Origin of the sequence: Micromonospora sp. DT228 (assembly GCF_049841595.1) — a bacterium.
GTDB lineage: Bacteria > Actinomycetota > Actinomycetes > Mycobacteriales > Micromonosporaceae > Micromonospora.
This window is the reverse complement of record NZ_JBNCKO010000003.1, coordinates 347,398-405,068: the sequence shown is the minus strand read 5'-3', so window position 1 is coordinate 405,068 and position 57,671 is coordinate 347,398. Positions and strand designations below refer to the sequence as shown.

General features: G+C 70.8%; 49 protein-coding genes (2 of these 49 only partly in view). 18 read left to right on the top strand and 31 right to left on the bottom strand.

Going from position 1 to position 57,671, the window contains the following annotated elements:
• Window positions 1-1,307: the 5' portion of a hypothetical protein gene (locus ACLQ29_RS08620; protein WP_425771088.1), read on the bottom strand. 4 nt of this gene lie to the left of the window's left edge; the window shows 1,307 of its 1,311 coding nt (coding positions 1-1,307); the start codon lies at window positions 1,305-1,307; its stop codon lies off the left edge, out of view.
• Between the two features lie 695 nt (window positions 1,308-2,002).
• On the opposite strand from ACLQ29_RS08620, the gene ACLQ29_RS08615 reads away from it, so the two are divergent.
• The 5 genes from ACLQ29_RS08615 (at window position 2,003) to ACLQ29_RS08595 (ending at window position 6,487) form a co-directional block, all read left to right on the top strand.
• Window positions 2,003-2,302: a DivIVA domain-containing protein gene (locus ACLQ29_RS08615; RefSeq protein WP_425771252.1), complete on the top strand. Its 300-nt coding sequence runs from the start codon at window positions 2,003-2,005 to the stop codon at window positions 2,300-2,302.
• A 409-nt stretch (window positions 2,303-2,711) separates the two neighbouring features.
• Complete coding sequence (locus ACLQ29_RS08610) at window positions 2,712-3,515, top strand: HAD family hydrolase (protein ID WP_393365654.1); 804 nt, start codon at window positions 2,712-2,714, stop codon at window positions 3,513-3,515.
• Between the two features lie 163 nt (window positions 3,516-3,678).
• Window positions 3,679-4,599, top strand: a complete 921-nt coding sequence (locus tag ACLQ29_RS08605; protein ID WP_425771087.1) for a hypothetical protein — start codon at window positions 3,679-3,681, stop codon at window positions 4,597-4,599.
• On the top strand, window positions 4,596-5,960 hold the full coding sequence (locus ACLQ29_RS08600; protein WP_425771086.1) for a methyltransferase: 1,365 nt from the start codon (window positions 4,596-4,598) through the stop codon (window positions 5,958-5,960). Before ACLQ29_RS08605 ends, ACLQ29_RS08600 begins: the two co-directional genes overlap by 4 nt.
• Window positions 5,855-6,487: a TetR/AcrR family transcriptional regulator gene (locus ACLQ29_RS08595; protein ID WP_425771085.1), complete on the top strand. Its 633-nt coding sequence runs from the start codon at window positions 5,855-5,857 to the stop codon at window positions 6,485-6,487. The genes ACLQ29_RS08600 and ACLQ29_RS08595 overlap by 106 nt, the downstream gene beginning before the upstream one ends.
• A 7-nt stretch (window positions 6,488-6,494) precedes the next feature.
• Here the strand turns inward: ACLQ29_RS08595 and ACLQ29_RS08590 are convergent, their stop codons facing one another.
• On the bottom strand, window positions 6,495-7,241 hold the full coding sequence (locus tag ACLQ29_RS08590) for an oxidoreductase (protein WP_393365646.1): 747 nt from the start codon (window positions 7,239-7,241) through the stop codon (window positions 6,495-6,497).
• A gap of 344 nt (window positions 7,242-7,585) precedes the next feature.
• Between ACLQ29_RS08590 and acs the strand changes: the two genes are divergently transcribed.
• From acs to ACLQ29_RS08570, 4 genes are all read left to right on the top strand, one after another.
• The gene (gene acs, locus ACLQ29_RS08585) at window positions 7,586-9,550 is read left to right on the top strand and encodes an acetate--CoA ligase (RefSeq protein WP_425771084.1); all 1,965 of its coding nucleotides are present in this window, start codon (window positions 7,586-7,588) and stop codon (window positions 9,548-9,550) included.
• 269 nt (window positions 9,551-9,819) lie between these two features.
• Window positions 9,820-12,615, top strand: coding sequence for an immune inhibitor A domain-containing protein (locus tag ACLQ29_RS08580; RefSeq protein ID WP_425771083.1), 2,796 nt, complete (start codon window positions 9,820-9,822; stop codon window positions 12,613-12,615).
• 343 nt (window positions 12,616-12,958) lie between these two features.
• Window positions 12,959-15,391, top strand: a complete 2,433-nt coding sequence (locus ACLQ29_RS08575; RefSeq protein ID WP_425771251.1) for an immune inhibitor A domain-containing protein — start codon at window positions 12,959-12,961, stop codon at window positions 15,389-15,391.
• Window positions 15,392-15,609: 218 nt separating this feature from the next.
• Window positions 15,610-16,542 (top strand): alpha/beta fold hydrolase, encoded by a 933-nt coding sequence (locus ACLQ29_RS08570; RefSeq protein ID WP_393365639.1) that lies wholly within the window; start codon window positions 15,610-15,612, stop codon window positions 16,540-16,542.
• Window positions 16,543-16,546: 4 nt separating this feature from the next.
• On the opposite strand, the gene ACLQ29_RS08565 is transcribed toward ACLQ29_RS08570, so the two are convergent.
• Window positions 16,547-16,912 carry a hypothetical protein gene (locus ACLQ29_RS08565; protein ID WP_393365638.1) on the bottom strand — a complete coding sequence of 122 codons (366 nt, stop codon included), beginning with the start codon at window positions 16,910-16,912 and terminating at the stop codon, window positions 16,547-16,549.
• Window positions 16,909-19,956 carry an SseB family protein gene (locus tag ACLQ29_RS08560; RefSeq protein WP_425771082.1) on the bottom strand — a complete coding sequence of 1,016 codons (3,048 nt, stop codon included), beginning with the start codon at window positions 19,954-19,956 and terminating at the stop codon, window positions 16,909-16,911. The genes ACLQ29_RS08565 and ACLQ29_RS08560 overlap by 4 nt, the downstream gene beginning before the upstream one ends.
• Window positions 19,957-20,108: 152 nt before the next feature.
• Here ACLQ29_RS08560 and mycP point away from each other — a divergent pair, with 152 nt between their 5' ends.
• Window positions 20,109-21,332, top strand: a complete 1,224-nt coding sequence (gene mycP, locus ACLQ29_RS08555) for a type VII secretion-associated serine protease mycosin (RefSeq protein WP_425771081.1) — start codon at window positions 20,109-20,111, stop codon at window positions 21,330-21,332.
• Window positions 21,333-21,447: 115 nt separating this feature from the next.
• Here the strand turns inward: mycP and ACLQ29_RS08550 are convergent, their stop codons facing one another.
• Together ACLQ29_RS08550 and ACLQ29_RS08545 are read right to left on the bottom strand one after the other, a co-directional pair.
• Window positions 21,448-21,741 carry a WXG100 family type VII secretion target gene (locus ACLQ29_RS08550; protein ID WP_425771080.1) on the bottom strand — a complete coding sequence of 98 codons (294 nt, stop codon included), beginning with the start codon at window positions 21,739-21,741 and terminating at the stop codon, window positions 21,448-21,450.
• 22 nt (window positions 21,742-21,763) lie between these two features.
• On the bottom strand, window positions 21,764-22,084 hold the full coding sequence (locus tag ACLQ29_RS08545) for a WXG100 family type VII secretion target (protein WP_393365630.1): 321 nt from the start codon (window positions 22,082-22,084) through the stop codon (window positions 21,764-21,766).
• A 291-nt stretch (window positions 22,085-22,375) separates the two neighbouring features.
• Between ACLQ29_RS08545 and eccE the strand changes: the two genes are divergently transcribed.
• The 4 genes from eccE (at window position 22,376) to rarD (ending at window position 26,355) form a co-directional block, all read left to right on the top strand.
• A complete protein-coding gene (gene eccE / locus ACLQ29_RS08540; protein WP_425771079.1) occupies window positions 22,376-24,301 on the top strand; it encodes a type VII secretion protein EccE in 1,926 nt (641 codons plus the stop codon).
• A gap of 61 nt (window positions 24,302-24,362) precedes the next feature.
• A complete protein-coding gene (locus ACLQ29_RS08535) occupies window positions 24,363-24,749 on the top strand; it encodes a phage holin family protein (protein WP_357251549.1) in 387 nt (128 codons plus the stop codon).
• A 116-nt stretch (window positions 24,750-24,865) separates the two neighbouring features.
• Window positions 24,866-25,363, top strand: a complete 498-nt coding sequence (locus tag ACLQ29_RS08530) for a GNAT family N-acetyltransferase (RefSeq protein ID WP_425771078.1) — start codon at window positions 24,866-24,868, stop codon at window positions 25,361-25,363.
• Window positions 25,360-26,355, top strand: coding sequence for an EamA family transporter RarD (gene rarD / locus ACLQ29_RS08525; RefSeq protein WP_425771077.1), 996 nt, complete (start codon window positions 25,360-25,362; stop codon window positions 26,353-26,355). Before ACLQ29_RS08530 ends, rarD begins: the two co-directional genes overlap by 4 nt.
• Here the strand turns inward: rarD and ACLQ29_RS08520 are convergent.
• On the bottom strand, window positions 26,352-27,068 hold the full coding sequence (locus ACLQ29_RS08520) for an anti-sigma factor family protein (RefSeq protein ID WP_425771076.1): 717 nt from the start codon (window positions 27,066-27,068) through the stop codon (window positions 26,352-26,354). The two genes, rarD and ACLQ29_RS08520, sit on opposite strands and share 4 nt — an antisense overlap.
• A complete protein-coding gene (locus tag ACLQ29_RS08515) occupies window positions 27,065-27,559 on the bottom strand; it encodes a sigma-70 family RNA polymerase sigma factor (RefSeq protein WP_425771250.1) in 495 nt (164 codons plus the stop codon). The genes ACLQ29_RS08520 and ACLQ29_RS08515 overlap by 4 nt, the downstream gene beginning before the upstream one ends.
• A gap of 247 nt (window positions 27,560-27,806) precedes the next feature.
• Between ACLQ29_RS08515 and ACLQ29_RS08510 the strand changes: the two genes are divergently transcribed.
• Window positions 27,807-29,921, top strand: a complete 2,115-nt coding sequence (locus ACLQ29_RS08510) for a PhoX family protein (protein ID WP_425771075.1) — start codon at window positions 27,807-27,809, stop codon at window positions 29,919-29,921.
• 116 nt (window positions 29,922-30,037) lie between these two features.
• Here the strand turns inward: ACLQ29_RS08510 and ACLQ29_RS08505 are convergent, their stop codons facing one another.
• Window positions 30,038-30,820, bottom strand: coding sequence for an IclR family transcriptional regulator (locus tag ACLQ29_RS08505; RefSeq protein ID WP_393365618.1), 783 nt, complete (start codon window positions 30,818-30,820; stop codon window positions 30,038-30,040).
• 154 nt (window positions 30,821-30,974) lie between these two features.
• On the opposite strand from ACLQ29_RS08505, the gene ACLQ29_RS08500 reads away from it, so the two are divergent.
• The gene (locus ACLQ29_RS08500) at window positions 30,975-32,189 is read left to right on the top strand and encodes an MFS transporter (protein ID WP_425771074.1); all 1,215 of its coding nucleotides are present in this window, start codon (window positions 30,975-30,977) and stop codon (window positions 32,187-32,189) included.
• Window positions 32,190-32,276: 87 nt separating this feature from the next.
• Here ACLQ29_RS08500 and ACLQ29_RS08495 read toward each other — a convergent pair whose 3' ends face one another.
• The 22 genes from ACLQ29_RS08495 to ACLQ29_RS08390 form a co-directional block, all read right to left on the bottom strand.
• The gene (locus ACLQ29_RS08495) at window positions 32,277-33,362 is read right to left on the bottom strand and encodes a polyprenyl synthetase family protein (protein ID WP_425771073.1); all 1,086 of its coding nucleotides are present in this window, start codon (window positions 33,360-33,362) and stop codon (window positions 32,277-32,279) included.
• 90 nt (window positions 33,363-33,452) lie between these two features.
• A complete protein-coding gene (gene nuoN / locus ACLQ29_RS08490) occupies window positions 33,453-35,006 on the bottom strand; it encodes an NADH-quinone oxidoreductase subunit NuoN (protein WP_393365614.1) in 1,554 nt (517 codons plus the stop codon).
• Entirely contained in the window at window positions 35,003-36,535 is a 1,533-nt protein-coding gene (locus ACLQ29_RS08485; protein WP_425771072.1) for an NADH-quinone oxidoreductase subunit M, read from the bottom strand. The genes nuoN and ACLQ29_RS08485 overlap by 4 nt, the downstream gene beginning before the upstream one ends.
• Before the next feature lie 64 nt (window positions 36,536-36,599).
• On the bottom strand, window positions 36,600-38,525 hold the full coding sequence (gene nuoL / locus ACLQ29_RS08480; protein ID WP_425771071.1) for an NADH-quinone oxidoreductase subunit L: 1,926 nt from the start codon (window positions 38,523-38,525) through the stop codon (window positions 36,600-36,602).
• Between the two features lie 12 nt (window positions 38,526-38,537).
• Window positions 38,538-38,855, bottom strand: a complete 318-nt coding sequence (gene nuoK, locus ACLQ29_RS08475; protein ID WP_238684800.1) for an NADH-quinone oxidoreductase subunit NuoK — start codon at window positions 38,853-38,855, stop codon at window positions 38,538-38,540.
• 58 nt (window positions 38,856-38,913) lie between these two features.
• Window positions 38,914-39,684: an NADH-quinone oxidoreductase subunit J gene (locus ACLQ29_RS08470; RefSeq protein ID WP_425757367.1), complete on the bottom strand. Its 771-nt coding sequence runs from the start codon at window positions 39,682-39,684 to the stop codon at window positions 38,914-38,916.
• Window positions 39,681-40,322, bottom strand: a complete 642-nt coding sequence (gene nuoI / locus ACLQ29_RS08465; protein WP_425771070.1) for an NADH-quinone oxidoreductase subunit NuoI — start codon at window positions 40,320-40,322, stop codon at window positions 39,681-39,683. The genes ACLQ29_RS08470 and nuoI overlap by 4 nt, the downstream gene beginning before the upstream one ends.
• A 1-nt stretch (window position 40,323) precedes the next feature.
• Window positions 40,324-41,676: an NADH-quinone oxidoreductase subunit NuoH gene (gene nuoH / locus ACLQ29_RS08460; RefSeq protein WP_425771069.1), complete on the bottom strand. Its 1,353-nt coding sequence runs from the start codon at window positions 41,674-41,676 to the stop codon at window positions 40,324-40,326.
• A complete protein-coding gene (locus ACLQ29_RS08455) occupies window positions 41,673-44,174 on the bottom strand; it encodes an NADH-quinone oxidoreductase subunit G (RefSeq protein ID WP_425771068.1) in 2,502 nt (833 codons plus the stop codon). Before ACLQ29_RS08455 ends, nuoH begins: the two co-directional genes overlap by 4 nt.
• Window positions 44,174-45,490: an NADH-quinone oxidoreductase subunit NuoF gene (gene nuoF / locus ACLQ29_RS08450; RefSeq protein ID WP_425771067.1), complete on the bottom strand. Its 1,317-nt coding sequence runs from the start codon at window positions 45,488-45,490 to the stop codon at window positions 44,174-44,176. The genes ACLQ29_RS08455 and nuoF overlap by 1 nt, the downstream gene beginning before the upstream one ends.
• Window positions 45,487-46,650 carry an NADH-quinone oxidoreductase subunit NuoE gene (gene nuoE, locus ACLQ29_RS08445; RefSeq protein ID WP_425771066.1) on the bottom strand — a complete coding sequence of 388 codons (1,164 nt, stop codon included), beginning with the start codon at window positions 46,648-46,650 and terminating at the stop codon, window positions 45,487-45,489. The genes nuoF and nuoE overlap by 4 nt, the downstream gene beginning before the upstream one ends.
• Entirely contained in the window at window positions 46,647-47,972 is a 1,326-nt protein-coding gene (locus tag ACLQ29_RS08440; protein ID WP_357251500.1) for an NADH-quinone oxidoreductase subunit D, read from the bottom strand. The genes nuoE and ACLQ29_RS08440 overlap by 4 nt, the downstream gene beginning before the upstream one ends.
• Window positions 47,969-48,706, bottom strand: coding sequence for an NADH-quinone oxidoreductase subunit C (locus tag ACLQ29_RS08435; protein WP_425771065.1), 738 nt, complete (start codon window positions 48,704-48,706; stop codon window positions 47,969-47,971). The genes ACLQ29_RS08440 and ACLQ29_RS08435 overlap by 4 nt, the downstream gene beginning before the upstream one ends.
• On the bottom strand, window positions 48,703-49,380 hold the full coding sequence (locus ACLQ29_RS08430) for a NuoB/complex I 20 kDa subunit family protein (protein WP_030486262.1): 678 nt from the start codon (window positions 49,378-49,380) through the stop codon (window positions 48,703-48,705). Before ACLQ29_RS08430 ends, ACLQ29_RS08435 begins: the two co-directional genes overlap by 4 nt.
• Window positions 49,381-49,394: 14 nt before the next feature.
• Entirely contained in the window at window positions 49,395-49,760 is a 366-nt protein-coding gene (locus ACLQ29_RS08425; RefSeq protein ID WP_074316036.1) for an NADH-quinone oxidoreductase subunit A, read from the bottom strand.
• A 135-nt stretch (window positions 49,761-49,895) separates the two neighbouring features.
• Window positions 49,896-51,173: a geranylgeranyl reductase family protein gene (locus ACLQ29_RS08420; protein ID WP_425771064.1), complete on the bottom strand. Its 1,278-nt coding sequence runs from the start codon at window positions 51,171-51,173 to the stop codon at window positions 49,896-49,898.
• A gap of 139 nt (window positions 51,174-51,312) precedes the next feature.
• Complete coding sequence (locus ACLQ29_RS08415; RefSeq protein WP_393365596.1) at window positions 51,313-51,537, bottom strand: hypothetical protein; 225 nt, start codon at window positions 51,535-51,537, stop codon at window positions 51,313-51,315.
• Window positions 51,538-51,616: 79 nt separating this feature from the next.
• Window positions 51,617-52,327: a demethylmenaquinone methyltransferase gene (locus ACLQ29_RS08410; RefSeq protein WP_425771063.1), complete on the bottom strand. Its 711-nt coding sequence runs from the start codon at window positions 52,325-52,327 to the stop codon at window positions 51,617-51,619.
• Between the two features lie 137 nt (window positions 52,328-52,464).
• Window positions 52,465-53,769 (bottom strand): cell wall anchor protein, encoded by a 1,305-nt coding sequence (locus ACLQ29_RS08405; RefSeq protein WP_425771062.1) that lies wholly within the window; start codon window positions 53,767-53,769, stop codon window positions 52,465-52,467.
• Between the two features lie 424 nt (window positions 53,770-54,193).
• The gene (mqnC, locus tag ACLQ29_RS08400) at window positions 54,194-55,384 is read right to left on the bottom strand and encodes a cyclic dehypoxanthinyl futalosine synthase (RefSeq protein WP_425771061.1); all 1,191 of its coding nucleotides are present in this window, start codon (window positions 55,382-55,384) and stop codon (window positions 54,194-54,196) included.
• A 283-nt stretch (window positions 55,385-55,667) separates the two neighbouring features.
• Complete coding sequence (locus ACLQ29_RS08395; protein ID WP_425771060.1) at window positions 55,668-55,862, bottom strand: DUF397 domain-containing protein; 195 nt, start codon at window positions 55,860-55,862, stop codon at window positions 55,668-55,670.
• Window positions 55,863-55,869: 7 nt separating this feature from the next.
• On the bottom strand, window positions 55,870-56,718 hold the full coding sequence (locus tag ACLQ29_RS08390; RefSeq protein WP_425771059.1) for a helix-turn-helix domain-containing protein: 849 nt from the start codon (window positions 56,716-56,718) through the stop codon (window positions 55,870-55,872).
• Between the two features lie 141 nt (window positions 56,719-56,859).
• Between ACLQ29_RS08390 and ACLQ29_RS08385 the strand changes: the two genes are divergently transcribed.
• Together ACLQ29_RS08385 and ACLQ29_RS08380 are read left to right on the top strand one after the other, a co-directional pair.
• A complete protein-coding gene (locus ACLQ29_RS08385; protein WP_425771058.1) occupies window positions 56,860-57,300 on the top strand; it encodes a hypothetical protein in 441 nt (146 codons plus the stop codon).
• Window positions 57,301-57,365: 65 nt separating this feature from the next.
• Window positions 57,366-57,671 carry the start of an AAA family ATPase gene (locus ACLQ29_RS08380; protein ID WP_425771057.1) on the top strand. 912 nt of this gene lie beyond the right edge of the window, so 306 of the gene's 1,218 nt are visible here — the first part of the coding sequence; it begins with the start codon at window positions 57,366-57,368; its stop codon lies beyond the right edge, outside the window.

Below are 57,671 nucleotides of genomic sequence, written 5' to 3'. Positions count from 1 at the left end.
TGGGGAAGGGCGTTGGCAGGCGTGTGCGTGAAGTGCTCGATGCCGTCGATGAGGTCACGGGCGTCATGGGCGTGGCCGGCACGGGTGATGGCCTGGTGGACACGACGGACCGAGTGGATGACACCGTTGATGCGCTGATCGGCGGGAAGATCGAGCACGGGGGCGAGGGCATCAGCGGTGGCATCGAGTTCTCCGCTGGCGACACGGGCAATGGCGAGGTTGGTGTGGGAGCCGGCCTGGTCGCCGAAGGCCCACGCCGGGTCGTGGCGGTCGGAGTACGCCTGGACGGCACGCAGGGCGTAGCGCTCGGTAGTGCCGGCTTCCCCGGGCAGCCAGGCGAGGGCGTCGCTGGCGTAGTAGAGAGTGCGGGGCTTGTTGAAGGTGCAGATGCCGCCGATCTCGTCCATCTCGTCGGGGCGTACCCGTGACCAGGTGTCCTCAGCCTCGGTGATCGCGGCCTTGGCCTGTTCCGCGTTACCGAGTGCGGCGTAGGCGCGTGCAGCACTGACGGGCAGCCAGACGGCTGAGGTGCCGCCTGTTTGGGTGGCGTACTCGCGTCCAGCCTCGGCGTAGCGGGCTGCTTCGGCGTACCGGCCGGCCCAGTAGGCAACCAGCGATTGGAGTCCGCGGAGCCAGGCTTGCAACCCGGGGTGACCGGACTGGTCGGCGCAGAGGACGGCGGTTCGGGCTTGCAGCATGGCGGAGTGGGGGTCGGCCATGTCGTGCGAGACCTTGGCGAGTAGGCCACTGGTGATGCCGGCGAGGAAATGCAGGTCTCGCGACTGGGTGGGCTGTTGGCGACGTTCGAGCAGCGTGAAGAGGGTGTCCTGAGTTTCGGCCAGGTCCGGCAGGAGTTGGCCGACCGGTCGCTGCGGGTAGGCCAGGGCGAGGCGCTGCACGTCCTCGGTGAGCTGGTCGATGGCTGCCGGGGAGGTGGCTTCGGCTGCGAGCATTGTGTACTGGCGGGCGCGTTGTGCGGCCATGGCGAGGAGGTTCCTTTCCGGGCCGGCGCCGGTGGGCTCGACGATGTGCTGTCGGGCTGGCGCAGGGGTCAACTGGTGGGATGCCCAGGGGCGCTGCAACTCCTCGATCGGCTTGCCGAACATGGCCTGCAAAGCCCGCCGTGTGGCGGGGGTTGATGAGGCCAGGTCCCGTTCGCCACGGGCCAGCCGACCGAGGTGCCGCGCGCTGATCGCCGCGCGGGGGTCCATGCGGCTGAACTCGTCGGCCAGTTCCTCGTACGTACGGTCGCTGCACTGGATGAGGTGCTCCAGGACGGTGCGAGGTTCGCGGCGATCTTTGGCCATCGTCGACGCCTTCCTGATGGGCTGTCTCCACGCTCACCTGCGTGAGGTCCTGAACGCAACGCAGGTCCGCAGGGTGTCCGCCCGAGGTCCGTCAGAGGTGCTGTTTCGGTCCTCGATCGGTCTCCACAACCGGGTGTTCTATCTCCACCATGGATGTCTCACCCACCGCAATTGTGCATGTACTGAACGTTGAGATGCATGCGTCAAAAACGACACCAAGCCGCTCCCGCCTGTGTCGATCTGTAGCGGCTTCGTCCTGAGCAGGGCACCGGAGCAGGTGCAGGCAGGCGACGCACGGTGTCGGCCGTGGCCACAGCCCGCCTGCTTCGGTGCCCATCCACCGATCAAGGGCGGGCGGTGATGGTCCCGAAGCCGGGCGACGTTCTGCGCGTCGGCAGCGGTGCGTCGGTGCAGTTCGGCGGGGATCGCTCGCTGATCTTCCGAGTCATCAAAGTCTGCGACCGGCCGACGTACGACGGCTGGGTCTGGCTCACCGGCTACTCACTCGACCGCGCGGGCAACGCCGTCGACCGGCGAGAGATCTTCGTGCAACGCGCCGGGTTACGACTGATCACTCCGGCTGCCGCTCCCGCCGCCGCGCGCACACTCCCCGCTCCTCCGGGCCACGCCGGCCGGAGCGGGGCGAGCCGGAAGGCCAGCACGACGATTTCACCTTCGAGGAGGTAGCGGTGACCATGCATTCGGTTGGCGTCTTCCGGGCAGCGTCGCGCTTGGCCCGGCTCTGCCCGGAGCAGGTGAAGCGGATCCGATTCCGTCGCACCACCTTCGGACGACGGGGCTTGGCCGAGGAACAGGTCTACGGTTTTCTCCGTGCGGTCGTCGACGAGCTGACCGCGCGGGATGGCGTAGAAGCTGGCCTCCGAGCGGAGAATGCTCGGCTGAAGACCGCTCTGAGTCAGTGGCAGAGCAACGCTGCCCGAGATCGAGCCGGATGGCCAACGCAGAGCGGCGGGCAGAATTTCAGGAGTTGGTGACGGACGGAGCGCCGGTCAACGTAGTGCAGCAGGTGGCTGACCCGCGCGGCATGCCTTCACCAGTTCGGAAGCGCTCCCGGACAAGGGACGACCCCCGTCGGGGGGAGACGGGGGTCGTCGAAGGTTCGGCTCCGGGGGGGTCGAGCCGAACCACTCAGCGGCCACGGGGGGTGCAACCGCTGAGGGCCTTTGCCTGTTTCGGGGATGTGAAAGCTCGTCGTACGGACAAGTCTGCCTGAGCGGGCCCGTCACGTCGAGTGGTGCCGACCCCACTCAGTGCGAAAATCTCCTCGCGGAGTGTGAGCGTGATCACGCAGGGCGGGATTTACGGTGTCAGCCCGCAGGTCTGGAGGGTGGCCTGACCCCGGGCACCCGCCGACGATAGACCATCCGGCTAGACTTTCGCGCCGTGGGCCGAAGTGCCGCTTTCTTCGATCTGGACAAGACCGTCATCGCCAAGTCGAGCGCCCTGGCGTTCGGTCGGCCGTTCTACCGGGACGGGCTGATCACCCGGCGTGACGTGGTCAAGTCGGCGTACGCGCAGCTGATGTTCCGGCTGGGCGGCACCGACGAGCAGACCATGGCCCGAACACGGGACTACCTGGCCGCGCTCTGCAAGGGCTGGCAGGTGGAGCAGGTCCGCCAGATCGTCGCGGAGACGCTGCACGAGCTGATCAACCCCTATGTGTACGCCGAAGCCGCTGTCCTGATCGCGGAGCACCAGGCCGCCGGGCGGGACGTGGTGCTGGTGTCGGCGTCCGGCGAGGAGATGGTCCGGCCGATCGGCGAGTTGCTCGGGGTCACCGACGTGATCGCCACCCGGATGACGGTTCGGGACGGCAGGTACAGCGGCGAGGTCGAGTTCTACGCGGCTGGTCCGAGCAAGGTCGAGGCGGTCGGCGAGTTGGCGGCGGTTCGGGGTTACGACCTGGCCGACTCGTACGCCTACTCCGACTCATACAGCGATCGCCCGCTCTTGGAGTGTGTCGGTCACCCGAGTGTGGTCAACCCGGACCGGCAGTTGCGCAAGCTGGCCTCGGAGAACGCCTGGCCGGTGCTGGAGTTCCGGCACCCGATCCCGCTGGGCCGTCGCCTGCGGGAACGACCCGCTGTCCCGGTGGCCGCCGCGGCCCTGGGGGTCGGGGTTGGCGTGGCCATCGGTATCGCCTGGTACGGCCGGCATCGCCGGACCCGCGCCGCCGCCACCGCCTGACCCGGTCCGGGCTGCACGACCCTTCCTGCGGTTCCCTCGCGTCGGCACGTGTCGCCGACGTGACGGTGAGCGCCGCCCCACTCCTGCCTGACAACCCGTTTGAGCGATCGCTCAAGCAGTCGTATGCTCCGTTTGAGCGATCGCTCAAACGGGGAGGTCACACATGGTCCACGACGACGAGGAACAGCCGCACGACGACGAGGAACAGCCGGCCGAGCGGACGGCCGCCAACTGGGTCCTGGCCGGCCTGATCACGCTCTTCGGGCTGGTCGTCTTCGTCGGGGTGGTCAATCAGGGCCGGGCCGACAGCGCCGCGCTCTTCGTGGCGCTGCCGGTGCTGCTGGCCGCCGCCCTCGCGCTCACCCCCCGCCAGACGACCCACGGCAGGGTCTTCACGGCCACCACGATGGCCCTGCTGCTGGCGGGGGTGCTGCTGCACGAGGGTGCGATCTGCGTCGTCCTGGCCGCCCCGCTCGTCTACGCCGTGGCGCACGGCACCACCGCGCTGATCCACGCTCTCCGGAAGGCCAACCGGCCGTACGTGTTCGCGGCCGTGCCGCTGCTGCTCCTGCCGGGCCTGGAAGGCAGCGGCATCGCCGGCCGGGTCGACCCCGAGCAGACGGTCGAGGTGACCAGGGTCGTCGGGCTCCCCATCGACCGGGTGGCCGAGCACCTCGCCGCCGGCCCCCGCCCGACCGCCGTCCGTTCCGCGCCGCTGCGACTGCTGGGCGTACCCACACCGGGGCAGGTCAGTGGCGACGGGCTCAGCCTCGGCGACAGGTGGATGTTCGGTTACCACGGCAGCGCGCACGGTCCGGGGGGCCACCTGCTCGCCGAGGTGGACGACGTCGCACCGGGGCGGGTCGGCTTCCGCTTCGTCGAGGACAGCTCCATCACCGCGCGCTGGTTCACCTGGCGGCACGCGGAGCTGAGCTGGCGGGCGATCGATCCGGGGCACACCGAGGTCCGGGTCCGGGTCGACTACGCCCGGGGCCTGGACCCGTCCTGGTACTTCGGGCCGGTGCAGCAGGTGCTGCTCGGCGCCGGGGCCGGCCACCTGCTCGACATGCTGGCGTTGGAGTGACAGTCGCCCGCTGGCTGAGCCTGGCGCTGCCGCTTGTCGCCGTGCTCGCCGTCGGTGGCCGGGTGCGGGACCGGGCCTCCCGGGCCGCGGGGCTGTTGGCGTTCGTCGCCGCCGGGATCGGCATCGCCGCGCTGCACGAGGTCGCCCGCCGGACCGGTTGGTACGCGTTCACGCCTGTCGACGGCGCGTTCCGGGGGATGCCGGTGGACCTGTGGATCGGTTGGGCCGTCCTCTGGGGTCCGTTGCCGGTGCTGCTGCGCCGGGTGCTGCCGCTGCCGGTCGCGCTGGGTCTGCTGCTCTGGGTCGACGCGGTCGCGATGCCGGCGCTGCACCCGCTGGTCCGCCTCGGGCCGCACTGGCTCGTCGGGGAGGTGGTCGGGCTGCTCGTGGTGGCCCTACCCGCCCAACTGCTCGGTCGATTCTGCGCCGACCGCCGGCACCTGGGCACGCGGACGCTCCTCCAGGTCGGCGTGTTCGCCGCCCTCCTGCTCTGGTTCGTGCCCACCCTGGCCTTCGAGTTCGGCGACGGGTCGTGGGCGGGGCTGACCGGGCTGAACCGCACCGGGCTGCTGGTGGTGGCGCAACTGGGCCTGCTGGCGGCCACGCCGGCGTTGGCTGCCGTCGCCGAGTTCGCCGTCCGGGGCGGTGGCACGCCGTACCCGTGGGACCCGCCGCGTCGCCTGGTCACCACCGGCCCGTACGCCTACCTGGCCAACCCGATGCAGCTCAGCGCGGTGGTGGTGCTGCTGTGCACCGCCGTGGCCACCCGGAGCGTCACCCTGGCCCTCACGGCGCTGTCGACGGGAGCATTCGGGGCGGCGGTGGCCGGGCCGCACGAGCACCACGATCTACGGGTGCGACACGGCGACTCCTGGCGGTCGTACCGGGAGCAGGTGCGCGACTGGTGGCCTCGCTGGCGGCCGTACCCGGTCGGGCCACCGGCGGTGCTCTGGCTGGACGACGACTGCGGGCCCTGCGCGGCCACCTGGCGGATGCTGGCCCGGCGGCACCCGGCCGGGCTGTGGATCCGGCCCGCTCGGGAGCACGAGCACGTGCTGTGGCGGGCGGAGTACGTGGGCGGCGACGGTCACGTGGAACGGGGGGTGGCCGCCGTCGCCCGCGGACTCGAACACGTCCACCTCGGCTGGGCGCTGCTGGGCTGGACCCTTCGACTGCCCGGGGTCACCTGGCTCGCCCAACTGGTCACCGATGCGATGATCGCACCGCCGCACCCGGCCCGCAGGCGAGGAGAGCCATGTCCGACACCAAACAGCGCCTCCTCGACGGCACCATCGCCGCGATCCGGGAGCACGGCATCGCCGGTGTCTCCGCGCGTACCATCGCCGCCGCCGCCGGGGTGAACCAGGCGCTCGTCTTCTACCACTTCGGCACCGTCGACGACCTGCTCGCGGCGGCCTGCCGGACCGGCACGGCCGAGCGGGTCCGGCACTGGTCGGCACGGTTGGCCTCGGCCGGTTCGCTGCGCGAGCTGCTCGCCGTCGGGCGAGCGCTGCACGACGAGGAACGCCAGCTCGGCAATGTCACCTTCCTGGCCCAGATGCTGGCCGGTGCACAGGCGGACCAGCGGATGGCCGCGCCGACGGCCGCGGCGCTCCAGCTCTGGGTGGACGAGATCGAGGCGGTCCTGCGAAGGCTGCTCGCCGGGTCACCGTTCGCCGAGGTGGCCGACGTGCCCGGACTGGCCCGCGCGGTGTCGGCCGCGTTCATCGGGCTGGAGCTCTACGAGGGGGTGGACCGGGAGGGCGCCGACCAGGCGTTGGCCGCGCTCGACCAGCTCGCGCTGCTGCTGGAGATCGTCGACGACCTCGGGCCGATCGCCCGCCGGGCGCTGCAAGCCAAGGTCAACCGCGCGGTACGGCGGGAGTGACAGCCACTCAGGCGGCGGCGAGGATCTCGTCGCCGATGGCGGTGAGCTGGTCGGCGCCGACCTCGACCGCCGCCAGGTAGTGGCGTAGCCAGGAGCGCAGCCCGTCCGGCGTGCCAGTGGCGAAGGCGCCGGCCGAGCCGACGTACTCGGGCTCCCGCTCCCGGTGCCCGACGTCGACGGCGAGCAGCCCACGCGGGTCGAGGCCGCTGGCGAGCAGCACCAGCCGCGCGGCGCCACGGGCCACCACGCCGGACGGCCCGGCGAACGGGCGCAGGTTCAGCAACTCACCATGGACGACGGCGGCGAGCACAAGCGGTGAGACAGTGCTGCCGCCGGCGACCAGCCCGGCCAGCCCGTCCAGTCGGGCGGCGACCACCGGATCGGCGACCGGCCGGCCCAACTCGGCCTCCGACACCAGGTCCCGGGCGGCGAGCACGTGCAGTTTCGCGAGAGCCTGTCGCGGGGCCTTCGGCCAGAGCTCACTCAGGCCGGGCAGCGCCCCGGCGACCCGCAGCGCCCCCTGCAGCAACGGGTCGGTGACCGTGCCGGCGCGGACCGCCTCCCGGTCGTGCACGGCCCCTTCGAGGGCGGCGCTGGCCACCGCCGAGCGCAGGCTCACCTCGGCGGCGACCTGCCCACCGTGCCGGCGCAGCGCACGGTGCCCGAGCGCCTGGTCGAACCGCTCGCGGGCCTGCTCGACGGCGGCGGCGATGTCGGCGAGCGCGAGCAGGGGTGCGAGCGGGTCGGTGGTCACCCCGCCACGCTAGCGACCCGGCCCGGCCCGCCGGTTCGCACCCGGCCACGGCGCGACCCGGACCACGCGGACCTGGGCGCCCCGTTCAGGCCGCCACGCGTTGCGGGCAAGGTCAACACAGGTTCCTTGACGTCGGGGTGTCCGCTTGACCTGGACACCGCTACGTCAAGGAGCCCGTGTCGATCAAGGTGCCCCGTGCGGCTACCCCCGGCGAGGTGGGCCGTCGGGCGCGTGGTGAGGGCCGCTCGGCGCGACGGGGCGGGCAGCGGTCGCCTGCCGCAGGACCCGGGACTACCCTCGTGCCCAGCGAGACGCAGGTCACCCGAGGACGAAGGAGTCACGGCATGAGCGAGGCATTGGCCAATCTGCTGAACGAGACGCGCCAGTTCCCCCCGCCGGCCGAACTCGCCGCGCACGCCAATGTCACGGTCGACGCGTACGCGGAGGCCGAGACCGATCGCCTCGCGTTCTGGGCGAAGCAGGCCGACCGGCTGGCCTGGTCGAAGAAGTGGGACGAGGTGCTCGACTGGTCGAACCCGCCGTTCGCGAAGTGGTTCGTCGGTGGGCAGCTCAACGTGGCGTACAACTGCCTGGACCGGCACGTCGAGGCGGGCCGGGGCGACAAGGTCGCCATCCACTGGGAGGGCGAGCCGGGCGACACCCGGACCATCACGTACGCCGACCTGCACGAGCTGACCTGCCGGGCGGCGAACACGCTCACCGAGCTGGGTGTCACGGCCGGCGACCGGGTGGCGATCTACCTGCCGATGATCCCGGAGGCGGCGGTCGCGATGCTGGCCTGCGCCCGGATCGGCGCGGCGCACAGCGTGGTCTTCGGCGGCTTCTCCGCCGACTCGCTGAGCAACCGGATCCAGGACGCCAGCGCCAAGGTGGTGATCACCGCGGATGGCGGCTATCGGCGGGGCAAGCCGTCGGCGCTGAAGCCGACCGTGGACGAGGCGGTGGCGAGCTGCCCGTCGGTGGAGCACGTGCTCGTGGTCCGCCGCACCGGCGAGGACGTGGCCTGGTCGGCGAAGGACCACTGGTGGCACGAGACGGTGGAGACCGCGTCGGCCGAGCACACCGCGCAGCCGTTCGACGCCGAGCACCCGCTGTTCATCCTCTACACAAGCGGCACCACGGCCCGCCCGAAGGGCATCCTGCACACCACCGGCGGCTACCTCACCCAGGCGTCGTACACGACGCACGCGGTCTTCGACCTCAAGCCGGAGACGGACGTCTACTGGTGCACCGCCGACATCGGCTGGGTCACCGGGCACTCCTACATCGTGTACGGCCCGCTCTCCAACGGCGCCACCCAGGTGATGTACGAGGGCACCCCGGACACCCCGCACAAGGGCCGGTTCTGGGACATCGTCGAGAAGTACAAGGTCAGCATCCTGTACACCGCTCCGACGTTGATCCGCACGATGATGAAGTGGGGCGAGGACATCCCCGCCGGCCACGACCTGTCGTCGCTGCGGTTGCTCGGCAGCGTCGGCGAGCCGATCAACCCCGAGGCCTGGATGTGGTACAGGGAGTTCATCGGCGGCGGAGCGCTGCCCATCGTCGACACCTGGTGGCAGACCGAGACGGGCGCCATCATGATCTCCCCGTTGCCGGGGGTGACCGCGACCAAGCCCGGGTCGGCGATGGCCCCGCTGCCGGGCATCGTGGCCGACGTGGTGGACGACCAGGGCCAGTCGGTGCCGAACGGTGGCGGCGGCTACCTGGTGCTGCGCGAGCCGTGGCCGTCGATGCTGCGCACCATCTGGGGTGACGACAACAGGTTCATCGAGACCTACTGGAGCCGGTTCGAGGGCATGTACTTCGCCGGTGACGGGGCCAAGAAGGACGACGACGGGCACATCTGGCTACTCGGCCGGGTCGACGACGTGATGCTGGTGTCCGGGCACAACATCTCGACCACCGAGGTGGAGTCGGCGCTCGTGTCGCACCCGTCGGTGGCCGAGGCGGCGGTGGTGGGCGCGACCGACCCGACCACCGGGCAGGCCATCGTCGCGTTCGCCATCCCGCGCGGCAGCACCGACATCGCCGGCGAGGCGGGTGAGCAGCTCATCGCCGAGCTGCGCAACCACGTGTCGAAGACGCTCGGGCCGATCGCCAAGCCGCGGCAGATCATGCTGGTGGCAGAGCTGCCGAAGACCCGCTCCGGCAAGATCATGCGCCGGTTGCTGCGCGATGTCGCGGAGAACCGGTCGCTCGGTGACGTGACCACGTTGCAGGACTCGTCGGTGATGGAGCTGATCTCCTCGGGGATGAGTGGAGCCAAGTCCGACGAGGACTGACGGTAGGCGTACACAGCGGAGGGTGGCGGTCCGTGCGGACCGCCACCCTCCGTCATTTTCTTACGGGTACGGCCCGCAGCGTCCCGCCGCTGTCACATCGGTCGGTCGGCTGACCCGATAGCGGCTAAACGGCCACAGACGGTGGGTCTCCGCTGTCCTTTCGGCCGGTTGTGATTTAGGTTCACGCAGGTTGGCAGAATTCGACACTCGTCACATCGATGGTCGGACGACCCCACGTCCTCCTCCCCATGCCCGAGAAATGGAGCGGCATGAACCACAAACCGCAGTCCGGAGCGCGACGACGACTACTCGTCGCGTTGCCCGCCATCGCCCTCGCGGCCACGTCACTGACCGTGACGGGCAGCGCGGCGGCCCAGTCGTCGTCTCCGACGCCTCAGGCGGTGATCGGCGCGGATGAGCACTACATCAACTACGCCGAGCCCGAGGTGCAGCCGGACACCACAGGCCGCGAGGTGAAGGGCAAGGGTGGCGTCTACACCCCTGCCGTGGAGTCCGCGCGCGAGTTCGACCAGAAGCACGCTCGGGGCAACCCGGTGACCGCCCGGCAACTGGCCAGGGACGAGGCCAAGTCGCTGAAGACCGGCCAGAACCCCCGCAAGTTCAAGAAGGCGCCGACCACGCAGACGGCGAAGCTGTTGACGCTGCTTGTCGAGTTCAACGACAAGGCCAACGACGACTTCACCGACGTGATGGTCCCGAAGACGGTGTTCGAGGACCGCACCTGCGAGCCCGGCACCGTGCAGAACGGGCCGAAGCACAACAAGATCCCGGACCCGTCGCGCCTGCCGCACGAGGACAACAACTCGATGTGGGTGCCGGACTTCTCGCCGTCGCACTACAACAAGATGCTCTACAGCAAGCAGGGCATCACCGAGCGGGTCCGCAAGGACCTGAAGGGCCCGGACGGCAAGAAGGGCATCGACCTGTCCGGTCGCACCATGCACAACATGTACCTGGAGATGTCCAAGAACGCGTACACGGTGGAGGGGCAGTCCAGCCCCTGGATCACCGTGCCGCACTCCGAGGGCTGGTACGCGGCCAACCGCTGCTTCCAGGACGAGACCGGCGCCTGGGTTCCCGGCCGTGAGCAGTCGATGAACGGCCACCCGGACAACCCGGCCGGCGCGGGTCGCCTGGCGACCGACGCGATCGACGCGCTCGTCGCGAAGGACCCGACCTTCCCGTGGGCCGACTACGACATCGAGGACCAGGCCGACCGCGACGGTGACGGCAACGTCTTCGAGCCGGACGGCGTGATCGACCACCTCGTGCTGGTGCACGCCGGTCAGGGCAAGTCCCGTGGCGGCGGCGCCGAGGGCGTGTACGCCGTCTGGGCGCACTCCTCCACGGTCGCCGGTGGTTACACCATCCCGGGCACCAACCTCAAGGCGTCGAACTACATCGTGCAGCCGGAGGACGCCGGCGTCGGTGTCTTCGCCCACGAGTTCGGCCACGACCTGGGCCTCCCGGACCTCTACGACACGTCCGGCAACGCCGACTCCGACGTGGACTTCTGGGACCTGATGGCGTCCGGCTCGCACTCCGGCGAGATCTTCCAGGCGCTGCCCACGCACATGGGCATCTGGGACAAGTGGGTGCTCGGCTGGGCCGACCCGCTGACCATCCGCCCCGGATCGAACCCGCGTGAGGTGAAGCTCGGGCAGACCTCACGTACGCCCATCGACTCCGAGGACGGCATCAAGGTCGACCTGCCGGACAAGGTGACGACGCTGGCCACGCCGCACAGCGGCACGAAGATGTGGCACAGCAACAACGACCAGAGCTGGGCCGACGTCAAGCTGAGCCGCTCGGTCGACGTGCCCGCCGCGGCGGACGCGAAGTTCTGGATGTGGAACAACTACATCATCGAGGAGGACTGGGACTACGGCTTCGTCGAGCTGTCGACCGACGGTGGCGCGTCCTGGACCGAGCAGAAGGTGTACGACGAGGGCGGCACTGTCGTCACCACTCCCGACGGCTACCCGGACCCGAACGGCCGGATGACCGACTTCGGCGGCAAGAAGTACGGCCTGACCGGCAGCACCGACGGCTGGCGCCACGACTACGTCGACCTGTCGGCGTACGCGGGGACCACCGTGCAGCTGCGGCTGCGCCAGGCCACCGACGAGGCGTTCGAGGAGCGCAACTGGTTCGTCGACGACTTCTCGGTGACCGGCGGCGGCGCCACCACGTGGAGCGACGACGTCGAGGGCGGCGCCAACGGCTGGACGGCCACCGGCGGCACCTTCGTCGACACCAACGGCGGGGGCTGGAAGGTCTCCAGCGGCACCGAGGTGCACGCGCAGTTCTACCTGGCCGAGTGGCGCAACTTCGACGGCTTCGACAAGGGCCTGAAGTACGCGTACGACACGATCTACTCGCACGAGGCGTGGAAGGTCGACCGGATCTCGTACAACGCGCCGGGCATGCTGGTGTGGTACCGGGACAGCGCGCTCGGCGACGTCAACCACGTCACCGGGCAGATGACCTCCCTGCCCAGCTACGGCGCGAAGGGCGGGCTGCTCATCGTCGACTCGCACTTCGACCCGTACCGCCGCACGGGCGTGGCGGCCGAGAAGGACCCGTCGGTGACGGACAACCTGCCCAGCCGCCCGCAGTCGGCGAACGCCGCGTTCACGCTCCAGAAGACGTACCCCTTCACGGAGTGCCTGGAGGCGGCGGACGAGCCGTACAGCGCGTACTGCACCAAGTTCAAGGCGCAGGCGCCGGTGAAGTCCTTCACCGACGCCAAGACCTGGTACCCGGGCATCGAGATGCGCGACGGGTCTCCGTACGCGCGGGACAACGACGCCTCGGTGGTCGTGCCGTCGCGGAACAACGCGCCGTACACCACCCGGGTCACCCACCCGGACGGCAGCCCGGCGCCGGAGTTCTACGGCGTGACCCTGGGCGGCGGCGCGATCGTGCTGGGCACCGGCAACCCCGGTGACGCGGGCGTGAACTACGGCGTGTCGCTCACCATCAAGAAGGCCGCGAAGGACAACTCGTCCGCGACGATCTTCGTCACCCCGGTGAAGAAGTGACGGTCTGCTGAGCGGTAGCCGATAACAGTGGTTGGTGGGGCCGGTGGCGGAGACGCCTCCGGCCCCACTGTCGTACATCGATCACATCTATCGAGATCTGTCGTTGCAAACCAGAACCGGGCGGCCCGCCGCTGGTCACTGTGGCCGACGATGCGCCCGAGATGTGACGGTGGAAAGCATTCCCCACAAAATCTTGCAACAAATCGACGCGTTCATCTTCCCACCTGTCCCAGCAGTAACTATGTTCACCAATGGTCCCCCTCGTGGGATCGATCTCCCACCGGCCCGCACCCCCGTGGGGCCGGTTCCCTCACACCGGAGGTACCACGTGCGCAAAGTCGCAGTGGGTCTGCTCGGGCTCTCACTGACGGCGACGGGCCTGTTCTACGGCCCGTCCGCCTCGGCGGCGCCGCAGCCCAAACTGCCGGCAGCTCCGGCCGCTGCCGAACCGCAGGCGCTGAAGGACGAGCTCCCCGACAAGCTCGAGGACAAGCGCCGCGCGCTGCGTCAGCAGGGTCTCAGCGACGTGCTGAGCGGTCGTAGCAAGCCGATCGAGCGCAACGGCAGCACTGTCGTCAAGGTCGGCGAGGTCGGCAAGGCCGCCACCAACGGCAACGCCCGCTCCGCCGCCGGCAACCCGCCGCCCACCCAGGATCAGTACGTCGAGCTGGAGCGGGAGCGGACCGACAAGATCTTCGTGATCCTGGCCGAGTTCGGTGACGAGCGGCACCCGTCCTACCCGGACAAGGACACGGACCCGAACACCGCGGGCCCGGCCACCTTCGAGGGGCCGCTGCACAACAAGATCCCCGAGCCCAACCGGGCCGTGGACAACTCCACCATCTGGCAGCCGGACTTCAGCCCGGAGCACTTCCGCCAGGTCTACTTCGGCACCAACCCGGGCGACGAGTCGCTCAAGCAGTACTACGAGGCGCAGTCCTCGGGTCGCTACACCGTCGACGGTGAGGTGACCGACTGGGTCAAGGTCCGGTACAACGAGGCTCGCTACGGTCGTTCCGACGACCCGAAGGCCGACAACGACCCGACCGGCGACCCGGCCGTCTGCGGCGACAACGTCTGCTCGAACACCTGGGCGCTGATCCGCGACGCCGCCGACCAGTGGGTTCTCGACCAGAAGGCCAAGGGCCGGACGGACGCGCAGATCGCCGCCGAGATGAAGTCCTTCGACCAGTGGGACCGGTTCGACTACGACGGTGACGGCGACTTCAACGAGTCGGACGGCTACATCGACCACTTCCAGATCGTCCACTCCGGCGGCGACCAGGCCGACGGTGACCCGCAGCAGGGTGAGGACGCCATCTGGAGCCACCGCTGGTCGGCGTTCAACAGCTCGCCGGTCGGCCCGCCGAACTTCCCGATCGGTGGCACCCAGATCGGCAACACCGGCGTCTGGATCCGCGACTACACGATCCAGCCGGAAAACGGCGGCCGCAGCGTCTTCTACCACGAGTACGGCCACGACCTGGGCCTGCCGGACGACTACGGACCCGCGGACAACAACAACGAGCACTGGACCCTGATGGCCCAGAGCCGGCTCGGCGCCAAGAACGACGTGGGCATCGGCGACCGGGGCGGCGACCTCGGCGCGTGGAACAAGCTCCAGCTCGGCTGGCTCGACTACGAGGTGATCGTCGCGGGCCAGGACAAGAAGGTGGAGCTCGGTCCACAGGAGTACAACTCGCCGAAGGCACAGGCCGCCGTGGTGGTGCTGCCCCCGCGGGAATACACCTTCAACTACGGCGCGCCGATCGAAGGCGCCAAGCAGTATTTCTCCGGTAACGACGACAACCTCGACAGCTCGATGACGAGGACGTTCGACCTCACCGGCAAGTCCTCCGCGGCGCTGTCGCTCAAGGGCAAGTTCAGCATCGAAGCCAACTACGACTACCTCTACTTCGAGGCGTCGACCGATGGCGGCCAGAGCTGGATCGATCTGAACGGCACTGTCAACGGTCAGCCGATCGGCGTCGACGGCGCCGGCCGTCCGGCCCTCTCCGGCACCAGCAACGGCGCCTGGGCCGACATCAACATCCCACTGACCTCGGTCGCCGGCAAGGCGGCGCAGGTCCGCCTGCACTACGTCACCGACGGTGGCGTCTCCGAGGGCGGTTTCTTCGGTGACGCGATCACCGTGACCGCCGACGGTCAGACCGTGTTCAGCGACGGCGCCGAGACCGACGCCGGCTGGGCCCTGGATGACTTCCAGGTGGTCGGCGCGACCTACACCCGGTTGTTCGACAACTTCTACATTGCCGGCAACCGGTCGTACGTCTCGTACGACAAGTACCTGAAGACCGGCCCGTACTTCTTCGGCTACGCGAACACCCGCCCGGACTGGGTGGACCACTACGCGTACCAGGAGGGCCTGCTCATCTCGTACTGGAACACCCGGTTCGCCGACAACAACACCGCGCCGGTGTCCGAGGCCAACCCGGGCGGTCACCCGGGTGAGGGTCGCAACCTGTACATCGACGCGCACCCGGAGCCGATCTACAACCTGACCGGTGCTCCGTGGCGGGCCCGGATCCAGGTCTACGACGCGCCGTTCAGCCTCAAGAAGGCCGACTCGTTCACCCTGCGTCTCAACAGCCAGCCGCAGTACATCCGCGGTCAGGCTGCCCAGCCCCTGTTCAACGACACCCAGAAGTACTTCTACGAGGAGCTGCCGAACCACGGCGTCAAGCTCCCCGCGACCGGTGTCAAGATCAAGGTTCTGGAGCAGGACGGCACCTCGATGAAGATCAGGATCTTCTGACCGACGATCCCGCACCACCCAGCGGCGCCCGGGCAGCTTGTCTGCCCGGGCGCCGTCCTTTGTCCAGCCGGCACCCGTCCCACGCGGGCGTGGGTTGCGCGCCAGCATCGTCACCCGCTGACCCGAACCCTCGTTTCGGTAGGGGACAACCCGGGCTTCTCCCTGTTCAACGCGACCACCAGGGTGTGCTGCGGCAACCGGGTCCTAGGCTGTCTGCCATGACCGACCAGCGCGGCGGAGTCGTCGACGAGTCCTGTGTCCTCACCGAGGGGCCGTGGACGCACCGCTTCGTCGGCGCCAACGGCACCCGGTTCCATGTGGTCGAGGCCGGCACCGGCCCGATGGTGCTCTTCCTGCACGGCTTCCCGGAGCACTGGTGGGCGTGGCACCAGATGCTGCCGGCGGTCGCCGACGCCGGCTTCCGGGCGGTCGCCGTCGACCTGCGCGGCTACGGCGCCAGCGACAAACCACCCCGGGGGTACGACGGCTACACCCTCGCGGCCGACATCGCCGGTTTGATCCGGGCGCTCGGCGAGCGCTCGGCGACGATCGTCGGCAGTGGCGTCGGCGGCATGGTGGGCTGGACGGTGGCCTCCTTCCACCCACCCCTGGTCCGCCGGCTCGTGGTGTTGGGGGCGCCACACCCGCTGCGACTGCGCGCCGGCATCTTCGCCGACCCACGGGGTCAGTTCGCCGCGTCCACCCCCGCGCTGAAGTTCCAACTACCCCGCTACGAGCACGTGCTGACCCGCGACGGCGCGGCGGCGGTCGCGGAGATCCTGCGCCGCTGGGGCGGGCCACGCTGGGTCGCCGGGCCGGACTTCGAGGCGTACGCCGAGCGGTGCCGGGAGGCGATGTGCATCCCACAGGCGGCGTTCTGCGCGCTGGAGGGCTACCGCTGGGCGTTCCGCTCGCTGCTGCGGCTGCACGGCTACCGGTTCGTACGCCTCATGCAGAAGCCGCTGGCCACCCCGACCCTGCAACTGCACGGCGCGCTGGACCCCGCCTCCCTGCCCCGTACCGCCCTGGGCTCCGGCCGCTACGTCGTCGCCCCGTACGAGTGGCGGCTGCTCGACGGGGTGGGGCACTTTCCGCACCTGGAGGCACCGGAGCTGGTGCTCGGCGAAATCCTGCGCTGGGCCAAGAGCTGACCGCTCAGACCCGCTGCTCCCGCAGGTCGGTGACCTCGGATGCCGGCGCCCAACCCTGGTAGACGCCGAAGTCGAAGACCTCCAGCCGCATCGCCTCGGCCACCGGCCAGCGGCCACCCGTGTATTCCACCCGCAACCAGGCGTCGTGCTCGCCGAGCACGATGAACGGCTGCCCCTGCCAGGTGCAGGTGGTCCGCACGTACGCCAGGTCCTCGATCTCGTTCGCCCGCAGCACCCGGACGTACCGGCCCGCGCGGACCTCCTCGAAGCCCTCGCCCGGCTCGCGTTGGTAGAGGCGGATGTTGTCACCATCCGGACTGGCCTGGTATTCCCGGCCCTGCCACCGGGCCACGTAACCGTCGCGCATCACGCCTCACCGACCCGTCGCCAGACCACCGTGTCGGTGTCCAACTCGGCGATCACCCGCTCGGTGCCGTCCGCGCCGATCCGCCACAGCTGTGCGCCGTGCGGGAGGCGCGCGCTGTCCACCTTGAACTCCGCCACCACATCGCTGCTCTCGCCCGGGGCGAAGCCGTTGCCCCGGAACGGGGGACGCTCGATGACCCAACCCTCCATGGCCCGCATCGCGGGCTCGTTCTGACCGCCGTAGGGGATCCGGTAGAGGCTCGGTCGGTGCGCCGGCCAGCGCAACACGTAGATCTCCTCGGCGTCGCGGGCGAACGGCGAACCGGGGTAGCTGAGGCCGAGCGCTTCGTGCACCTGCGCGGGCGTGGTCAGGTGGGCCAGCTCACCGGCACGGTGCACGAAGCCGGAGACCCGGTCGTACCCGCGGTCCAGGTAGTAGGCGAGTTGGCTGGGCGCGACCGCCTTCTGCATGACCGTCGGCCGGGCCGGGTCGACCACCGCCGGGGCGTACCGGGGGCGGGCGGTGGGCTCCGCCACGGCCGGCGCCTCCTCCGGGTCCACCTCCAGGTCGTCACCGAGCCCCACCTCGGCGGCCCAGTTGGCCAACGCGACGATCTGCTCACCGGGCAGCTTCGCGCCGACCGGCGTGCCCGGGTTGACGGCGAACGACCAGTCCTCGTCCGGCCACCGCCGGATCAGTTGGGCGAACTTCACACCGACGGTGACAACGTCGCCCTCGACGTGGTCGGCGAGGCGCTTCGGTGACGTGTAGACCACCACGTACGTCTCGCCGTCGAGCTGCGCCGTCCGCCAGACGAAGCCCGGATCACCGGGACGGCTGCCCGGCAGCGAATCCGGGGCCGCCGGTAGCAGCACCCGGGCCAGCAGCAGGGTGGACAGGAACGTGTCGGTGCTGCCGGCACCCGCGGCACCGAGAAGGTCCTCCTCGACGGTGTTGGCCGGCTCGAACTCGACCGGGGCCGGTTCGTCGACGGGCGGAGGCTGCCCATCGCCGTCCGCGGTCGCGGTCTCGCTCTCGCCGCTGCCGACCCGGTCCGCGCCGGTCACACCTGCCGACGAGCCGTCGCCGTCGGCGCGACCGCCACTGACCGGGACGCCATCGCGGTCACTGGTGAGCCCGCCACTGACCGGGTCGCCAGCGCGGTCAGTGGCGAACCCGCCGCCCGTGCCGGCACCGCTCAGGCCGCCCGCGGCATGGCCGACGTCCACCGGCCCGGTGGCGGCCGGCGCCGACGGGCTCGGACCGGGGTCGGACGACGCGGGACCGGACGGGCTGGGGTTGGAGGACGACGGGCTGAACAGGTTTGGACCGGAGGGCGCGGGGTCGAACGGTCGCGGGGCGGCCTCGGCGGGGCGGGGCTGCCGGGCCGCGTCGAACGGGCCGCTGGTCTCGACCGGTTCGGTGAGATCGCGGGACTCGATGATGGTGCCCTCGATGACGATGGGCGTGAAGCCGCGGCGCGGCGCGGGCGGGCCGGAGACCGGTTCCGCGACGGACGCCGACAACTCCTCCACCGGCCCGAATCGGCTCGGCCGATCGTGCGGGATCGCCCGGGTCTGGTCCGCCGACGGGCTGGGCCGCTCCGGCGCCCGGGTCAGCGGCGGCTCACCGGTCAACCGAAAGGCGCGGGTCGGCTCCTCGGCCACCGGGTCGGGTCGGCGCGGTGGCAGCGGCTGGGTGATCTCCTCGCCGGGTGCTGGTGCGCGTACCCCTCGGGACGTGCCGAGGCCGCCGGTCGGCGGCCGCAGCGGCCGGGTGGCGTCCGGGTCAGTCATCGGAAAGGCCCGGGTCGCGGCCTCCTCGGCCGGCGCGTCGGCCGGACGGCGGCGCGGGAAGGGTTGGCTGCCGCGCCCGAATCGGGTCGGTGGGGCCGCCCGGTCGGCGGAGCGCCCACCGCCGGGCGGCGGGTCGGACGCCCGTTCCCGGGCGGTGGTGGGTTCGAAGAAGGAGCGCCGGGCGGCCTGGGGACCGCCGCTGCCGTTACCCGCCGCCAGGCCGTCGGCCTCGCTCGGTCGATTCGCCGCCGGCCAGCCCACGCCCGGTCCGGGGGCATCGGTCGGCCCGACACCGGGACGGTCGGCGGGCGCCAACGGCGTGAACCGGGATGGCCGGCCGCTGCGGGGCCGGGCGCCGGTGCCCGGCGCGCCGGGTTGGGGCGGGTCGCTCGGGTACCGCTGACCGGCGGCGGGCAGGTCCTCCTCGCCAGGCCGGCGGGACGGCCCAACGGGGCCGGGCGTGCGCGACGCCGGGCCGGGCATCGGCGGGCCAGGTACCGAAGGGGCGGGCACTGAGGGGGCGGGTACTGAGGGGGCAGGTGCCGGCGGGGCGGGCACTGAGGGGGCGGGCACTGAGGGGGCAGGTGCCGGCGGGGCGGGCACTGAGGGGGCGGGCACCGACGGGGCGCCGGCCGACCGGGGCGCTGGACCCCACGCGGCCCTCCGCGGCGGGACCGGGGCGGGCGGGACCGGGGCGGGCGGGACCGGGGCGGGCGGGACCGGGGCGGGGCCAGCCGGCGTCGCACCCGTCGGGGGAGGCGATCCGGCGGCCGGCGCGGCGTCCCGACCAGGCGTGCCGTTGCGGGTGCGGGCCAGGGTCTCGGCCCGCTCCAGCCGAGCGCGGGCGCCCATGGCGCGGCCGGGCAGGCGCACGTCGCCCCGGGAGAGTTGGGCCACGAACCAGGCCGGCAGATAGCCCTCGACCGGCAGACCCGGGTTGACGGCGAGCCACCACTCCTGGTTGGGCCAGCCGACCGCGAGGTCGGCGAAGGGAACACGTCGGTTGGTGCCGGAGTGCTCACCGAGGCAGACCCGCAGTGCGGCGGCGGACGTGAAGGCCAGCACGTGCGTCCGGCCACCTGTGGTCCAGGTGCCCCAGCCGGGTGGTGCCTGGCCGGGCTGCGCAGGCGCGGAGACCGGCAGCAACAGATCGGTGCGGGACAGGAGTCGGAAGTAGAGCTCCTGGTCGTTGGCGCGCAGCGCGTCGCGCATCGCCACCTCGGCCTCCGTGGCCGGCTCCCATGCGGTCACGGCCACCTCCCCTTCCGAGAACAGGCCACAGGTATCGCGTACAACCTACAAGGTGGTATCAAGATCACAATGGCTGACCGTCGGCGGCCAACCGGGGCGTGGGTGAGGCGATAACATCCCGTCCCGGAGCCGACACGATACGGAGGCTGTCGATGTCCCGATCGATCACGCGCCCGGTCCTCGCAGGCCTGGCCGCAAGCCTGCTGACCGTACCGCTCCTCCCGAGCACCACCGCCACCGCCAGGCTCCGGACGGCACCGGCGTGCGCGAGGCCACTCGCCCCGGTCCGGCCGGTCACGGCCACCCCGTGGCCACAGCAACGGTACGACCCGACCCGGCTCGCGCCGCTGGCCACCGGCGCCGGGGTGACCGTCGCGGTTGTCGACTCGGGGGTGGACCGGGCGCACCCCCAGCTGGCCGGGCGCGTGCTGGCCGGCACCGACCTGCTCGACCTCGGCGGTGACGGCACTCGGGACTGCGCCGGGCACGGCACCGGTGTGGCGAGCATCATCGCGGCGGGACCCCAACCCGGAGTCGCCTTCCGTGGCCTGGCGCCGGATGCCCGGATCATGCCGGTGCGGGTGAGTGAGCAGCAGGTGGTGCAGGGGCGCGAGTCGGGGCGTACGGTCAGCGCCGACGAGTTCGCCCAGGCCATCCGGTGGGCCGTCGACCACGACGCCGACGTGGTGAACCTGTCGGTCGTGTTGTACGCGGACGACCCGGAAGTCCGTTCGGCAGTGCGGTACGCGGTCGACCGGGACGTGGTGCTGGTGGCCGCCGCCGGCAACCTGCGCGACGGCGGGAATCCTCGACCGTTTCCCGCCGCCTACGACGGTGTGCTCGGCGTGGGGGCGATCGGCGCGGACGGCGCACGGGCCACCTTCTCGCAGACCGGCGCGTACGTCGACCTGGTCGCACCGGGCAGTGCGGTGCTGACCGCCGCCCCCGGGTCGGGCCATCATCAGGTCGAGGGCACCAGCTACGCCGCGCCGTTCGTGGCCGCCACCGCCGCGTTGCTGCGCGAGTATCGGCCCGAGCTGACCGCCGCCCAGGTCACGGAACGGATCATCGCCACCGCCGATCCGGCTCCCGACGCGGGCCACGGCGGCGGGTACGGGGCCGGTGTGCTGAACCCGTACCGGGCCGTCACCGAGACCAGCGGCAGCCGCGCGGCCGACCCTCGACCGGTCGCCGTGCTCGCCGACGACCGGGCCGACCCGGCACTGCTGGCCCGCCAGGCCCGCCGGGCGAGGGCGCAGAAGCGCGCCCTGCTGGTCGGCGCGGCGGTCGGCACGATGGCGGCCACCGTGGCGCTGCTCGCCCTGGTGGTGCCCAGGGGTGCCCGGCGACGCTGGCGCCCGGCCGACCCGGCCTGATTGCGACAGTCGACCAGTCGGACCGCCGACCTGCGGCAGTCGACCACCTGGACCGCCGACCTGCGGCGGCCGGGCGGCTGACCGGGACACGGTCAGCGCTCCCGACCCACCGCGTTCACTGGAACAGCCCGGTGTTCTTCTTCTCGGTGTCCAGGTAGTCGGTGGCCGAGTCGTGCACCGCCACCTTGATGTCCCGCAGCATCGCCTGGAGATCCTGCGAGGCGGACCGCCACCGCGCCTGCCGCTGCTCGTAGGCCTGGCGGGCCTCGCCCGTCCAACTCGCCACCAGCGGGGCGGCGTCTCGCTCGAGTTGACCCAGCTGGGAGTCGAGCGTGTTCAGCGCCTTCTGGATGTCGCCGCCGGCCTGCTGAAGCGCGGCGAAGTTGACGACCAGCACACCATGGTCCATCGGATTTCCCTCCCCAGTGGGATCAGAGCGGCAGCTGGATGCCGCCGCGATTGGTGCCGGCAACCCGGCTGGCCACCTCGTCGTCGGAGGCGTCGTACTGCCGGCCGGCGGTGCGGATCGCCCCGGCGGTCTCCCGCAGCGCCCGGTGCAGCGCCGCCTGGTCCTGTGACCACTGCTGCTTGACCTGCTCGAATGACCGGCCGCCAGCACCGCGCCAGGCCTGCTGCAACACCTGCAGCTCGGCCAGCAGGCCGGTCAGCATGGTCTGCAACGACTGGTCTACCTGCTCGAACTTCGCGGCGGTCTGCTGCATCACCGCGGCTTCTGCCTGGGTCTGGGACACCCGGACGTCACCTCGTCTCCCTGATCGCGCCTTGGCCGTCGACGCGCCCGCCCTGTGAACGCGTCGTTCGCTTGGCCCGGTCGTCGAGCACTGAGACGCGGGTCAGCGATGACTTCGTGGCTGACGGTAGCGGCCTCGTTGCGGTTCTGCTACCCCTCTCGTCTCCCCTGTGGACAACCGCGTGGGCCATCGGTCGCTTACGATGTGCCGCAGCCACGTCGCGGCGCGTGACGGGCCGCCGGAGGGCGGGCGGGCCGCCCGACACGGTCCCCCACTGGTCGAGGAGGCACGGTGCCGGCGATCACCACCGGAGGACCGCACCCGGCGACCCCGGTCGGGTCCGGGCCGAGCGCCGCCCCGCGAGCGGTCGGGCCGGTTGAGCCGGCCAGGTCGGGTCGACCCGCCGAGGTCGGCCGGGACCCCACCGGTCCGCGCGCGCTCCGTCGCCGGTCATCCCTGGCTCACCGGGCCTGGTCCGATCGGCGGGCCGGCGCCGGCGTACGGGCCGGTCAACTGGTCACCGCGCAGGTCGCGGCGGCGCTCGTCCTCACCGCCCTGGGCCGGCCCGCACCCGTCGTCGTCGCGGCCGCGCTGGTGGCCATACTGCTGCTGGCGGTCGCCGGGGTCCGGTTCCGGGGCCGGTGGCTCTTCGAGTGGCTGGGCACCGCGGTCGGGCACCTGACCCGCCGTCGGGCGCTCGCCGGGCCGGCCGGAGCGGCCGAACTGCTCGACCTGGTCGCTCCCGGCACCGTCGTCCGCTCGACCGAGCTGACCGGCGGCCCGGCCGCCGTCCTGGAGGACACGGCGGGCATGGTGGCGCTCCTGGAACTCGGCGACCCCGGCGACCTGCTGGGCGACGTGTCCCGGGCGATCCCCACGCCCGCCGCGTTGCTGCCCCCGGCCGGTTCGGACGTGCCCCCGCTGCGGGTGCAACTGCTGCTCGCCGGGGCACCGGCACCGGTGCCGGCCGCCGGTGGCACGGCCGGCACGTCGTACCGGCAGCTCACCGACGGGCGGCTCGCCGGGCGGGAGCGGGCGGTGGTGGCGATCCGGGTGCTGCGGGTGGACGGGTGGTCGGAGGAAGAGCTACGCCGAGTGCTCGCCGGCACGGTACGGCGCGTCGTCCGCCGGTTCGGATCGCTGACCGCGCGGCCACTCGGCGTACCGGCGGCTTTGCGCGTCCTGGCCGAGTTGGCCCACCACGACGGCCAGCCGGTGCGGGAGTCCTGGCCGACACTGCGCACCGGCACCCTGGTGCAGGCCACCTTCCGGCTGGTGCGGTGGCCGGAGGCCGGCACCACGGGTGGATTGCGGCTGGTGCCCCGGCTGCTCGCGCTGCCGGCGACCGCGACGACAGTGTCGATCACCGCAGGTCCGTCACCGAGCACCGGCGCCGCGCCGACGGAGCTGACCGTGCGGCTGGCCGCCACGACGGCGGCCGAGCTGACCGCGGCTACCGGGGCGCTGCACCGTCTGGTGACCGACCTGGGCGGGGAGCTGCGACGCCTCGACGGCGCACACCTGCCCGGGCTGGCCGCCACGCTGCCGCTGGCGCTCACCGCACCCGGGGCGCGGACACGCATCAAGATGGACGGCTGGGAGCTGACCCTGGGCGACGCGGGGATGATGGTCGGCACGAACCGGCACGGCAGGGCCGTCACCGTGCGGCTCTTCCGGCCGGAGAGCACCCGGGTGCTGCTGGTCGGCGGGGTGCGGGCGGCCCAGTTGGTGACGCTACGCGCACTGGCGCTCGGCGCGCTGGTGGTGGTGCAGACCGCACGGCCACGCGCCTGGGAGCCGTTCGTCCGGGGAGTGGGCGCGCCGGGTGGGACGATTCCGCTGCTCCCACCCGGTCGACAGGTCGCCGAGGGGGTGGGGTCCGCCCTGCGTCCGTTGCTGCTCGTCGTCGATGCCGGGCCGGTGCCGGCCGAGGCCGAGCCGGGTCCGCCGTGGCGGGCCACGCTTGTCGTACGGGACGAGTTGACCCCGGCCGACGTCGACGCGTTGAGCCGGGCCGACCTCGCGTTGCTGCAGCCGCTCGACGACGGCGAGGCCGCGCTGGCCGGCGCCGCGCTGGGGCTGGGCGGCTCGGCCGAGTGGCTGACCCGGATCCGGGACGACATGATCGCCGTGGTCAACCGGCGGGCGCTGCGCTGGGCGCTGCTCTCCCCCACGCCGATCGAGGCGCAGCTGATCGGTCGGCCGGGGCGCGGCTGATCCGCCCGCATGGTCAACTGGCGGGTTACGCCGGTGCGAGGTCCGTGGCACGATCCCCGCCATGGGTTTTCTGAAAGGTCTGCTGATTCGGCTGGCCAGCACAGCGCTGGCATTCTGGCTGGCCACACTTCTCATCCCGGGCATCTCCCTGGAGTCGGACTCCGCCGTCGAGACGGTCACCGCGCTGCTCCTGGTGGCGGTGATCTTCGGCGTGGTCAACGCGGTCCTCCAGCCGGTCATCAAGACCGTCGGGTGTGGCTTCTACCTGCTGACCCTGGGTCTCATCGCGCTCGTGGTGAACGGGCTGCTGTTCCTGCTCACCAGTTGGATCGCCGACCAGGCCGGGTTGCCGTTCACGGTGGACGGTTTCTGGCCGGCCGCGGTGCTCGGCGCACTGTTCGTGAGCATCGTGACCTGGATCCTCGGCGCCGTCCTCGACCGGGACTGACAGTCCACGGGCCGCCGTCGATCCGACCCCACCGAGGCTGTGACCACGGCCGGCCAATGACCAGGATCTGGGAATTGGCCGGTCTGGCCGCCCATCCCGGCGGCTAGCGTCGATGCGTGTTCTCGTTGACTCGCACCGATGGTTACCTGCTCAGCACCGACCCCGACCGACTTGATCTGGCCCGCGTGCATCTCTGGTTGTCCACCGACGCGTACTGGGCACTCGGTCGGGACCGGGAGACCACGGCACGGGCGTTCGCCGGCTCGCTGCCGTTCGGCGTCTACCGACCCGAGGACGACCGGCAGGTGGCGGTGGCCCGGGTGGTCACCGACGGGGCCACCTTCGCGTGGCTCTGCGACGTGTACGTCGACCGCGCCGTCCGGGGCCGCGGGTTGGGCGGCTGGTTGGTCGGCGCGATCCGCGACCACCTGGACGACCTCGGCGTACGCCGGATCCTGCTGATCACGAAGGACGCGCACGAGGTGTACGCGCGGGCGGGCTTCACGCACCTGGACGTGCCGGAGCGGTGGATGCAGCTCGACCGGCGCACGCCGGTGACCCCCGTCACCGGAAAGGAGCAAAGCGACAGTACGCCCCTTACGGTGGAGGGGTGACGCCACTCCGCCTGGGATACCTCTACGGCTTCGGCGCGTACCTGCTCTGGGGCTTCTTTCCGCTCTACTTCAAGCTGCTGCGGCCCGCCGGGCCGCTGGAGGTCCTGGCCCACCGGGTCGTCTGGTCGGTGGTCTTCGTGGCCCTGCTGCTGGCGGCGCTGCGCAACATCGGCTTCCTGCGAGCGCTGGTGCGACGCCCCTGGGCGATGGCCGGGATCGTCGCGGCCGCCGCGTTGATCGCCGTCAACTGGGGCACCTACATCTACGGGGTCAACTCCGACCGGGTGGTCGAGACCGCGCTCGGCTACTTCATCAATCCGCTGGTCGTGGTGCTGCTCGGGGTGACCGTGCTGCGGGAGCGGCTACGCCCGGCACAGTGGCTGGCGCTGGGAATCGGCGCGTCGGCGGTCGTGGTGCTCACCGTGGACTACGGCCGGCTGCCCTGGTTGGCGCTGACGCTGGCGTTCAGTTTCGGCGGCTACGGCCTGGTCAAGAAGCGGCTCGGGCTGCCGCCGGCGGAGGGTCTCTTCGTCGAGTCGGCGGTGCTGGCGCTGCCGGCGTTGGGTTACCTGGCCTGGCTCACCAGCCGCGCACAGTCCACTTTCGGCCACGTCTCGGCCGGGCACACCGCGCTGCTGGTGCTGGCCGGCGCGGCCACGGCGATCCCGCTGCTCCTGTTCGCCGGGGCGACCAACCGGCTGCCCCTGAGCGGTCTCGGCATGATCCAGTATGTGGCGCCGATCCTCCAGCTCGGCTGCGGCGTGCTGATCTTCCACGAGCCGATGCCGCCCGCCCGCCTAGCCGGTTTCGCACTTGTCTGGCTGGCCCTGATCGTCTTCACCGCCGACGCAGTCCAATCCGCCCGCCGCACCCGCGCCAGCGCCGACATCCTCCCCCGCGATCTTGCAGTTTCGGTTGTCGAGATGTCCGCCATGCCCCTTGTGGAAGGACAGAAAGTGCAAGATCGCCGAGGAAAGGGGTGGGCTGGTTAGGGGACGGCGTAGGTGAGGAGGGGGGTGCCGTCGGCTTTTTGGAGTTCCACGCTTATCAGCTCGGCATCGGTGAACCTGGTGGCGCCTGTGAACTGGAGGTCGTCGCCGGGCGCGGCCAGCCAGGAGCCGATCTGCTCGCTGGCGCCACTCGGGCCGCGCGCCACGAGCCGGAACGGGTACGCCTTGCCGTAGCTCGTCCGCGCGTCGTACCCGCAGCGCATGGTCACCTGCGTGCCCCACTTGGTGCCGAGAAGCCCGATGTCGGCGTGCACCGGCCCGGTGCTGGCCACCGGTCGCATGGCGACCATGGACACCTGCGGCGCCGGCGTGCCGCCCTGGACGGCCGGCGGGCCCGGCGGGGCGGGGCGGGGCAGCACCACGGCGGTGCCCACACCGACAAGCAGGGCCAGCCCGGCGGCGGCGAGGGTGGTCAACGCGTAGCGTCGCCGGTCCGTGGCGCGCTCCCGACGCCGGCGACGCCGGGCCTCCTCCAGCAACGCGGGCACCCGGGGTGGGGCCGGTGGCGGCAGGATCTGCTCCAACCCCACCGGGTCGAGCCGCCCGAGCAACCCGGGCAGGACGGCGATCTCGGCGACCGCCTCCCGGCAGGACGCGCAGCCGCCAAGGTGCCGCTCGTAGGCCGCCCGCTCGGCGGGGGCCAGGGCACCCAGCACGTACGCGCCATCGTCGTGCGCGAACTCGCACCGGGTCATCCCGTCACTCCCATCTCAGCCAGGACCAACCGTAGGGACCGCAGCGCGTAGTGGGTGCGGGACTTCACGGTCCCCGGTGGCACGCCCAGTCGGGATGCCGCCTCGGCCACCGACCGTCCCTGGTAGAAGCACTCGACAAGCACTTCCCGGTGGGTCGGGCTGAGCCGGTTGAGCGCCTCGGCGACGGTCCACGCCTCCACCGCCCGCTCGGCCTCGTCGATCACCTCGGGCGGCTCGGGGACGTCGTCGGTGAAGACCTCGCCGACCCTTGTGGAACGCCGCCGCCAGGCGTCGATGGCCAGGTTGCGGGCGGTGGTGAAGAGCCAGGACCGCACCGAACCGCGCCGCGGGTCGAGCGACTCCGGATGTCGCCAGGCCCGCAGCAGCGTCTCCTGCACCAGGTCCTCGGCTCGCTGCCGGTCGCCGTTGACCAGCCGCAGGGCATGCGCGTACAGCGCCTCCGCGTGCTCGTCGTGCAGCGCGCGCAGCAGTTGGGCGTCGTGGTCGCTGATGGCGGTCTCCCTCGCTTCCGGCGCGCGTCCGGCGTTGCGTTCGCTCGGGAATACGTGCGGTCACGCCGATCGGTTCAGCCCGAGGTCAGACCGGTTACGTGCGGTAGCCGCCCCGACAGGTGTTCACGACCGGTTCACATCGTGGCCGACGCGTGCTCACCACGTCCTCCTAGCGTCCGCCTGGTACGCCGCCTGCCGTGCCACCGACTTCTCTGGAGGCTCTCCCATGAGCGACAGTCCCCGGCTGCTCCCGCTGCTGACCGGCAACCGCCATGGCACGCGTGACGCCATGACCTGCCTGTACCGCTGCGGAAACGCCTGTGACCACCCGGTCCCGAACACCTCCGACAACGCGTACTTCGGTGACGTGGTGAACGCGGAGGTCTCGCGGCGCGGCGTGGTCCGGGCCGGCGCGGTCGGCGCGCTGGTCCTCGGCTTCGGCGGCGCGGCTGCCGGCGCGGCCCCGGCCCTGGCGGCCCCCGCCACCCCGGACGTCCCGGAGTCCTTCGGTTTCGGCCGTCCCAGCACCGGGGTCGGCAACGGCGCGCTGACCTTCAAGCCGATCCCACCGAACAAGCTGGACACCCTTGTCGTCCCGAACGGCTACGACCACGCCGTGGTGATCAAATGGGGTGACCCGGTGCTGCCGGGCGCGCCGGAGTTCGACGTGCACCACCAGACCGCCGCGGCGCAGTCCCGGCAGTTCGGTTACAACAACGACTTCGTGGGCGTGCTGCCGCTGGACAAGCAGGGCCGGCGCGCACTGCTCGTGGTCAACCACGAGTACACGAACGAGGACCTGATGTTCCCGGGCTTCCCCGGCCTGGACGGGCTCTCCGTCGAGCAGCTCCGCACCGCGATGGCCGCGCACGGCATGTCGGTGGTGGAGGTGGAGCGGGTCGCGGGCACCGGGCAGTGGAAGCCGGTCGACGCCGGCCGCCGACCGTACAACCGGCGGGTCACCGCGCTCAGCACCAGGTTCGACCTGACCGGCCCGGCCGCCGGCTCGGCCTGGCTGAGGACAGCCGCCGACCCCAAGGGTCGTACGGTCGTCGGCACGCTCAACAACTGCGCCGGTGGCGTGACCCCGTGGGGCACGGTGCTCTCCGGTGAGGAGAACTTCAACCAGTACTTCGTGGGCGCCGACGCCGCGCCGGCCGAGCTGAAGCCGAAGCTGGACCGCTACGGCATCGGCACCGCGAGCCGCTACCCCAGCGGCAGCCGCAAGTGGGAGCGCGCCGACGAGCGCTTCGACCTGGCCAAGCACCCCAACGAGGCGCACCGGTTCGGCTGGATCGTCGAGATCGACCCGTTCGACCCGGAGAGCCGCCCGCGCAAGCACACCGCGATGGGCCGGTTCAAGCACGAGGGCGCGAACGTGATCGTCGCGAAGGACGGCCACGTGGTCGCGTACATGGGCGACGACGAGCGGTTCGACTACCTCTACAAGTTCGTCTCGGACCAGAAGTTCCTGAAGGGCAACTCCTGGGCTGCCCGCAAGCACAACCTGAGCCTGCTGGAGTCCGGCACGCTCTACGTGGCGAAGCTCGACCAGACCAGCGCCGCCGAGATCGACGGCTCGGGCCAGCTCCCCACCGACGGCGCGTTCAACGGCCGGGGGCGCTGGATCAAGCTGGTCAGCGGCAACCGGTCGTTCGTCGACGGGATGACCGCCGCGGACGTGCTCACCTTCACCCGGCTCGCCGGCGACAGGGTCGGCGCGACCAAGATGGACCGCCCCGAGGACGTGGAGCCGAGCCAGCTCACCGGCAAGGTGTACGTGGCGCTCACCAACAACACCGACCGCGGCAAGGCCGGCAAGGCCGCGGCGGACGAGGCCAACCCGCGCAACGCCAACAAGCACGGGCAGATCCTGGAGCTGGTCGAGGACCGCAACGACAACACCGCGGAGACCTTCGCCTGGTCGCTGCCGATCGTCTGCGGCGACCCGACCGACCCGTCGACATTCTTCGCCGGGTACGACAAGACCAGGGTCTCCCCCATCTCCTGCCCGGACAACGTCGCCTTCGACGCCACCGGCAACCTGTGGATCTCCACCGACGGTAACGCGCTGGGCAGCAACGACGGTCTGTTCGCCACCGCCGTCGAGGGCCCGGAGCGGGGTCATCTCAAGCAGTTCCTGACCGTGCCACTCGGCGCGGAGACCTGCGGGCCGTTCATCACCGGCGACAACCGCTCGGTCTTCGTCGCCGTGCAGCACCCGGGTGAGATCACCGGCGCCTCGGTGGAGAACCCGGCCTCGAACTGGCCCGACGGCGACTACGCCAAGCCGGGCGTGGTGGTCACCTGGCGTCTCGACGGCGGCCCGGTGGGCAGCTGACGGTGCCGCCACGGTCGGTGGACCGCTGAACGTCACCCCAGGGCGGGTCCGGCGCTGGACCGCCCCGAGAGGCCCTCTCCCAGCCCGGGAGAGGGCCTCTCGCCGTCCTTCGGGGGTCAGGCGTCGGCGGCGATGCCGTCGGCGACGCTGCGGGCGACAGTGAGCAGCTTGGCGCGGACCACCCGGGCGGAGGTCATCATCTCGCTGGCCGGCATCGCACAGGCCAGGACGACGCGGCGTTCCATGTCCTTGTCCGGTGCGACGAGCACCGCCGCACACGCCACCCCCTGGCGGAACTGCCCCATCTCCAACTGCATGCCCCGCCGGTCACCGGCGGCCAGGTCGGCCTCGAACGCCTCGGTGGTGGTGAGTGTGGCGCTTGTGAACGGGCGCATGCCGTACTCCCGCAGGTAGCGGTAGCGCTGATCGGCGGTCAGGGTGGCCAGCAGTGACTTGCCGAGAGCCGTCGCGTGCGCCCCCTCGTCGAAGCCGGGGACCAGATCCTCCAGGTAGGGCGAGCGGTGCCCCTCGGCGACCGCCGTGAGGGCCACCTGCCCGCCGACGAAGCGACCCAGGAAGTGGCTGTAGCCGGTGTCCAGAGCGGCCCGCCGTAGCGTCTCACCGACCACCGGGGGGCCCCGGAACGCCGTCACCAACTCCCGGTAGCGGTCGGCCACCTCCAACCCCACGATGTACGTGCCGTCCTCGCGACGGATCACGTAACCCTCGTAGGCGAGCGTGCGGACCAGGTGGTAGGTGGTGGCCACGGTCAGCTCGCACCGCCGGGCGATCTGCTTGACGGTCAGGCCTTTCGGGGCACGACCGACCGACTCCAGCACCCGCAGCGCTCGGGAGACGCTGCGAATGAGGTCCGAAGGTTCTGCCAAGGGGTCGCGCACAACCACCTCCGCCGCCGGGGACTTACACCATATGAAATACAGGCCCACTGCGAAATGCCTGTTCGGGTGGAGGATGCCAGATCATCACCCACAGCGTGTACCCCGGTGGTCACCAAGAGTGGCCCGAGCTGGGTTCACGTATTTTTGCCGGACGATGACCAACACCGTCTCCACCCCCCACCAGACCATCGCCCGACCCCACCCGGTCCGGGCCAGCGCCGCTGCGGTCGTCACCACAGTGGCCTGCGTCCTGCCCGTCTTCCTGCTCGGCGGCCTCGCCGTGCAGATGGGCGCGGACCTCGGCTTCTCCCCGGCCGGCCTCGGCCTGGCCGTGGCCGTCTACTTCGGCGTCAGCGCGCTGGCCTCGGTACCCTCCGGCCGGCTGGTCGAGCGGTACGGGCCGACCCTGGTGGCCCGCTGCGGCATCGTGCTGGCCGCCGGGTCGATGCTGGCCGTGGCGGCCCTCGCCCGGTCGTTTCCGATGCTTGTCGGCCTGCTGGCGCTCAGCGCCGCCGCGAACGCCCTCGGCCAGTTGGCCAGCAACGCGGCGTTGGCCCAGCACGTGCCGGCCCGACGGCAAGGGTTGTCGTTCGGTGTCAAGCAGGCCGCCATCCCCGCCTCCACCCTGCTGGCCGGGGCGGCGGTGCCCACCTTCGCGCTCACCATCGGGTGGCGCTGGGCGTTCGTGGCCGCCGCCGTGGCCGCGCTGACGACGCTGCCGGCCGTACCCCGGCAGTTGCCCGGCACGGCGCGGCGGGCCGGCGCGGCACGCGCGGGCCGGGCGACGGTGGCGCTCGTGGTGATCGGCGCGGCGGCGACGTTGGCCGCCGCCGCCGCGAACACGCTCGGCACCTTCCTGGTGGACTCCAGTGCGGCGCGGGGCCTCTCGCCCGGCCTCGCCGGCCTCACCCTGACCCTGGGCGGCGCGGTCTGCATGGTGGCCCGGGTGGGGGTCGGCTGGTTCGCCGATCGGCGCGGCAGCGGTCACGTCGCCCTCATCGCCGCGATGCTGGTCGTCGGTGCGGCCGGGTTGGCACTGCTCGCGTCGGCCGGCTCGGTGCCGCTGGTGGCCGGTGTGGTGCTCGGCTTCGGCCTGGGTTGGGCCTGGCCCGGCCTGATGAACTTCGCGGTGGTCCGGCTCCATCCGCAGTCACCGGCGACCGCCACGTCGATCACCCAGACCGGGGTGTACGCGGGCGGCTGTCTCGGCCCGCTGAGCCTCGGACCGCTCGCCGCCCACCTCGGCTACTCCGTCATGTGGACCACGGCGGCGGTGGCGATGGTGCTCGCCGCCGCCCTCATGCTCGTCGGCGGTCGCCTGCTGACCCGCACCGACCCTGCCCGCGCCGCCCCGCCCACCCCCCGGTGATCATGACGTTATCGTCGGATCACACGGCGTGTCGTGGCAATAACCTCATGATCACCGCCGAGGTGCGGGGGTGCGGGGGTGCGGGGGTCAGCCGGTGCGGTCGGCGATGTAGTCGCAGAGGGATTCGAGGGCCTGGCGGGACGGGCCCTGCGGGAGCGGGGCCAGGCGCGCGCGGGCGTCCTCCGCGTAACTGCGAACGGTCTCCCGTGCGCGCTTGAGCGCCGGGCTCTCCCGCAGCAGGCCCAACGCCTCCGCGTGCAGCGCGTCGTCGGTCAGTGGGCCGGTCGCCAGGATCTCCCGCAGCCGCACCGAGGACGCGTCGGTGTCGTCCGCCGCGCGAGCGTAGAGCACCGGCAACGTCGGAACACCCTCGCGCAGGTCCGTGCCGGGCGTCTTGCCCGACTGACCCGACTCGGAGGCGATGTCCAGCAGGTCGTCGGAGAGCTGGAAGGCGACGCCGATCGTCTCGCCGTAACCGGCGAGGGCATCCACGTGCTCAGCGGGCGCACCACCGAACATCCCGCCGAACCGGGCCGACGTGGCGATGAGCGAGCCGGTCTTCTCGGCGATCACGTGCAGGTAGTGGGTCACCGGATCGTCGTCGACCCGTGGACCGACGGTCTCCGCGATCTGACCGTGCACCAGCCGGGCGAAGGTGCGGGCCTGCAACCGGACCGCCTCCGGGCCCAGATCGGCGGCGATGTCCGCCGCCCGGGCGAAGAGATAGTCGCCGACCAGGATGGCGACCGAGTTGGTCCAGCGGGAGTTCGCACTCGGCGCACCCCGGCGGACGGCGGCCTCGTCCATCACGTCGTCGTGGTAGAGGGTGGCGAGGTGAGTGAGCTCCATCACCACGGCGGCCGGGACCACCTGCGCGCCACCGGGGTCACCGAACTGGGCGCCGAGCGCCACCAGCAGCGGCCGGAAGCGCTTCCCGCCGGCCTCCAACAGGTGCCGGGCAGCCTCGGTGACGAACGGGTCGGCGCTTGCCACACTTGCCCGCAACTCGACCTCGACCGTGTCGAGCACACCCAGCACCGACGCCTCGACGCGGGGATCGGCGAGATGGAGGCCGAGCGCGCCGAACTGACTCGTGCTCGCCCGACCCCGCCGACCGCCGGAGCCGGTGGAACCTGAACGCTCGCCCGCCGGATTCACCACGCCATCAACCATGCCACACCCGTTCTACCTGCTCCGGGCCGGGGATACGCACCGGGGGCCGACGCGTGAACACGCGCCAACCCCCGGTGATCGATCCCTCGGTCATCGAACGAATTCGGCAGCTCCGGTCGCCAGATCGAGCAGCGGCGCCGGTGCGACGCCCAGCACCAGGGTCGCCAGCACACCGATCATCAACGCGGCGGAGGTCAGCCCACCGGGCACGGTGACGGTCGGGGTGGACTCGCCCGGCTCGGACAGCCACATCATCACCACGACCCGCAGGTACGGGAACGCCAGCACCATGCTGGTCAGCACGCCGGCGATCACCAGCCAGGTCTGACCACCCTCCAACGCCGGCCCGAAGACCGCGAACTTGCTCATGAAGCCGCTGGTCAGTGGGATACCCGCGAAGGCCAGCAGGATGAAGGTGAACAGGGCGGCGAAGAACGGCGAGCGGCGGCCCAGCCCGGCCCACCGGGACAGGTGGGTGGCCTCCCCGTCGGCGTCGCGCACCAGGGTCACCACCGCGAACGCGGCCAGCACCGAGAAGCCGTACGCGACCAGGTAGAACATCGTGCCGGCCAACCCGTCGCGGCTCGGCGCCAGCACACCGACCAGCAGGTAGCCGGCGTTGGCGATCGAGGAGTACGCGAGCAGCCGCTTGATGTCGGTCTGGGTGACCGCGAGCACCGCGCCGACGAGCATGGTCAGCACCGCCACCACACCGAGGATCGGAGTGAAGTCCCAGTTGGCGTCGGCGAACGCGACGTGGAAGACACGCAGCAGGGCGCCGAACGCGGCGACCTTGGTGCAGGCCGCCATGAAGCCGGTGACCGGGGTCGGCGCGCCCTGGTAGACGTCCGGGGTCCAGACGTGGAACGGCGCCGCCGCGGCCTTGAAGAGCAGGCCGATGGCGAGCAGCGCCATGCCGGCGAAGAGCAGCACCCGGCTGGCCGGCGACTCGCTCACCGCCGCGTTGATGGTGGCGAAGTCGACGCCTGCCACCCGGCCCGGCATACCGGCGGTGAAGCCGTAGATCAGGGCCACGCCGAACAGGAAGAAGGCGGAGGCGTACGCGCCGAGCAGGAAGTACTTCATCGCGGCCTCCTGGCTCAGCAGGCGGCGGCGACGGGCCAGCGCGCAGAGCAGGTAGAGCGGCAGGGAGAAGACTTCCAGCGCGATGAACATGGTCAGCAGGTCGTTCGCCGCCACGAAGATCAGCATGCCGCCGATCGCGAACGTGGTCAGCGGGTAGACCTCGGTGAGGCCGTTGCGCCCCTCGGCCTGCCGCCGGTCGTCGGCCGACTCGGCGGTCACCGCGGCCTGGGCGACGAACGCCCCACCCAGCTCGACCGAGCGGTCACCGATCAGCAGCAGCGCCATCGCGGCCAGCACCAGGATCGCGCCCTGGAGGAACAGCGTCGGGCCGTCGATCGCGAGGGCCTGGCCGGCGGTGATCATCCGCTCGTCGGCGTTGAGCACCACCATGGTCAACGCCGCGAGCACCGCCAACAGCGCCAACGTCAACTGCACGACGTGCCGCCAGCGCCGGGGCACGAAGGCCTCGACGAGCACGCCGAGCAGGGCGGTGCCCAGCATGATCAGGATCGGGGAGAGCGCCGCGTAGTCGATCGACGGCAGTTTGAAATCGGTCACTTTGCCGCCTCCTGGACGGTGCCGACCGACGGGGCCGGGTCGGTTCTGCCGATGTCGTCCATGGTCGCCTGGACGGCCGGGTTGATCACGTCAGTGACCGGCTTGGGGAAGAAGCCGAGCAGCACGATCAGGGCGATCAGCGGAGCGACCACGACCTTCTCGCGCAGGTTGAGGTCCCGGCGCATGCCGTCGACCTCGGTGAGCGTCGGGTTGAGAGTGCCCTGGGTGGTGCGCTGCACCATCCACAGCACGTACGCGGCGGCCAGGATGATGCCGAGCGTAGCGATGATCGCGACCGGCTTGTTCACCGTGAAGGTGCCGATCAGCACCAGGAACTCGGAGATGAACGGCGCCGTACCGGGCAGCGCGAGCGAGGCGAGACCGGCGAAGAAGAGCACCCCGGCAAGCACCGGGACCAGCTTGCCGGCGCCACCGAAGTCGCTGATCAGCGCGGAACCACGACGGGAGATCAGCATGCCCACCACCAGGAACAGCAGGCCGGTGGCCAGACCGTGGTTGAGCATGTAGAGCACCGCCCCGGTGCCGGCCTGGGTGGTGAAGGCGAAGATACCCACTCCGATGAAGCCGAAGTGCGCGATCGAGGTGTACGACACCAGCCGCTTGAGGTCGTTCTGACCGACCGCCAGCAGCGCGGCGTAGACGATGCCGATCACGCCCAACGCCAGCGCCCACGGCGCGAACCACTTCGACGCCTCGGGGAACAGCGGCAGGCAGTAACGCAGGATGCCGAACGTGCCGACCTTGTCCAGCACACCGACGAGCAGGGCCGCGGCACCGGCCGGGGCCGCGCCACCGGCGTCCGGCAACCAGGTGTGGAACGGGAAGAACGGCGCCTTGATGGCGAACGCGAGGAAGAAGCCGAGGAACAGCCACCGCCCGGTGCCGGTGCTGATGTCGACCTCCGACAGCTTCTGCCAGTCGAAGGTCTTGCCGCCGGCCACCCACAAACCGATCACGGCGGCCAGCATGAACAGACCGCCGACGAGCGAGTAGAGGAAGAACTTCACCGCCGCGTACTGCCGCTGGTGGCCGCCGTAGCTGCCGATCAGGAAGTACATCGGCACGAGCATGACCTCGAAGAACACGTAGAACAGGAAGACGTCGGCGGCCGCGAAGACACCGATCATCGTGCATTCGAGGACCAGCAGCAACGCGAAGTAGACGGGCACCGACCGCTTGGAGGACTCGGCGTCGTGCCAGGAGGCCAGGATCACCAGCGGCACCAGCACCGCGATCAGCATCAGCATCACCAACGCGATGCCGTCGGCGGCGAAGGTGAAGCTGACGCCCCAGTCCGGGATCCACGAGTACGACTCGCGGAACTGGAACCGGTTACCACCGGCGTTGAAGCTGACCCACATCGCCACCGAGAGCGCCAGCACCAGCAGCGACCAGACGAACGCCACCTGCTTGGCCAGCTCCGGCCGATGGCGCGGCAGGAAGGCCACCACCAGGGCGCCCACCAGTGGCGCCACGGTGAGCACCGAGAGGAACGGGAAGTTGGACATTATGCGGCCTTACCTCCGTCGTCACTGCGTGGTCCGCCGGCGGGGGCGGCCGGGAACAGGTCGATCACGCCAACCACCCCGCCTGCACCGCCAGGAACGCCGCCATCACCAGCAGCGCGCCGGCCAGGATCGAGGTGGCGTACGAGCGGACGAAGCCGGTCTGCATCCGCCGGAGCCGACCCGAGCCACCGCCGACCGCTGCGGCGAGCCCGTTGACCAGACCGTCGATACCCCGGTTGTCGAGGTAGACGAGCGCCCGGGTGAGGAAGATGCCCGGCTTCTCGAAGACCGCCTCGTTCACCGCGTCCGCGTACAGGTTGCGTCGTGCGGCGGTGACCAGCACCCCGGCCGGCTGCGGTGCGGTGGCCGTACCGGCCCGGAACAGGAACCAGGCCAGCCCCGCGCCGAGCACGGTCACCAGCAGCGACAGCGTCGTGATCACGGCGTGCGAGAGGACCGCCTCGTGCTCGGCGTGCTCGCCGCCCAGGCCGGCGGTCGCCGTCAGCCAGTCCGGCACCGAGGTGGAGAGCAGGAAACCGGCGCCGACCGAACCGGCCGCCAGCAGGATCAGCGGGATGGTCATCAGCTTCGGCGACTCGTGCGGGTGCTCGATGTCCTCGGTCCAGCGCTTCGGACCGTGGAAGGTGAGCACGAACAGCCGGGTCATGTAGAACGCGGTGAGCCCCGCGCCGAGCAGCGCCGCCCCGCCGAAGAGCCAGGCGGTCCAGTCCGCCCGCTCGAAGGCGGCCACGATGATCGGCTCCTTGGAGAAGAAGCCGGAGAACGGGAACATGCCGATGATGGCGAGCCAGCCCATCATGAAGGTCAACCAGGTGACCTTCATGTACGTCGACAGCCCGCCGAAGCGGCGGATGTCGACCTGGTCCTTCATCCCGTGCATCACCGAGCCGGCGCCCAGGAACATGTTGGCCTTGAAGAACCCGTGCGCCAGCAGGTGCACGATGGCCAGCGCGTACGCCCCGCCGCCCAGGCCGACGCCGAGGAACATGTAGCCGATCTGGCTCACCGTCGACCAGGCGAGCACCCGCTTGATGTCGTCCTTGGCCGCGCCGATGATGCAGCCCATCAGCAGGGTGAGCGCGCCGACGCTTACCACCACGAGCTGGAGCGTCGAGTTGGCGGAGAAGACCGGGTTGGACCGGGCGATCAGGTAGACGCCCGCGGTGACCATGGTGGCGGCGTGGATGAGCGCCGACACCGGAGTGGGGCCCTCCATCGCGTCCGGCAACCACGCCTGCAGCGGGAACTGACCGGACTTGCCGGCCGCGCCGAGCAGCAGCAACAGACCGAGCACCAGCACCGTGGTGCTCGTCATCGCGCCGACGCCGTTGAACACCTCGTCGTACTGGGTGGTGCCCAGGGTGGCGAACATGATGAAGATGCCGATGGCCAGGCCGGCGTCGCCGACCCGGTTCATCAGGAACGCCTTCTTGCCGGCGGTGGCCGCGCTCGGCCGCCCGTACCAGAAGGAGATCAGCAGGTACGACGCCAGACCGACGCCCTCCCAGCCGAAGTACAACATCACGTAGTTGTTGCCCAGCACCAGCAGCAGCATCGCCGCGACGAACAGGTTGAAGTACGCGAAGAACCGGCGACGGCCCGCGTCGTGCGCCATGTACTCCACCGCGTACAGGTGGATCAGGAAGCCCACCCCGGTGATCAGCAGCACGAAGACCGCGGCCAGCGGGTCGAACAGCAGGCCGAAGTCGACCTGCAGATTACCGACCGCGATGAAGTCCCAGAGGCTCAGCTCGACCGACTTGTTCTCCAGGCCGCGAAGCTGGAAGAAGAACGTCAGGCCGAGCACGAACGCGGCACCGATGGCGGCGACGCCCAACCAGTGCCCCCAGCGGTCGGCCCGGCGGCCGAGTAGCAGCAGGACGGCCGCGCTGAGCAGCGGGATCGCCACCAGCAGCCAGACGCTCCCGAGCAGCCCCGTGGCCTGGGCGTATTCCACAGTCTCTTCCACCGGTGGACCCCTCTAGTACTTGAGCAGGTTGGCGTCGTCGACACTCGCCGAGCGTCGCGTCCGGAAGATGGACATGATGATCGCGAGTCCGACCACGACCTCGGCCGCCGCCACCACCATCACGAAGAACGCCATGATCTGACCGTTGAGGTCACCGTTGATCCGGCTGAAGGTGACCAGCGTCAGGTTGGCCGCGTTGAGCATCAGCTCCACGCACATGAACAGCACGATCGCGTTGCGCCGGATCAGCACCCCGGCGGCGCCGATGGTGAAGAGCACCGCGGCGAGCACGAGGTAGTAGGTCGGCTCGACCGAGAAGAACGATCCCATTACGTGGTTTGCCTTCCGTTCGCGACTGCGGGGCTCCGCTTCGCTGCACTCCTCGCGCTCACCGGTCCGTACCCTTCAGGGCCGTCTCCTCGGCGGTCAGCTCGCGCTGCGGAAGGATCGCCGGGGTGCTGCGGTCGGTCAGGCGGCCGTCGGGCAGCCGGGCCGGGGTGGCCACCGACGAGGAGGTCGCGAAGACGCCGGGGCCCGGTTTCGGGCCGGGGTAGTTGCCCGGGGCGAAGCGCGCCTTCATGGTCGACACCTGGTCGACCTTGTCCTGCTTCCGCCGCTCGACGTGGGCCAGCACCATCGCGCCGACCGCCGCGGTGATCAGCAGTGCCGAGGTCAGCTCGAACGCGAAGACATACTTGGTGAACAGCAGCCGGGCGATGCCTTGCACGTTCCCCTCCGTGTTGGCCTGCTCGAGGCCGACCGCGGTGGTCCCGTCCAGCGCCTGGTAGAGGCCGGTGGCGACCAGGCCGGCGAAGCCCAGGCCGAGCACGATCGCGGCGACCCGCTGGCCCCGCAACGTCTCGATCAGCGAGTCGGTGGAGTCCCGACCGACGAGCATCAGCACGAAGAGGAACAGCATCATGATCGCGCCGGTGTAGACGATGATCTGCACCATGCCGATGAACGGACCGGCCTGGAGCACGTAGAACACGCCCAGACAGAGCATGGTCAGCACCAGCCACAGCGCCGAGTGCACGGCGTTGCGCGCGGCCACCATCCCGATCCCGCCGATCAGCGCGAGCGGCGCGAGGATCCAGAAGGTGACCGCCTCGCCGCCGGAGACCGAACCGGCGGCGGCGAGCACCGTAGACGTGGTCATGCTCCCTCTCCCTTGCCGGCCGCGGCCCGCTGGGCGGCCTGCTCGGCGCCCGGGAACGTCACGCCGGGGTGCTCCTCGACCTGGTAGCGGCCCGGACCCATCGGGGACGTCTCCGCACCGGCGGAGGTGCCCGGGTTGTCCAACGCGCCGATGTAGTAGTCCTTCTCGCTGTCACCGAGGCGCATCGGGTGCGGCGGCTGCTCCATGCCCTCCAGCAACGGCGCGAGCAACTGCTCCTTGGTGAAGATCAGGTCCTGCCGGTTGTCCCGGGCCAACTCGTACTCGTTGCTCATGGTGAGCGAACGGGTCGGGCAGGCCTCGATGCACAGCCCGCAGAAGATGCACCGGGCGTAGTTGATCTGGTAGACGCTGGCGTACCGCTCACCCGGCGAGAAGCGCTGCTCGTCGGTGTTGTCGCCACCCTCGACGTAGATCGCGTCCGCCGGGCAGGCCCACGCGCACAGCTCGCAGCCGATGCACTTCTCCAGGCCGTCCGGGTGCCGGTTGAGGATGTGCCGCCCGTGGTAGCGCGGCGCCGACACCGGCGGCTTGAACGGGTAGTCGGTGGTGACGACCTTCCTGAACATGTGCGAGAAGGTGACACCGAATCCCTTGAACGTTCCGGTGATCGCGCCCACGTCACACCTCCCTGGAGTCCGAGCCGGCAACGATGTTGGCCGGCTCCCGCTCGGCGACCACGCGCGTGATGCGCGGGCTCGGTGGTACCTGAAGATCCATCGGTGGCAGCGGGAAGCTCCCGTACGGCCGGTTGTCGACCTGCTCCTGCGTCGTCGGCTTCGGCTTCGGACGCCGGCTGGGCCAGAGGATCGTGACGAGCAGCAGGATGCCGGCCGGAATACCGACGGCGATCAACTTGCCGCGCGAGTCCCAGTCCTCGATGGACCGCAGACCCGACAGGACCAGGATCCAGACCAGGTTGATCGGCAGCAGCACCTTCCAACCGAGGCGCATGAACTGGTCGTAGCGCAGCCGGGGCAGCGTGCCGCGCAGCCACACGAACACGAAGACCAGCGCGATCACCTTGCCGAAGAACCAGAGCATCGGCCACCAACCGGAGTTGGCGCCCTCCCACAGGGTGATCGGCCAGGGCGCACGCCAACCGCCGAGGAACAGCGTGGTGGTGACCGCGGACATGGTCACCATCGCGACGTACTCACTGAGCATGAAGAGCGCGAACTTCAGCGAGCTGTATTCCGTCATGAAGCCCGCGACCAGCTCGGACTCGGCCTCGGGCAGGTCGAACGGCGCCCGGTTGGTCTCACCCACGGTGGCGATGAAGAAGATGACGAAGCTGGGCAGCAGCAGGATCGCGTACCAGCCCGGCGCCGGGATCGACTGACCGAAGACGCTCAGCTCGGTGCCGTGCGCCTGCTTCGCGACGATCCCGCTGGTGCTCATCGTGCCGGCGGTCATGAAGACCGCCACGATGGAGAGCCCCATGGCGACCTCGTAGGAGATCATCTGGGCGCTCGACCGCAGGCCGCCGAGGAGCGGGTACGTCGAGCCGGAGGCCCAACCGCCCAGCACGATGCCGTAGACGCCCATCGACGAGCAGGCCAGCAGCAGCAGCACCGCCACCGGCACGTCGGTGACCTGCAACGGCGTGTGGTGGCCGAAGATGCTCACCATCGGGCCGAACGGCACCACCGACAGGGCGGTGACCGCGCAGATCACCGAGATGGTCGGCGCGAAGAAGTAGACGACCTTGTCGGCCGCCTTCGGCAGGATGTCCTCCTTGAAGGCCATCTTCAGGCCGTCGGCGAGGGTCTGCAGCAGACCGAACGGGCCGACCTGGTTGGGGCCGGGCCGCACCTGCATGTAGCCGACCACGCGCCGCTCGAACCAGACACCCAGCAGGGTGGCCAGCAGGCCGAAGGCGAACGCGAAGACGACCTTGCCGAGAACCAGCCACCATGGATCCCGGCCGAAATCGGCAAGCGTCGGATCCTGGGCCAGGAGTGACGGAGTCACTGGTTACCCCCGGAGTTGAGGAGCGGGAGACCGGTCTCGTCGGCCGCCACGCGTCCGGCCGGGATGGCCGTTCCCGTCGCGGGGACGGAGATCCGGACGACCGCGCCGGACGTCGCCCCGAGGCTGCGTCGCACGGTCGAGCCGGGTGAGTTGGTCGGCAGCCAGACAACGCCGTCCGGCATCTCGGTGAGCTCGGCCGGCAGGGTCAGCGCCCCCCGGTCGGTGCCGACCGTGACCGCGTCGCCGTCGGCGACACCGAGCGCGTCGGCGGTGCCCTTGCCCAACCGGACCACCGGCGGGCGAGCGGTGCCGGCGAGGTTCTCGTCGCCCTCGGTCAGGCTGCCGAGGTCCACAAGTTGGTGCCAGGTGGCCAGCACGGCCTCCCCGGCGCCCGGCTGCGGCACCCGGGCCGGCGCCACCGACGGCGAGGACGGCCGCGACGTACGCGTCGCCGGCAGCGCGCCCAGCTCGCGACGCACGCTCGGCACGTCAGCGGTGCCGAGCCGCACGTCGAGCAGCGCGGCGAGCGCGTCGAGCACCCGACCGTCGGTCATCGCGGCGGTGGTCAGCACCGCCTCGAACGGGCGCAGCCGACCCTCCCAGTCCAGGAAGCTGCCGGCCTTCTCGGCCACCGGGGCGATCGGCAGCACCACGTTCGCCCGCCGGGTCACCGCGGTGGGGCGCAGCTCCAGGCTGACCAGGAACGGCACCGCGTCCAGGGCGGCCTCGGCCAGTCGCGGGTCGGCCAGGTCGGCCGGGTCGACCCCGCCGACGAGGAGCGCACCGAGCTGCCCGTTGGCGGCGGCGTTGAGGATGCCGTCGGTGTCCCGACCGGCCTGGCTCGGGATCACCCCGGCCGGGATGTCCCACGCCTCGCCCAGCTCGGCGCGGGCGGCCGGTTCGTTGACCAGACGTCCACCGGGGAGCAGGTTGGGCAGGCAGCCCGCGTCGACCGCGCCGCGGTCACCCGCGCGCCGCGGCACCCAGGCCAACTTCGCGCCGGTACGCCGGGCCACGTCCGCCGCCGCGGAGAGCCCGCCCGGCACACTCGCCAACCGCTCGCCGACGATCAGGATCGCGCCCGGCGCGCTCAGCGCCTCGGCGACCGTGGCGTGCTCGGCGAGCACGCTGGCCTCCTCGCCCGGCACGACCCGGGCCAGCTTGGCGCCGAGCTTCTCCAGGCCGCGGGTGGCGAACGGCGCCAGCGCGTACACCGTCAGGGTCTTCTTCAGGTACGCCTTGCGCAGCCGCAGGAAGAGGATCGGGCACTCCTCCTCCGGCTCCAAACCGACGAGCACCACCGCCGGCGCGTTCTCCACGTCGGTGTAGGTGACGTCGGTGACCCCGGCGACCGAGCTGGCCAGGAAGTCGGCCTCCTCGCGGGAGACCGGCCGGGCCCGGAAGTCGATGTCGTTCGTGTTCAACGCGACGCGGGCGAACTTCGCGTACGCGTACGCGTCCTCGACGGTCAGCCGGCCGCCGGTGAGCACCGCCGTGCCCTGCCCGCCCTCCCGGGCGGCGTGCAGCCCTTCGGCGGCCACGGTGAGCGCCTCACTCCAGGACGCCTCGCGCAGCTCACCGGTGCGCTCGTCGCGGACCAGCGGGGTGGTCAGCCGGTCGGTGGCCCGGGTGTACTGGAAGCCCCACCGGCCCTTGTCGCAGTTCCACTCCTCGTTTACCTGCGGCTCGTCGCCGGCCAGCCGGCGCAGCACCTTGCCGCGACGCCAGTCGGTGCGCTGCCCGCAGCCGGCCGAGCAGTGCTCGCAGACGCTCGGGCTGGAGACCAGGTCGAACGGGCGGGCCCGGAACCGGTACTGGGCGCCGGTCAGCGCCCCCACCGGGCAGATCTGCACGGTGTTGCCGGAGAAGTAGGAGTTGAACGGCTCGTCGCCGGCGTCGCCGTCCTCGCCGTACGCGTCGTCCCGGTAGATGTTGATCTCTTCGGCGGACGACCGGCCCATCAGGTCGATGAACTTGTCGCCGGCGATCTCCTCCGAGAACCGGGTGCACCGCTGACAGAGGACACAGCGCTCGCGGTCCAGCAGCACCTGGCTGCTGATCGCCATCGGCTTCTCGTACTCCCGCTTGTGCTCGTGGAAGCGCGAGTCGGTGCGGCCGGTGGACATCGCCTGGTTCTGCAGCGGGCACTCGCCGCCCTTGTCACACATCGGGCAGTCCAGCGGGTGGTTGAGCAGCAGCAGCTCCATCACCCCCTCCTGCGCCTTCTTGGCGACCGGCGAGGTGAGCTGGGTCCGTACGACCATGCCGTCGGCGACGGTCTGGGTGCAGGAGGCGACCGGCTTGCGCTGCCCCTCCACCTCGACCAGGCACTGCCGGCACGCGCCGGCCGGGGCCAGCAGCGGGTGGTCGCAGAACCGGGGGATCTCGGTGCCCATCTGCTCGGCGGCCCGGATCAGCAGCGTCCCCTTGGGGGCGGTGACCTCGACGCCGTCGATGGTGAGCGTGACGGTCTCGGTCTGCTTGGCTACGTCGGTCATCAGTGCGCCCCTACCAGGGTCTTCTCCGACAGCTTGGGTGCGGTGCGTCCCTCGATGTAGTCGAGGTAGTCCTGCTTGAAGTACTTCAGCGACGAGGTCACCGAGCTGGTCGCGCCGTCACCGAGACCGCAGAACGAGCGGCCCAGGATGTTGTCGCAGGTGTCCAGCAGGGTGTCCAGGTCCTCGTGGGTGCCCTGGCCGGCGAGGATCCGTCGGTAGACCCGGACCATCCAGTAGTTGCCCTCCCGGCACGGGGTGCACTTGCCGCACGACTCGTGGTGGTAGAACTCCAGCCACCGGTACGTCGCGTAGACCGGGCAGTCCTGGTCGGAGAAGATCTGGGTGGCAGTGGTGCCGAGGATCGAGCCGGCCGCCGCCACGCCCTCGAAGTCGAGCGGCACGTCCAGGTGCTCGGCGGCCAGCAGCGGGGTCGACGAGCCGCCCGGAGTCCAGAACCGCAGGTGGTGACCGGGCTGCATCCCGCCGGCCAACTCCAGCAACTCGCGCAGCGTGACGCCCATCGAGCACTCGTACTGGCCCGGGTTGACGATCCGGCCGGACAGCGAGTAGATCATCGGCCCGGAGGACTTCTCGGTGCCCATGGACTTCCACCAGTCGGCCCCACCGAGCACGATCGGCGGCACGCTGGCGATGGTGCCGACGTTGTTGACCACCGTCGGGCTCGCGTACAGGCCATGGGTGGCCGGGAACGGCGGGCGCAGCCGAGGCTGACCCCGGAACCCCTCCAGCGAGTCCAGCAGCGCCGTCTCCTCGCCGCAGATGTACGCCCCGGCGCCGGAGTGCACCACCAGCTCCAGGTCGTAGCCGCTGCGCAGGATGTTGCGGCCGAGGTAGCCCTTGTCGTACGCCTCCTGGACCGCGTTGCGCAGCCGGCGCGCGGCGTGCACCGCCTCGCCCCGGATGTAGATGTAGGCGCGGCTGGCCCGGATCGCGTACGACGCGATGATCACGCCTTCGACCAGCGCGTGCGGGTCGTGGGTCATCAGCGGCAGGTCCTTGCAGGTGCCCGGCTCGCCCTCGTCGGCGTTGACCACCAGGTAGTGCGGCTTGCCGTCGCCCTGTGGGATGAAGCCCCACTTGAGGCCGGTCGGGAAGCCGGCGCCACCCCGGCCGCGCAGCCCCGAGTCCTTGATCAGCTGGATCAGGTCGTCGGGGTGGGCCTTGAGCGCCTTGCGCAGTGCGGCGTAGCCGTCGAGCTGCTCGTACGTGCCGATGCGCCAGGCGTCCGGCGACAGCCAGCGCTTGGTCAGCACCGGCGTCAGCTTGGCCACGGTCTCCGGGCGGGGAGTGGTCACTTCTGGGCCCCCGTTTCGTTCGCGTCCGCCGGTCCGACGCCGTCGGCGTCCGTGCCGGCCTTCGCTTCGGTGAGGTTGCGCTCCTGCGCCCCGGCCTCGTCGCCGGCGGGCTTGCCGTCGCCGGCCGGCCGGTTGGCCGCCACGCCGGCGGCCTCGGCCGACCGCGCGTCGCGCGGCTCGGGCGCGGTGCTGTCCGTCGGGACCTTGGTGCCGGGGGCGTCCGGCACCGCCGTGCCCGCGTCCGGCTGCCGGGTCTCGGCGGTACGCACCTGCGGCGACTTGTCGTCAGGCGCCTTCACGTCCGGGGCGGTGCTGCCGCTCGCGGCGGCGGGAGCCGGCTCGCCGGCACCGGCGTTGCCGGGCGTCGGCGCGGAGGCGCCGTCCCCGCCCTTGACCGGGGCGGCGCTGGCCTCGACCGGAGCCGGCTTGGCGGCCTCGGCCTTCGCCTTCGCCTCGGCGGCGGCCTTGTCCGCCTCCGCCTTGCTCCGGATCGGGGTGTTCGGGTCGAAGCCCGGCACCGAGACGCCGTGCTGCTGGGCCAGCCGCAGCCCACGCAGGGTCGGCTCGCCCGGCCCGCCGTCGGCGACCGCGCCGTCCCGCTCGTCGGCGAAACCGGCGAGCTGCACCGCCATCTCCTTGAGCGTGCAGAGCCGGGCGCCCCGGGTCGGCATCGGCCGCCCGCCCGCCCGCAGCTCGTCGACGACACCGACCGCGGTGGCGGCGTCCACGCCGTCGAAGAAGTCGTAGTTGACGGTCATCACCGGGCCGTAGTCGCACGCCGCCAGGCACTCGGCGTGCTCAAGCGTGATCGTGCCGTCGGCGGTGGTCTCGTCGTGCCCGACGCCCAGGTGCTCAGCGAGGGTGTCGTAGACCTCCTGGCCACCGAGCACGTTGCACATGGTGTTGGTGCAGACGCTTACCAGGAAGTCACCCGTCGGCTTGCGCTTGTACATCGTGTAGAAGGTGGCCACCGCGCCGACCTGGGCCTTGTTCAGCCCCAGCACCTCGGCGCAGAACGTGACCCCGGCCGGGGAGACGTACCCCTCCTGCGCCTGCACCAGGTGCAGCAGCGGCAGCAACGCCGAGCGGGACCGGTCCGCCGGGTAGCGGGAGATGATCTCGCGCGCCCGCTCCCGGGTCTCTTCAGTGAAAACACTCATCGGTCACAACCACCCATCACCGGGTCCAACGAGGCGCCGCCGGCGATCACGTCGGCGATCAGACCGCCCTCGGCCATCGCCGGGAGGGCCTGCAGGTTGACGAAGCTCGGCTCCCGGTAGTGCACCCGGTACGGCCGGGTGCCACCGTCGGAGACCGCGTGCACGCCCAGCTCGCCGCGGGGCGCCTCGATGGCGACGTACACCTGGCCGGGCGGGACCCGGAAGCCCTCGGTCACCAGCTTGAAGTGGTGGATCAGCGACTCCATCGACTGACCCATGATCTTTGCGACGTGCTCCAGCGAGTTGCCCATGCCGTCCACGCCGATGGCGAGCTGCGCCGGCCAGGCGATCTTGCGGTCGGCGACCATCACCGGGCCCGGACGAAGCCGGTCCAGGGCCTGCTCGACAAGCTTCATCGACTCGCGGATCTCGGCGAGCCGGACCTGGTAGCGACCCCACACGTCACCGTCGGGGTGGGTCGGCACGTCGAACTCGTAGTTCTCGTAGCCGCAGTACGGCATCGTCTTGCGCAGGTCCCAGGCGAGGCCGGCGGAGCGCAGCACCGGGCCGGTGATGCCGAGCGCCACGCAGCCGGTCACGTCCAGCACCGCGACGTTCTTCGTCCGCTCGGTCCAGATCGGCTGGCCGGAGAGCAGGTCCTCGTACTCCTTGAGCTTCTTCGGCATCATCTTGAGGAACTCACGGATCTTGACGATCGCGTCGTCCGGCACGTCCTGCGCCACACCGCCCGGCCGGACGTACGCGTGGTTCATCCGCAGGCCGGTGATGGTCTCGAAGATGTCGAGGATGTACTCCCGCTCACGGAAGCCGTACAGCATGATCGAGATCGCGCCCAGCTCCATGCCGGTGGTGGCCAGCCAGACCAGGTGCGACGAGATCCGGTTGAGCTCCATCATCAGCACGCGGATGGTGGTGGCCCGCTCGGTGATGTCGTCGGTGATGCCGAGCAGCTTCTCGACCGCGAGGGCGTACGCCGTCTCGTTGAAGATCGGGGCGAGGTAGTCCATCCGGGTCACGAACGTCGAGCCCTGAACCCAGTTGCGGTATTCGAGGTTCTTCTCGATGCCGGTGTGCAGGTAGCCGATGACGGAGCGGGCCTCGCGGACCGTCTCGCCCTCCAGCTCCAGGATCAGCCGCAGCACCCCGTGCGTGGACGGGTGCTGTGGACCCATGTTGACGACGATCCGCTCGTCGTTGATCGGGTCGGTGCCCGAGACGATGGTGTCCCAGTCCCCACCGGTGACGGTGAAGACCCGACCCTCGTCGGTCTCGCGCTCACTCGCGTAGTTCGACGTCGTCACTGGTACGACCTCCGCTCGTTCGGCGGCTGGATCTCCGCGCCCTTGTACTCGACGGGGACACCGCCGAGCGGGTAGTCCTTGCGCTGCGGGTGGCCCTCCCAGTCGTCCGGCATGAGGATCCGGGTCAGGTTGGGGTGGCCGTCGAAGACGATGCCGAACATGTCGTACGCCTCGCGCTCCTGCCAGTCCGCCGTCGGGTAGATGGCGGTCACGCTGGGCAGGTGCGGGGCCGCTACGGACACCGCGGCCTCCAGTCGGACCCGACGCCGGTACGTCATCGAGGTGAGCAGGTAGACCACGTGCAACCGGCGCTCGTCGGCGCCCAGATAGTCCACGCCGGACACCGAGGAGCACAGCTCGAACCGCAGCGCCAGGTCGTCCCGCAGCACCTGGCAGACCTCGGCGATCCGCTCCGGGCGGACGTGCAGGGTCAGCTCGCCCCGGTCGACGACGACCTTCTCGATCGCGTCGGCGAAGGCCGGGTACGCCTCCTCCAACGCGTCCCGGACCTCGTCGAAGTAGCCCCCGTACGGCCGGGACGCCTCCTCGACGGGCTGGCGCTGGCGGACCAGGCCGCCGTAGCCGGACACGTCGCCGGTGCCCTGGTTGCCGAACATCCCGCGACCGGCCGGGCTGGCCGGCGGAAGCTCGGCGGGGGCACCGCTTGTGGCGCCGGCCGGCGTGACCGGCACCGGCACCCCGCCGTCGTTGGGCTTGTCCGTGGGTGACGTCATTTGGGACCTGCCTGCGGGTGGAGGTGGTTCTGAGCGTTCATCCAGTTCTCGATCCGCAACTGCTCCTCGCGGCCCTCGCGGACCGCTCGGGTCCACTCGGCCCGGCGGGCCTTGTCGCTGCGGTACGAGGAGGGCATGGAGCCGTAGGGCACGACCGGAACGTCGCCGCGCTCCTGGCGGGCGGCCAGCATCTTGCGGCCGTTCGGGCCCAGCGGCTCATACATGATCTTCTCGCGGAGCTTGAGGATCGCGTCGATGAGCATCTCCGGCCGGGGCGGGCAGCCGGGAAGGTACATGTCGACCGGCACCACGTGGTCGACGCCCTGCACGATCGCGTAGTTGTTGAACATGCCGCCGCTGCTGGCGCAGACGCCCATGGACAGCACCCAGCGGGGCTCGGCCATCTGGTCGTAGATCTGGCGCAGCACCGGAGCCATCTTCTGACTCACCCGGCCGGCCACGATCATCAGGTCGGCCTGCCGGGGGGACGCCCGGAAGACCTCCATGCCCCAGCGGCCCATGTCGTAGTGCGGACCACCGGCGGCCATCATCTCGATGGCGCAGCAGGCCAGGCCGAAGGTGGCGCCCCACACGGACGACTTCCGGGACCAGTTGACCAGCTTCTCCACCGAGGTGAGCAGGACGCCGGCGGGAAGCTTCTCCTCGATGCCCATCTGACGTTCCTTCCTCAGTCCCAGTCCAGGCCGCCGCGCCGCCACACGTAGGCGTACGCAACGAAGACCGCGACGATGAACAGGACCATCTCCACGAAGCCGAAGATCGGCAGGGCGTCGAACGAGACCGCCCAGGGGTAGAGGAAGATGATCTCGATGTCGAAGACGATGAAGAGCATCGCCGTCAGGTAGAACTTGATCGGGAACCGGCCGCCGCCGACCGGCTGCGGGCTGGGCTCGATGCCGCACTCGTAAGCCTCGAGTTTGGCCTTGTTGTAGCGACGGGGACCGGCGAAGCGGGCGGCGCCGACGGAAAACAGCGAGAACGCCGCGGCGAGGGCGAACAGCCCGATGATCGGTGCGTAAGGCGAGAGCGTCATCGTTTTCTCCTGCTCGTCCTTCCCTGCCCTCGGTGCTTGACGAAAATCACACTATTCACGTCCCTCGCAGTGGCAGTCGGCGGGGGTCGATCTTTGTCGGCGTCGGGGCTGTGACCAGCACCGATGCCGTCCTACTCAGACAGCCGGAGCGACCTTCGTCATCGCGTTGATGACCCGGTCCATCGCGTCCCCGCCACGCGGGTCGGTCAGGTTGGCCAACAGCTTGAGGACGAAACGCATCAGCGTCGGGTGCGGCATGCCGTGTTTGGTGGCGATCCGCATGATCTCCGGGCGGCCGATCAGTTTCACGAAGATGCCGCCCAGCCGGTAGTAACCGCCGAGGCGGGCCTTCAGCTCGTTCGGGTACGCCAGCAGCGCCCGCTCCCGCTCCGGCCCGGCCGGCCGGGCGAGGGCCTGGACGATGACCTCGGCGGCCAGCTCGCCGGACTCCATCGCGTACGCGATGCCCTCGCCGTTGAACGGGTTGACCATGCCGCCCGAGTCGCCGACCAGCAGCACCCCTCGGGTGTAGTGGGGCACCCGGTTGAAGCCCATCGGCAGCGCGGCGCCGAGGATCGGACCGTCGGCGTTCGTCTCGTCGGTCATCCCCCAGTCTTCCGGGGTGTTGGCGAGCCAGTCGGTGAGCAGCCGGCGGTAGTTGGTCTTGCCGAACGCGGAGGACGAGTTGAGCACGCCGAGGCCGACGTTTACCCGCCCGTCACCGAGACCGAAGATCCAGCCGTACCCGGGCAGCAGGTTGTCGCCGCTGTCCTTGCTGCGCAGCTCCAGCCAGGACTCCAGGTAGTTGTCCTCGTGCTTGGCCGGCGAGCGGTAGTAGCGGCGGACGGCCACGCCGATCGGCCGGTCCTCCCGCTTGGCCAGCCCGAGCGCGAGCGGGAAGCGGCCGGAGACGCCGTCCGCCGCGACGACGAGCGGGGCGTGGAACGTGGTCGGCTCCTTGCCCGGACCGACCTCCGCCTCGACGCCGGTGACCCGGCCGTCACCGTCGAGCACCGGGCCCAGCACGTTGACGTTCGTGCGCAGCTTGGCGCCGGCGGACACCGCCCGCTGGGCGAGCAGGTCGTCGAAGTCGAGTCTCGTGCGCACCAGGCCGTAGTTGGGGAAGCTGGCCAACTCGGGCCAGTCCAGCTCGAGGCGTACGCCGCCGCCGATGACCCGCAGGCCCCGGTTGTGCAGCCAGCCGGCCTCGGGCGAGGTGTCCACACCCATCCGGATGAGCTGGCGCACCGCGCGTGGGGTCAACCCGTCGCCGCAGACCTTCTCCCGGGGGAACTCGGTCTTCTCCAACAACAGCACCCGTACGCCGTGCCGGGCCAGGTGGTACGCAGTAGCTGATCCACCGGGACCGGCGCCCACGACAATGACGTCGGCGTCGTGTTCCACCGGGGTCATTCGCGCCTCCTCCCGCACGCTCGTGAAATGCTTCACAAGCCAGACGGGACGAGTGTATGACCGGCGTCATACCTGCGCAGGATCAGGGGTACCTAACTCGCCGATGTGACAGCCCCCGACCGTCCACAGCGGTCGAGTGTCAGGCCGGGCTGGAGGCGTCCAGACCCGCATCGACCCGGATCGCCTCCGGCAGATGCTCCCGGAGCGCGCCGCCCGCCGCCCGGTCCAGCGCCGCCAACACCTCGGCGACCACCTGCCGGACCTCCACCGGATCGGCTCCCGCCAACGCGCGCAGTTGCGCGACGAGTTCGGCCGCGTCGTCGTCGGTGGCGGCCACCGGGTCCGCCGGGTCTGCTCCGGTCATGCGGACGAGCGTACGGGGCAAAGTGGACTAACGACCGATATTCACGAAATCTGAGCGATGTCCGCATCGGTCCCGTCGACTACTCGCGGATCCCCCGGTGCAGGGCCACCACACCACCGGTCAGGTTGCGCCACGCCACCCGACCCCACCCGGCCGCGGCGACCCGGCCGGCAAGCGCGGCCTGCGCCGGCCAGGCCCGCACCGACTCGGCGAGGTAGACGTACGCGTCGGGGTTGCTCGACACCGTGCGGGCGACCACCGGCAGCGACCGCATCAGGTACGACAGGTAGACCGTCCGGAAGACCGGGTTGACCGGGGTGCTGAACTCGCAGATCGCCAACCGCCCGCCCGGGCGGGTGACCCGGGCCAGCTCCCGCAGGGCCGCGTCGGTGTCGCTGACGTTGCGCAGCGCGAAGGAGATGGTCACCGCGTCGAAACTGGCGTCGGCGAACGGCAGCCGCAGCGCGTCGCCGGCCAGCAGCGGCACCTCGGGACGGACCCGCTTGCCGGCGTACAGCATGCCCAACGACAGGTCGGCCCCCACCGCGTACGCCCCGGACTGCGCCAGCTCCCGGGTCGAGATGCCGGTGCCCGCGCCCACGTCCAGCACGCGCTCGCCCGGCCGCAATCCGAGCGCCGCCCGGGTGGCCCGACGCCAGGACCGGTCCTGGCCGAAGGAAATCACCGTGTTGGTCAGGTCGTAACGCTCCGCCACGCCATCGAACATCGCGGCGACCTCGTGCGGCTGCTTGTCCAGACTGGCGCGCTGGCCCTGCGGGGAACGGCTCACCCCTCCACTCTGCCAGCCGCCCGCCAACCGGCGCCCGTGGGGTGGTGCGGCACCCCGGGTACGCGAGGGGGCGGGGTGGTCGCCCACCCCGCCCCCACGTCATGCCGGCGTCCGGACGCCGACTGTCAGCGCCGCTGTCAGTCGGTCGACTTCTCGTCGCTCGGAGCGACCAGGACGACCTTGCGCCGGCGGGAGAGCACCAGCAGCGCGCCGCCCACCAGCAGGATGATGGCGCCGATGCCACCGATCAGGCCGACCTGCACACCGGTGACCGGCAGGCCGCCGCCACCGGAGCCGCCACCACCGGCAGCCGGCGACGTGCTCGTGCCCGGCGTCGGCGTCGCGCCCGGACTGGGGGTACCGCCCGGCGTCGGGGTGGCCGTCCCACCCGGGGTCGGCGTGGCGGTGGGCGTCGGGGTGGCCGTGGCGCTCGGCGTCGGGGTCGGCGTCGGCTGCGCGGTCAGGTCGACGAAGACGTCGAAGACCGCCTGGTTGTCGCCCTCGTCGACCTCGGTGAAGGCCTTCCGCTGGGCGCTGGTCGCCGGCTCGGGCTGCTCGTCGGCCTGACCCGTCGCGGCGTCGAGACCCTGCGCGACCAGCTCGCCAACCCGCAGCACCGGCTCGGTGACGTCCGCGCCGACAGTCACCTTGACGTCCGCCGTGTAGTACTCACCGGGCTTGATCACCGCGCCGTCGTCCTGGCAGAGCGCCTGGGCGATGCCACCGAAGGTCTGCGACGTGCAGGCGTCCGGCAGGGTGGCGAAGGTGACGCCGGCCGGGAGCGTGAGCACGTAGGACAGGCCGGTGGCCTTGCGGCTGCCGTCGTTGTAGACAGCCCAGTCCAGCGGCACCGTCTCGCCGCGCCTGACCGGCCGGAGGTTGGGATCATCGCCCTTGACGCCGTTCACCACGACGTTCGCGTAGACGTCCTGCACCCAGCTGGTCAGGTCGTAGCCGCGCTTGCCGACGGTGATGTCGTGCTCGACCCGGTTGTCCTTGAGCTTGGGGTCGGCGGTGGCCGACTTGATGGTGACCACAAGCGTGCCGGCCTCGCCGCGCGCGCCCGTGGAGAAGAGCGGAATGCCGAAGTCCTCGCTGGTGCCGGCCGGCACGTCGCCGAGCGGGCAGGTAAACGTCTTGCCCTTCACCTGGCAGCCGTTGGGCACGACGACCCCGACCACGCTCTTCAGCAGGTTGCTGGTGTCCACGGTGTAGCTGACGCCCTTGGCGGCGACCGTGCTCCGGGTGTTGTCCACCAGGAACTTGAACGGCTTCGCCTTGGCCTCCTTGACGCCCTTGGCCAACTCGGTGCTGAGCGGCACCAGTGCCAGATCGGCCTTGTCGGCGGCCTGCGCCGGGGCGGCCACGGTGGCCAGGCCACCGGCCGCGAGCAGGGCCACCACGCCAGCGCGGGCCAGGGCCGTGCGGTGGAACGCTGTCATCGGTCCCCCGAGGGATAGGGATAGAAGAATTGATTGCGGAACGAGCGGACGCTATCGGAGGTCGATCACGCACGCCAGCGCCCACGGCCCTTTTCATCCGTCCGGCCCCGGGTCCGCAGACGGTACGGGCGGGATGGTCACCCATCCCGCCCGTACCGCCGTGCGTTATATGAACGACCCGCAACGGGCCGATGGAGGACAGCCGGCGAACACCAATCAGACCATCCGCCACCAGCACGATCGCGCTGACTCACCGGTCGACGGTGGTGACGGATACGAGCCGGGACGCTAGCCGCCGACGATCACCTTCACCACCCCGAAGCGGACAGCCTGACGCTGCGGCGACCGGGACCACCCGTACCGCCGGGGCGAGCCGGCGGGAGCATGAGCCTCGATCAACCGAACGGCCGGGCGTCGAGCCGCGTCAGTTGACCTCGACAAGCGGCAGGGATCGACCCGCGCCACCGCCGGGGAGCGCGATCGAGGAGAAGTGCGAGACCACCCGATCGTCGGTTGGGTCGTCGGCGGGCGTGTGGTGCACGGCGAGCCGGTTGTAGAGGGTGTCGCGCTGCGCGGGGATCCGGTCCGCCGAGCGGATCATGCCGATCAGCTCGTGCAGGTTGGAGCGGTGCCGCGCGCCGGCGGAGGAGATCACGTTCTCCTCCAGCATGATCGAGCCGAGATCGTCCACGCCCATGTGCAGCGAGAGCTGCCCGACGTCCTTGCCGGTGGTCAGCCAGGACGCCTGCAGGTGCGGCACGGTCTCGAAGAAGAGCCGGGCCACCGCGACGAGGCGCAGGTATTCCAGGGTGGTCGCCTGGGTGCGGCCCTTGAGGTGGTTGTTCTCCGGCTGGTACGTCCACGGGATGAAGGACCGGAACCCGCGGGTGCGGTCCTGCACGTCCCGGATCATGCGCAGGTGCTCGATTCGTTCGGCGTGCGTCTCGCCGGTGCCCATCATCATGGTGGCGGTCGACTCGATGCCCTGCCGGTGCGCCAGCTCCATGACCTCCAGCCAGCGCTCGCCCGACTCCTTGAGTGGCGCGATCGCCTTACGCGGACGCTCCGGCAGCATCTCCGCGCCGGCGCCCGCGATCGAGTCCAGACCGGCGGTCTTAATCCGGGCGATGGCCTCGTCCAGGCTCACCCCGGAGACCTTCGCCATGTGCAGGATCTCGCTGGGGCCGATCGAGTGGATGACCAACTGCGGGTACGCCTGCTTGACCGAGGAGAACAGCTCCTCGTAGTACTCCACGCCGTAGTCCGGGTGGTGCCCGCCCTGGAGCATCACCTGGGTCGCGCCCAGCTCGACCGCCTCGCCACACCGGCGCAGGATCTCCTCGGTCGGGTGGGTCCACCCTTCCGAGTGCTTCGGCGCGCGGTAGAACGCGCAGAACTTGCACGCCGTCACGCAGACGTTCGTGTAGTTGATGTTGCGGTCGATCAGGTACGTGACGACGTTGTCCGGGTAGCGCCGCCGACGCACCGCGTCCGCCGCCTCGCCCAACCCGTGGAAGGGCGCCTCGGTGTAGAGCAGCAGGGCTTCCTCGGGCGTGATCCGCCCGCCGTCCGCGCCACGCTGCAGGATGTCGTCGATCTCCCGGCTCACCGTCACGCCCCCGAGCGTACGTCGGCCCCCGGCCCACCCTTCGTTCCGGGCACGCGGATGTGACCTCGACCGGACACGCGTCACCAGGAAGCCGCAGCAGGTCTGATGGAGCCCGGGGAACGCGAAACCCGGCTCGCCCACCGTCCGGAAGGCTGCCGGGTCCACTTCCAAGGAGCTACTGCCCCTGGCAGTCGCAGGTTACCTCTGTCCGGAGCTTGCAAACGAGGAATTGGTCTGTTCCGTCTTTCTCGCCCATCCGGCCCCTCCTACCCGGGACCGGTCACCCGGGTTAGCGCTCCGACGGCATGCGACGAACGAATCGGGCCCAAGCTTCACGCTCGAAGGCCAGGACCGGGCCGGCCGGGTCCTTCGAGTCGCGTACGGCGACCGCGTGGGTCAGCTCGGCGACCTCGACACAGTCGGCGTTCGAGCCGCTGCGGCTGGACTTGCGCCAGGTCGCGCCGGACAGCTCCGGAGTGATCATCGGGGGCTCACTCTCGCTCGTGCTCCGTTGCGACCCGCGCAACGAACTCCACCGATTCGACGGGGCTCAGCGCCACCTCGGCCAGCCTATCGGCCTCCCGCCGGAAGTGCGCCACCTGCGGCGCCTCCTCCAGGAACAGCCCGGCCAACTTGTGGTCCAGATAGACCACAGACCGGTTGCGAGGGAAGTCGAAGAGCGCGAACGACCCGTCCAACCCGGTGTGCCCACCCACCGCCAGCGGCACCACCTGCAACGTCACGTTCGGCCGCTCGGCGGCCTCGATCAGGTGCCGGAGCTGCCGGGCCATGACGCGGTGGCCACCGAGCACCCGGCGCAACACCATCTCGTCGAGCAGCGCGTGCAGCGTCGGCGGCGTGGCCCGGCTCAGGACCGCCTGCCGGCCCAGCCGGGCGGCAACACGCCCCTGCGCCTCGTCCGCCGGCACTCCGCAGCCGACCATCACCGCCTGGGTGTAGTCCGGGATCTGCAACAGGCCCGGCACCAGCAGCGGCTGCCAGTTCACGACGCTCGTCGCCTCGGCCTCCAACCGGATCAGCGTCCGGGACTCGTCGGAGAGCCCACCGATCGCCTCCCACCAACCGGTCTCGGCCGACCGCTCGGCCATCCCGAGCAGCCGCTTGCGCTCGTCCCCCGTGATGCCGTAGATCACCAGCAGCGAGGCGACGTCGGCAGCCTGGACACCCTGGATGCCGGTCTCGATCCGGGACAGTTTGGACGGCTGCCAGCCCAGCCGGATAGCCACCCGACGCAGCGGCAGCTTGCGTGCCTCCCGCAGCTCGCGTAGCTCGCCGCCGAGCCCACGACCGACGACTGTGGGTTGACTGGCCTTGGGCATCGCTGGTCCTCCGCGTCGACTCGCGTCGCACCGTCACGCTGACGGCATGGACTCGTCGCGTTGAGCATTGACTTGATCTCAGCCACCCGCAACCATCGCAAGCAACGTTGCTGAGCGTTGTTTCCCGCTCCGGAGGTTGTGATGCCCATCTGGACCCAACAGCCCGCCTGGCTGCGACCGTACGATCCAGCCGATTCACCCGGGCCGATCCCGTCGGTGATCGCCCACTTCCGGCGGCACGGACGGGAGGAGAAGCCGGCACCGACGGAGGCGGAGCGAGAGGCGAGCCGCTACACAGTGGTGCTGGTGCCACCCGAGGCCGCCGTAGCTCTGGGCGACGACCGAGGCGAGGTCGGACTGCAACTGTTCCGCGACACCGAGTGGGACCACTACCCGGCCCATCTCGACGAGGCGGTCAAGCTGATCGAGGAGGCGTGCGGCGAACGGGTCACCCTTGTCGAGCACCGCTCCGACCTCACCTACTGGACCGCCCACATCCGCCCTGACGGCCGAGCCTCAGCGCGCTCGGACACCAAAACGTGCCCCCGGAACACTCAGGCGGGCCAGAACGTCAGTTCTTGACGCCTGAGGCCGCAACACCGGGTATTGTAATAGCCGTTCAGGGGGATTAGGAGTTGAGCTAGAGGATGCTGCTGCGCTTCCGGGTGACCAACTTCGCCTCCCTCCGCGACGAGGCCGAGCTGAGCCTCATCGCCGCCGACGAGCACCCGGACCTCGCCGTCCGGCCGGTGCCGCGGGAGAAACTGTCCGTTCTGCCCGTGGCAGGCATCTTCGGCCCGAACGCCTCAGGCAAGTCCAACGTCGTCAAGGCCCTCGGCTTTGCACGCGACGCGGTTCGACTGTCCCACCAGCGCTGGCTACCGGAAGAACCGATCCCAGGGCGCTGGCCGTTCCGGCTCGACCATGAGAGCGGGAACCTGCCAAGTGAGTTC

What these genes read in the sequence shown, in the direction of transcription:
- ACLQ29_RS08615 (WP_425771252.1), top strand. Translation starts at nt 2,003, where the DNA reads ATGCATTCGGTTGGCGTCTTCCGGGCAGCGTCGCGCTTGGCCCGGCTC.
- ACLQ29_RS08605 (WP_425771087.1), top strand. Translation starts at nt 3,679, where the DNA reads ATGGTCCACGACGACGAGGAACAGCCGCACGACGACGAGGAACAGCCG.
- ACLQ29_RS08595 (WP_425771085.1), top strand. Translation starts at nt 5,855, where the DNA reads ATGTCCGACACCAAACAGCGCCTCCTCGACGGCACCATCGCCGCGATC.
- acs (WP_425771084.1), top strand. Translation starts at nt 7,586, where the DNA reads ATGAGCGAGGCATTGGCCAATCTGCTGAACGAGACGCGCCAGTTCCCC.
- ACLQ29_RS08580 (WP_425771083.1), top strand. Translation starts at nt 9,820, where the DNA reads ATGAACCACAAACCGCAGTCCGGAGCGCGACGACGACTACTCGTCGCG.
- ACLQ29_RS08570 (WP_393365639.1), top strand. Translation starts at nt 15,610, where the DNA reads ATGACCGACCAGCGCGGCGGAGTCGTCGACGAGTCCTGTGTCCTCACC.
- mycP (WP_425771081.1), top strand. Translation starts at nt 20,109, where the DNA reads ATGTCCCGATCGATCACGCGCCCGGTCCTCGCAGGCCTGGCCGCAAGC.
- ACLQ29_RS08550 (WP_425771080.1), bottom strand. Translation starts at nt 21,741, where the DNA reads ATGGACCATGGTGTGCTGGTCGTCAACTTCGCCGCGCTTCAGCAGGCC.
- ACLQ29_RS08535 (WP_357251549.1), top strand. Translation starts at nt 24,363, where the DNA reads ATGGGTTTTCTGAAAGGTCTGCTGATTCGGCTGGCCAGCACAGCGCTG.
- ACLQ29_RS08520 (WP_425771076.1), bottom strand. Translation starts at nt 27,068, where the DNA reads ATGACCCGGTGCGAGTTCGCGCACGACGATGGCGCGTACGTGCTGGGT.
- ACLQ29_RS08510 (WP_425771075.1), top strand. Translation starts at nt 27,807, where the DNA reads ATGAGCGACAGTCCCCGGCTGCTCCCGCTGCTGACCGGCAACCGCCAT.
- ACLQ29_RS08500 (WP_425771074.1), top strand. Translation starts at nt 30,975, where the DNA reads ATGACCAACACCGTCTCCACCCCCCACCAGACCATCGCCCGACCCCAC.
- ACLQ29_RS08495 (WP_425771073.1), bottom strand. Translation starts at nt 33,362, where the DNA reads ATGGTTGATGGCGTGGTGAATCCGGCGGGCGAGCGTTCAGGTTCCACC.
- ACLQ29_RS08485 (WP_425771072.1), bottom strand. Translation starts at nt 36,535, where the DNA reads ATGTCCAACTTCCCGTTCCTCTCGGTGCTCACCGTGGCGCCACTGGTG.
- nuoK (WP_238684800.1), bottom strand. Translation starts at nt 38,855, where the DNA reads ATGGGATCGTTCTTCTCGGTCGAGCCGACCTACTACCTCGTGCTCGCC.
- ACLQ29_RS08470 (WP_425757367.1), bottom strand. Translation starts at nt 39,684, where the DNA reads ATGACCACGTCTACGGTGCTCGCCGCCGCCGGTTCGGTCTCCGGCGGC.
- ACLQ29_RS08455 (WP_425771068.1), bottom strand. Translation starts at nt 44,174, where the DNA reads ATGACCGACGTAGCCAAGCAGACCGAGACCGTCACGCTCACCATCGAC.
- nuoE (WP_425771066.1), bottom strand. Translation starts at nt 46,650, where the DNA reads ATGAGTGTTTTCACTGAAGAGACCCGGGAGCGGGCGCGCGAGATCATC.
- ACLQ29_RS08435 (WP_425771065.1), bottom strand. Translation starts at nt 48,706, where the DNA reads ATGACGTCACCCACGGACAAGCCCAACGACGGCGGGGTGCCGGTGCCG.
- ACLQ29_RS08430 (WP_030486262.1), bottom strand. Translation starts at nt 49,380, where the DNA reads ATGGGCATCGAGGAGAAGCTTCCCGCCGGCGTCCTGCTCACCTCGGTG.
- ACLQ29_RS08425 (WP_074316036.1), bottom strand. Translation starts at nt 49,760, where the DNA reads ATGACGCTCTCGCCTTACGCACCGATCATCGGGCTGTTCGCCCTCGCC.
- ACLQ29_RS08420 (WP_425771064.1), bottom strand. Translation starts at nt 51,173, where the DNA reads ATGACCCCGGTGGAACACGACGCCGACGTCATTGTCGTGGGCGCCGGT.
- ACLQ29_RS08415 (WP_393365596.1), bottom strand. Translation starts at nt 51,537, where the DNA reads ATGACCGGAGCAGACCCGGCGGACCCGGTGGCCGCCACCGACGACGAC.
- ACLQ29_RS08405 (WP_425771062.1), bottom strand. Translation starts at nt 53,769, where the DNA reads ATGACAGCGTTCCACCGCACGGCCCTGGCCCGCGCTGGCGTGGTGGCC.
- ACLQ29_RS08395 (WP_425771060.1), bottom strand. Translation starts at nt 55,862, where the DNA reads ATGATCACTCCGGAGCTGTCCGGCGCGACCTGGCGCAAGTCCAGCCGC.
- ACLQ29_RS08390 (WP_425771059.1), bottom strand. Translation starts at nt 56,718, where the DNA reads ATGCCCAAGGCCAGTCAACCCACAGTCGTCGGTCGTGGGCTCGGCGGC.
- ACLQ29_RS08385 (WP_425771058.1), top strand. Translation starts at nt 56,860, where the DNA reads ATGCCCATCTGGACCCAACAGCCCGCCTGGCTGCGACCGTACGATCCA.